Annotated in this window: 55 protein-coding genes and 4 pseudogenes (1 of these 59 cut by a window edge); 24 read left to right on the forward strand and 35 right to left on the reverse strand. The window is 69.3% G+C overall.

All coding sequences use genetic code 11. The features are described 5' to 3' along the window. Nucleotides 1–131 carry the end of an RHS repeat-associated core domain-containing protein gene (locus WMF34_RS37895; RefSeq protein WP_437990844.1) on the forward strand. 3958 nt of this gene lie to the left of the window's left edge, so 131 of the gene's 4089 nt are visible here — the last part of the coding sequence; the start codon falls outside the window, past its left edge; it ends in the stop codon at nucleotides 129–131. Nucleotides 132–553: 422 nt separating this feature from the next. Here WMF34_RS37895 and WMF34_RS37900 read toward each other — a convergent pair whose 3' ends face one another. The 6 genes from WMF34_RS37900 to WMF34_RS37925 all read right to left on the reverse strand — a co-directional run bounded on the left by WMF34_RS37900 (nucleotide 554) and on the right by WMF34_RS37925 (nucleotide 7509). Then, the gene (locus tag WMF34_RS37900) at nucleotides 554–718 is read right to left on the reverse strand and encodes a hypothetical protein (protein ID WP_437990845.1); all 165 of its coding nucleotides are present in this window, start codon (nucleotides 716–718) and stop codon (nucleotides 554–556) included. Between the two features lie 867 nt (nucleotides 719–1585). Continuing rightward, nucleotides 1586–2836, reverse strand: coding sequence for a hypothetical protein (locus WMF34_RS37905; protein WP_437990846.1), 1251 nt, complete (start codon nucleotides 2834–2836; stop codon nucleotides 1586–1588). Beyond that, nucleotides 2829–3818, reverse strand: coding sequence for a DUF2169 family type VI secretion system accessory protein (locus WMF34_RS37910; protein WP_012240072.1), 990 nt, complete (start codon nucleotides 3816–3818; stop codon nucleotides 2829–2831). The genes WMF34_RS37905 and WMF34_RS37910 overlap by 8 nt, the downstream gene beginning before the upstream one ends. A gap of 82 nt (nucleotides 3819–3900) precedes the next feature. Beyond that, on the reverse strand, nucleotides 3901–5226 hold the full coding sequence (locus WMF34_RS37915) for a monooxygenase (RefSeq protein ID WP_437990847.1): 1326 nt from the start codon (nucleotides 5224–5226) through the stop codon (nucleotides 3901–3903). Nucleotides 5227–5243: 17 nt separating this feature from the next. Further along, nucleotides 5244–5948, reverse strand: a complete 705-nt coding sequence (locus WMF34_RS37920) for a potassium channel family protein (RefSeq protein ID WP_012240074.1) — start codon at nucleotides 5946–5948, stop codon at nucleotides 5244–5246. 1 nt (nucleotide 5949) lies between these two features. Then, nucleotides 5950–7509 (reverse strand): cation:proton antiporter, encoded by a 1560-nt coding sequence (locus tag WMF34_RS37925; protein ID WP_437990848.1) that lies wholly within the window; start codon nucleotides 7507–7509, stop codon nucleotides 5950–5952. Between the two features lie 989 nt (nucleotides 7510–8498). On the opposite strand from WMF34_RS37925, the gene WMF34_RS37930 reads away from it, so the two are divergent. Further along, nucleotides 8499–9938, forward strand: coding sequence for a PAS domain-containing protein (locus WMF34_RS37930; protein WP_437990849.1), 1440 nt, complete (start codon nucleotides 8499–8501; stop codon nucleotides 9936–9938). 92 nt (nucleotides 9939–10030) lie between these two features. Here the strand turns inward: WMF34_RS37930 and WMF34_RS37935 are convergent, their stop codons facing one another. After that, nucleotides 10031–12805, reverse strand: a complete 2775-nt coding sequence (locus WMF34_RS37935; RefSeq protein WP_437990850.1) for a hypothetical protein — start codon at nucleotides 12803–12805, stop codon at nucleotides 10031–10033. A 523-nt stretch (nucleotides 12806–13328) separates the two neighbouring features. Here WMF34_RS37935 and WMF34_RS37940 point away from each other — a divergent pair. After that, nucleotides 13329–13601 (forward strand): DUF2277 domain-containing protein, encoded by a 273-nt coding sequence (locus WMF34_RS37940; RefSeq protein ID WP_012240078.1) that lies wholly within the window; start codon nucleotides 13329–13331, stop codon nucleotides 13599–13601. A 39-nt stretch (nucleotides 13602–13640) separates the two neighbouring features. Here the strand turns inward: WMF34_RS37940 and WMF34_RS37945 are convergent, their stop codons facing one another. Then, the gene (locus tag WMF34_RS37945) at nucleotides 13641–14375 is read right to left on the reverse strand and encodes a TetR/AcrR family transcriptional regulator (protein WP_437990851.1); all 735 of its coding nucleotides are present in this window, start codon (nucleotides 14373–14375) and stop codon (nucleotides 13641–13643) included. Between the two features lie 80 nt (nucleotides 14376–14455). Here WMF34_RS37945 and WMF34_RS37950 point away from each other — a divergent pair, with 80 nt between their 5' ends. The 3 genes from WMF34_RS37950 (at nucleotide 14456) to WMF34_RS37960 (ending at nucleotide 18126) form a co-directional block, all read left to right on the forward strand. Continuing rightward, nucleotides 14456–15163 (forward strand): TVP38/TMEM64 family protein, encoded by a 708-nt coding sequence (locus WMF34_RS37950; RefSeq protein ID WP_437990852.1) that lies wholly within the window; start codon nucleotides 14456–14458, stop codon nucleotides 15161–15163. Nucleotides 15164–15485: 322 nt separating this feature from the next. Continuing rightward, nucleotides 15486–17039 carry an AAA family ATPase gene (locus tag WMF34_RS37955; protein ID WP_437990853.1) on the forward strand — a complete coding sequence of 518 codons (1554 nt, stop codon included), beginning with the start codon at nucleotides 15486–15488 and terminating at the stop codon, nucleotides 17037–17039. Nucleotides 17040–17232: 193 nt separating this feature from the next. Continuing rightward, a complete protein-coding gene (locus tag WMF34_RS37960) occupies nucleotides 17233–18126 on the forward strand; it encodes a class I SAM-dependent methyltransferase (protein ID WP_437990854.1) in 894 nt (297 codons plus the stop codon). An 18-nt stretch (nucleotides 18127–18144) separates the two neighbouring features. Here the strand turns inward: WMF34_RS37960 and WMF34_RS37965 are convergent, their stop codons facing one another. Beyond that, nucleotides 18145–19428: a hypothetical protein gene (locus tag WMF34_RS37965; protein WP_012240083.1), complete on the reverse strand. Its 1284-nt coding sequence runs from the start codon at nucleotides 19426–19428 to the stop codon at nucleotides 18145–18147. A 281-nt stretch (nucleotides 19429–19709) separates the two neighbouring features. Between WMF34_RS37965 and WMF34_RS37970 the strand changes: the two genes are divergently transcribed. The 4 genes from WMF34_RS37970 (at nucleotide 19710) to WMF34_RS37985 (ending at nucleotide 22126) form a co-directional block, all read left to right on the forward strand. Then, nucleotides 19710–19937: a hypothetical protein gene (locus WMF34_RS37970; RefSeq protein ID WP_012240084.1), complete on the forward strand. Its 228-nt coding sequence runs from the start codon at nucleotides 19710–19712 to the stop codon at nucleotides 19935–19937. Between the two features lie 179 nt (nucleotides 19938–20116). After that, on the forward strand, nucleotides 20117–20641 hold the full coding sequence (locus tag WMF34_RS37975; protein WP_012240085.1) for a hemerythrin domain-containing protein: 525 nt from the start codon (nucleotides 20117–20119) through the stop codon (nucleotides 20639–20641). 48 nt (nucleotides 20642–20689) lie between these two features. Further along, the gene (locus WMF34_RS37980; RefSeq protein ID WP_437990855.1) at nucleotides 20690–21157 is read left to right on the forward strand and encodes a hypothetical protein; all 468 of its coding nucleotides are present in this window, start codon (nucleotides 20690–20692) and stop codon (nucleotides 21155–21157) included. Between the two features lie 75 nt (nucleotides 21158–21232). Further along, nucleotides 21233–22126, forward strand: a complete 894-nt coding sequence (locus WMF34_RS37985; protein WP_437990856.1) for a CAP domain-containing protein — start codon at nucleotides 21233–21235, stop codon at nucleotides 22124–22126. A gap of 25 nt (nucleotides 22127–22151) precedes the next feature. Here WMF34_RS37985 and WMF34_RS37990 read toward each other — a convergent pair whose 3' ends face one another. The 4 genes from WMF34_RS37990 to WMF34_RS38005 all read right to left on the reverse strand — a co-directional run bounded on the left by WMF34_RS37990 (nucleotide 22152) and on the right by WMF34_RS38005 (nucleotide 26200). Beyond that, nucleotides 22152–22841 (reverse strand): tRNA-uridine aminocarboxypropyltransferase, encoded by a 690-nt coding sequence (locus WMF34_RS37990; RefSeq protein WP_437990857.1) that lies wholly within the window; start codon nucleotides 22839–22841, stop codon nucleotides 22152–22154. 177 nt (nucleotides 22842–23018) lie between these two features. Next, entirely contained in the window at nucleotides 23019–24203 is a 1185-nt protein-coding gene (locus WMF34_RS37995; protein ID WP_437990858.1) for an alpha/beta hydrolase family esterase, read from the reverse strand. After that, nucleotides 24193–25191: a hypothetical protein gene (locus tag WMF34_RS38000; RefSeq protein WP_437990859.1), complete on the reverse strand. Its 999-nt coding sequence runs from the start codon at nucleotides 25189–25191 to the stop codon at nucleotides 24193–24195. Before WMF34_RS38000 ends, WMF34_RS37995 begins: the two co-directional genes overlap by 11 nt. Before the next feature lie 334 nt (nucleotides 25192–25525). Beyond that, on the reverse strand, nucleotides 25526–26200 hold the full coding sequence (locus WMF34_RS38005) for an HAD hydrolase-like protein (protein WP_437990860.1): 675 nt from the start codon (nucleotides 26198–26200) through the stop codon (nucleotides 25526–25528). A 611-nt stretch (nucleotides 26201–26811) separates the two neighbouring features. On the opposite strand from WMF34_RS38005, the gene WMF34_RS38010 reads away from it, so the two are divergent. From WMF34_RS38010 to WMF34_RS38030, 5 genes are all read left to right on the forward strand, one after another. After that, nucleotides 26812–27438, forward strand: coding sequence for a hypothetical protein (locus WMF34_RS38010; RefSeq protein WP_437990861.1), 627 nt, complete (start codon nucleotides 26812–26814; stop codon nucleotides 27436–27438). A gap of 197 nt (nucleotides 27439–27635) precedes the next feature. Next, nucleotides 27636–28559 carry a formylglycine-generating enzyme family protein gene (locus WMF34_RS38015; RefSeq protein ID WP_049876496.1) on the forward strand — a complete coding sequence of 308 codons (924 nt, stop codon included), beginning with the start codon at nucleotides 27636–27638 and terminating at the stop codon, nucleotides 28557–28559. Between the two features lie 224 nt (nucleotides 28560–28783). Further along, a complete protein-coding gene (locus WMF34_RS38020; RefSeq protein WP_044969989.1) occupies nucleotides 28784–29164 on the forward strand; it encodes a BlaI/MecI/CopY family transcriptional regulator in 381 nt (126 codons plus the stop codon). A gap of 1 nt (nucleotide 29165) precedes the next feature. Further along, nucleotides 29166–31346 carry a penicillin-binding transpeptidase domain-containing protein gene (locus tag WMF34_RS38025; RefSeq protein ID WP_437990862.1) on the forward strand — a complete coding sequence of 727 codons (2181 nt, stop codon included), beginning with the start codon at nucleotides 29166–29168 and terminating at the stop codon, nucleotides 31344–31346. Between the two features lie 167 nt (nucleotides 31347–31513). Further along, nucleotides 31514–31648, forward strand: coding sequence for a hypothetical protein (locus WMF34_RS38030; protein ID WP_437990863.1), 135 nt, complete (start codon nucleotides 31514–31516; stop codon nucleotides 31646–31648). Between the two features lie 8 nt (nucleotides 31649–31656). Here the strand turns inward: WMF34_RS38030 and WMF34_RS38035 are convergent, their stop codons facing one another. From WMF34_RS38035 to WMF34_RS38050, 4 genes are all read right to left on the reverse strand, one after another. Beyond that, nucleotides 31657–32529, reverse strand: coding sequence for a class I SAM-dependent methyltransferase (locus tag WMF34_RS38035; RefSeq protein WP_437990864.1), 873 nt, complete (start codon nucleotides 32527–32529; stop codon nucleotides 31657–31659). Between the two features lie 575 nt (nucleotides 32530–33104). Further along, on the reverse strand, nucleotides 33105–34082 hold the full coding sequence (locus WMF34_RS38040; protein WP_437990865.1) for an endo alpha-1,4 polygalactosaminidase: 978 nt from the start codon (nucleotides 34080–34082) through the stop codon (nucleotides 33105–33107). Beyond that, nucleotides 34079–34717 (reverse strand): glutathione S-transferase family protein, encoded by a 639-nt coding sequence (locus tag WMF34_RS38045; RefSeq protein ID WP_012240098.1) that lies wholly within the window; start codon nucleotides 34715–34717, stop codon nucleotides 34079–34081. Before WMF34_RS38045 ends, WMF34_RS38040 begins: the two co-directional genes overlap by 4 nt. A 97-nt stretch (nucleotides 34718–34814) precedes the next feature. Continuing rightward, the gene (locus WMF34_RS38050; protein ID WP_437990866.1) at nucleotides 34815–35306 is read right to left on the reverse strand and encodes a DoxX family protein; all 492 of its coding nucleotides are present in this window, start codon (nucleotides 35304–35306) and stop codon (nucleotides 34815–34817) included. A gap of 555 nt (nucleotides 35307–35861) precedes the next feature. Here WMF34_RS38050 and WMF34_RS38055 point away from each other — a divergent pair. After that, on the forward strand, nucleotides 35862–36839 hold the full coding sequence (locus WMF34_RS38055; RefSeq protein WP_437990867.1) for a nucleotidyltransferase domain-containing protein: 978 nt from the start codon (nucleotides 35862–35864) through the stop codon (nucleotides 36837–36839). A gap of 315 nt (nucleotides 36840–37154) precedes the next feature. After that, complete coding sequence (locus WMF34_RS38060; protein WP_012240101.1) at nucleotides 37155–37952, forward strand: alpha/beta fold hydrolase; 798 nt, start codon at nucleotides 37155–37157, stop codon at nucleotides 37950–37952. Between the two features lie 9 nt (nucleotides 37953–37961). On the opposite strand, the gene WMF34_RS38065 is transcribed toward WMF34_RS38060, so the two are convergent. From WMF34_RS38065 to WMF34_RS38085, 5 genes and pseudogenes are all read right to left on the reverse strand, one after another. Further along, entirely contained in the window at nucleotides 37962–39185 is a 1224-nt protein-coding gene (locus WMF34_RS38065; protein ID WP_012240102.1) for an MFS transporter, read from the reverse strand. 231 nt (nucleotides 39186–39416) lie between these two features. Next, nucleotides 39417–39590, reverse strand: a pseudogene (locus tag WMF34_RS38070) (tyrosine-type recombinase/integrase); the annotation flags it as partial. 55 nt (nucleotides 39591–39645) lie between these two features. Continuing rightward, nucleotides 39646–39828 carry a hypothetical protein gene (locus tag WMF34_RS38075; RefSeq protein ID WP_044966793.1) on the reverse strand — a complete coding sequence of 61 codons (183 nt, stop codon included), beginning with the start codon at nucleotides 39826–39828 and terminating at the stop codon, nucleotides 39646–39648. Nucleotides 39829–40154: 326 nt separating this feature from the next. Continuing rightward, entirely contained in the window at nucleotides 40155–40478 is a 324-nt protein-coding gene (locus WMF34_RS38080; RefSeq protein ID WP_012240103.1) for an RNA recognition motif domain-containing protein, read from the reverse strand. A gap of 1081 nt (nucleotides 40479–41559) precedes the next feature. After that, nucleotides 41560–41955 (reverse strand): winged helix-turn-helix transcriptional regulator, encoded by a 396-nt coding sequence (locus WMF34_RS38085; protein WP_012240105.1) that lies wholly within the window; start codon nucleotides 41953–41955, stop codon nucleotides 41560–41562. 188 nt (nucleotides 41956–42143) lie between these two features. Here WMF34_RS38085 and WMF34_RS38090 point away from each other — a divergent pair, with 188 nt between their 5' ends. Beyond that, nucleotides 42144–42947: an SDR family oxidoreductase gene (locus WMF34_RS38090; protein WP_437990868.1), complete on the forward strand. Its 804-nt coding sequence runs from the start codon at nucleotides 42144–42146 to the stop codon at nucleotides 42945–42947. Between the two features lie 480 nt (nucleotides 42948–43427). Here the strand turns inward: WMF34_RS38090 and WMF34_RS38095 are convergent, their stop codons facing one another. Then, the gene (locus tag WMF34_RS38095; RefSeq protein WP_437990869.1) at nucleotides 43428–43652 is read right to left on the reverse strand and encodes a hypothetical protein; all 225 of its coding nucleotides are present in this window, start codon (nucleotides 43650–43652) and stop codon (nucleotides 43428–43430) included. A 257-nt stretch (nucleotides 43653–43909) separates the two neighbouring features. Here WMF34_RS38095 and WMF34_RS38100 point away from each other — a divergent pair, with 257 nt between their 5' ends. Then, nucleotides 43910–44164 carry a hypothetical protein gene (locus WMF34_RS38100; protein ID WP_437990870.1) on the forward strand — a complete coding sequence of 85 codons (255 nt, stop codon included), beginning with the start codon at nucleotides 43910–43912 and terminating at the stop codon, nucleotides 44162–44164. 101 nt (nucleotides 44165–44265) lie between these two features. Continuing rightward, nucleotides 44266–44616 carry a type II toxin-antitoxin system VapC family toxin gene (locus WMF34_RS38105; RefSeq protein WP_437990871.1) on the forward strand — a complete coding sequence of 117 codons (351 nt, stop codon included), beginning with the start codon at nucleotides 44266–44268 and terminating at the stop codon, nucleotides 44614–44616. A gap of 286 nt (nucleotides 44617–44902) precedes the next feature. On the opposite strand, the pseudogene WMF34_RS38110 reads toward WMF34_RS38105, so the two are convergent. From WMF34_RS38110 to WMF34_RS38130, 5 genes and pseudogenes are all read right to left on the reverse strand, one after another. Next, a pseudogene (locus WMF34_RS38110) lies at nucleotides 44903–45151 on the reverse strand (JAB domain-containing protein); the annotation flags it as partial. Beyond that, the gene (locus WMF34_RS38115; RefSeq protein WP_437994691.1) at nucleotides 45048–45416 is read right to left on the reverse strand and encodes a type II toxin-antitoxin system RelE/ParE family toxin; all 369 of its coding nucleotides are present in this window, start codon (nucleotides 45414–45416) and stop codon (nucleotides 45048–45050) included. The gene WMF34_RS38115 and the pseudogene WMF34_RS38110, both read right to left, overlap by 104 nt. Before the next feature lie 37 nt (nucleotides 45417–45453). Further along, a complete protein-coding gene (locus tag WMF34_RS38120; RefSeq protein ID WP_437990872.1) occupies nucleotides 45454–45678 on the reverse strand; it encodes an addiction module protein in 225 nt (74 codons plus the stop codon). A 281-nt stretch (nucleotides 45679–45959) separates the two neighbouring features. Continuing rightward, a pseudogene (locus tag WMF34_RS38125) lies at nucleotides 45960–46091 on the reverse strand (JAB domain-containing protein); the annotation flags it as partial. 232 nt (nucleotides 46092–46323) lie between these two features. Beyond that, nucleotides 46324–46542 (reverse strand): tyrosine-type recombinase/integrase, encoded by a 219-nt coding sequence (locus WMF34_RS38130; RefSeq protein ID WP_437994692.1) that lies wholly within the window; start codon nucleotides 46540–46542, stop codon nucleotides 46324–46326. A 330-nt stretch (nucleotides 46543–46872) separates the two neighbouring features. On the opposite strand from WMF34_RS38130, the gene WMF34_RS38135 reads away from it, so the two are divergent. Continuing rightward, nucleotides 46873–47238 (forward strand): HNH endonuclease, encoded by a 366-nt coding sequence (locus tag WMF34_RS38135; protein WP_437994693.1) that lies wholly within the window; start codon nucleotides 46873–46875, stop codon nucleotides 47236–47238. Here WMF34_RS38135 and WMF34_RS38140 read toward each other — a convergent pair. The 6 genes and pseudogenes from WMF34_RS38140 to WMF34_RS38165 form a co-directional block, all read right to left on the reverse strand. Next, a pseudogene (locus WMF34_RS38140) lies at nucleotides 47211–47351 on the reverse strand (HNH endonuclease); the annotation flags it as partial. The gene WMF34_RS38135 and the pseudogene WMF34_RS38140 sit on opposite strands and share 28 nt — an antisense overlap. Before the next feature lie 34 nt (nucleotides 47352–47385). Then, nucleotides 47386–47790 carry a hypothetical protein gene (locus WMF34_RS38145; protein WP_437990873.1) on the reverse strand — a complete coding sequence of 135 codons (405 nt, stop codon included), beginning with the start codon at nucleotides 47788–47790 and terminating at the stop codon, nucleotides 47386–47388. A 377-nt stretch (nucleotides 47791–48167) separates the two neighbouring features. Beyond that, nucleotides 48168–48419: a UPF0175 family protein gene (locus WMF34_RS38150; RefSeq protein ID WP_129572626.1), complete on the reverse strand. Its 252-nt coding sequence runs from the start codon at nucleotides 48417–48419 to the stop codon at nucleotides 48168–48170. A gap of 78 nt (nucleotides 48420–48497) precedes the next feature. Continuing rightward, a complete protein-coding gene (locus WMF34_RS38155; protein ID WP_437990874.1) occupies nucleotides 48498–48689 on the reverse strand; it encodes a hypothetical protein in 192 nt (63 codons plus the stop codon). A 325-nt stretch (nucleotides 48690–49014) separates the two neighbouring features. Beyond that, nucleotides 49015–49641: a JAB domain-containing protein gene (locus WMF34_RS38160; protein WP_437994694.1), complete on the reverse strand. Its 627-nt coding sequence runs from the start codon at nucleotides 49639–49641 to the stop codon at nucleotides 49015–49017. 5 nt (nucleotides 49642–49646) lie between these two features. Next, a complete protein-coding gene (locus WMF34_RS38165) occupies nucleotides 49647–50159 on the reverse strand; it encodes an RNA polymerase sigma factor (RefSeq protein WP_437990875.1) in 513 nt (170 codons plus the stop codon). 213 nt (nucleotides 50160–50372) lie between these two features. Here WMF34_RS38165 and WMF34_RS38170 point away from each other — a divergent pair, with 213 nt between their 5' ends. Further along, nucleotides 50373–50750, forward strand: coding sequence for a helix-turn-helix domain-containing protein (locus tag WMF34_RS38170; protein WP_437990876.1), 378 nt, complete (start codon nucleotides 50373–50375; stop codon nucleotides 50748–50750). 342 nt (nucleotides 50751–51092) lie between these two features. On the opposite strand, the gene WMF34_RS38175 is transcribed toward WMF34_RS38170, so the two are convergent. Next, the gene (locus WMF34_RS38175) at nucleotides 51093–51335 is read right to left on the reverse strand and encodes a hypothetical protein (protein ID WP_437990877.1); all 243 of its coding nucleotides are present in this window, start codon (nucleotides 51333–51335) and stop codon (nucleotides 51093–51095) included. 412 nt (nucleotides 51336–51747) lie between these two features. Between WMF34_RS38175 and WMF34_RS38180 the strand changes: the two genes are divergently transcribed. Then, on the forward strand, nucleotides 51748–53235 hold the full coding sequence (locus tag WMF34_RS38180) for a DUF2934 domain-containing protein (protein ID WP_437990878.1): 1488 nt from the start codon (nucleotides 51748–51750) through the stop codon (nucleotides 53233–53235). A 201-nt stretch (nucleotides 53236–53436) separates the two neighbouring features. Next, nucleotides 53437–54498, forward strand: coding sequence for a TIR domain-containing protein (locus tag WMF34_RS38185; RefSeq protein WP_437990879.1), 1062 nt, complete (start codon nucleotides 53437–53439; stop codon nucleotides 54496–54498). Nucleotides 54499–55577: the final 1079 nt, after the last annotated feature.

The following is a 55577-nucleotide window of genomic DNA, read 5'->3' on the forward strand; positions in this document are numbered from 1 at the left end:
GGAACTTTTGGCGCTCAGGCGTCCCCGCCGGCGAGGACCGAAATCGGTACCAGCCGCTGGGGAACACGCAGCCTCTGAACGTGTCCCCACCGAATCATGGGCTACCCGTCCGAGAGCCACCGTCGAGCTAAACCCGCGCTTGAACCAGAGCTGACATTCGAGCACGAATGACCTTCAGGCTTGCGCCAGGAGGCCCCCCCGCGCTCGGGCAACTGGCGACGCCCGTTCAACAGAGCCTGGCACTACTGCGGGAAGTCGGACGAGCGAGCGAACCGCCATGACGCGAACGGCGCCCCAAAACCAGGGAGATAGGAGGGAACAATGTCGAGACAGCACTTTCTCTCCCCTTGGTGGCCTTGGTAGCATGGCGGCTTATCTGCCGATCCAGGGCAGCTCTCTGCAGTAGTGCTAGAGCGACAAACGGGCTGAAACCCCGGGAAAGAGCAGGAATTTGAACCACCAAGCGCGCCAAGGACGCCAAGATTGTGTTTTATTCTGCGCGTCCTTGGCGCCTTGGCGGTTCGTTTCTCGCTCGATCAACGTGATCGGCTTCCTAGATGCGCGCATGATAGAGGATCGCGTCGTGCATACCGGAGGTGCTGAACTCGAGAGCGAGCCACAGCTCACCCCCCTCGCCGCTCTTGAAGTCATACATGGAGGGAAAGCACCTGTTCGCATAGAAGAAGACGGGCATGGGCTCCCAGACCTCTTGTCGCACAAGCCGATACATGGAGAACAAGGACGAGCAGTCCAATGAAATGATGACAAAATCGCCAGAAGGCGTGCTCATCAATCTAGTCCACGTAGGATGGGTTGGCAGAGGGGGCAGTGGGTGCCATACCCCCTGGTCGCGATAGGCGCAAAACGGCTCCCCGGATTTCATTCTGCCATAGACAACCAACTCGCAGGGTGAATGACCAAACTCCAGCGAGACCCATGTCTCGTCCATATCGGGCGGCAACACGACCCTCTCCGGCTTGCACTCTCCGCGCGGGAACATCCACCACCCAGGCGCAAAATGGGGAGACCGCTGGATCTCGAGGAGAACGTCGCCGGCCTTCGTTACCCGACACCGGGATACGCTCAAGAAGTCCGGGACGAGGCCTTCGGCGAGCACTGGAGGGATGGGTCGGTCCGAACCATCCACCCATCTGAGCTCGCCGTCGACGCTCCCGGCGAGCACCCCATCCGCCCAACCACGGGCCCACGCGATGTCCGGCTGCTCGACCCATTGGCCACGCTCCTCGTTCCAGCGGACCATCCCTTCCCTCGGATAGGGCGTCTTGTGCGATAATGCCCATCCCACCTGAGTCGAGGTCCACGCGGAGTCAGGCCACCGGCCATCGATGGAGCGAATGTACTCTGTAGCGAACGGCGGCGAGTACTCCCCCTTGGCGTTCGGCGGCCCGACGACCTCCGTCTTCCGCAAGTCAAGCAGCTGCCCGCCTTGGGCCCGCGCGATGTAGGGCCCGGTAGACGCGACAATCGTTCCCTGGAGCTGGTGCAAGCGGATGGGCTGCGGCGATGATGCGATGGCCCTGAACATACCGTGCTCGACCCCTTCTCCATTCGATCGCGCTCTCCCTCACCGCTTCGCGCGAACCCGCTCTCCCGCCTCGACCAGCGCCCGCATCCACTTCATCCGCAGCCCGGGCTCCGTCGCGAACCTCGCCTGCCACGCCGCGTCCTCGGCGCCCTTCGCCTCGCGAGTGAGCCCGTAGCGAGCGATCGTCGCCGTCGCCGTCGCCGGGCTCGCCGCGATCTCGGCGAGCATCGCAGCGTAATCCTCCAGCGAGAGCCGGGGCCCTTGGGCAGCAGGCGGGGGCGCGCCGCCGCCCGACGATGGAGCGTCCGGTGGCCCGGCGAACGGAAGCGCCGGCTTCGCGGCCTCGAACATCACTGGCGCCGTCCCGACGCCGGGCGTCCCGGCAATCGACTCCTCCAACGCCCCTTCACGCAACGGCGGCAGCCCCGCAGCCGGCAGCCCGGAGCGCGGCGTGTCCCGCTCCCCCACGCGCGACCCAAACGGCAGCGCCGGCCGGCTCGGCGCCGGGAACACCGGCGCCGTCTCGGCGATCTCCTTCTGCGCGAGCACCGGCTTCGGGAGCTCCGGCGCGGCCAGCGACGGCGGAAGCACGGGCCCCGATCTCGCCGCCGGCGCAGGCGGCTCCGCCCTCTCCGCGCCCCCCGGCTGCTTCACGAACGGCAAGATCAGCTTCGATAAATCCCGCGGCAAATCCGCCGTCTCGCCCCGCACCGCCACCACCGCCCGCCCCTTCTTCACGGCCGCCGCCGCGCCGCCACGCAGCCTCCGCATCGACGCCCTCAGCACGGGCGCCTCCGGCCGCACCTCCGGCACCGGCCCGGGCGCGGCGGCGAGGATCGCCGTCGCCTCGGCGCGCACGCCCCCCTCCGCCACGATCCGCTCCTGCCAGGCGCGCAGCAGCCGGAACACGTCGCCCTCCCCGAGCCCGCGCGCCTCGAGGAACCCGAGCGGATCCTCCGACGCCGTGAACGCGCGGAAGAAATCGAGCCAGGCGCGCAGGTCCGTGTCGAGCGGAGGCACCTTGCGCTCCACGTGCGCCTGCGCCGCAAGGCGGTGCTCGTCGCACGCCGCGAGCAGCGCCCCGTCCCCCATCGCGCTCTCGGCGAGGCGCGCGGACCAGGCCTCCTCCGCCGGCGGCCAGGCTCCGAGGGCGATCGCGACGTGCTCCAGGCTCGCCTCGAGCGAGACGCCCTCCGCCGTGTACGCCAGCACCGCCGCATAGGCCGAGAGCGGCACACCCGCGATCTCGGGATCCACGGGCTCCCCAGCGCCGCCCGCCGCGTCACCCATCGCCGCGCACCACGACCTCGCGCAGCACCCGCCGGCCCCTGCCTATCGGGAAGACGGCGCGCGCCACGAGCTCCACCCGCCGCGCCTCGGGCTGGATCAGCACCGTGTCGATCGGCGGCCGCACGACCACGCGCTCCCCCGTGTCGTAACGCGCGCTCGCCACCACCGGAAACCCCGGTAGCGCGAAGACGACCGGCTCGAGCGACATGCCGACGATGCCCACCGGATCCCCGGGCGCGAGGTGCTCCTCGAACTGGAGCGAAGGGTGGGCGACGTTGCCAAAGCGGATGTCCTGATCCTCCGGCGGGAGCGGCATCCGCGTCGCCTTCCACCGCTCGTCGAACGTGCCAGCGTGCTCGAGGCGCGGCGACCAGTGCATCATGATCGCGCCGAAGCCCACCGGCGCATGGCGATCCGACGCAGAGGCGTGGGGCCGCTCCGGGTGCTCGATCTGCGGAGCTTGCGTGTCCACGAGGTCCGCCGCGCTCCTCGCCGCGCCGACGCCGGACGGGTTCCGGAGATCGACCACCGAGAGATCCTCCGACATGCCGCCATACGCCCGCTCGTAGACGATCGGCACCCGCTCGAACGGCGCAGCAGGCCCGATCCCGACGCCGAGGACGCCCTTGAAGAAGAAGCGCTGCCCGTGGACGCGCAGGGGCGTCAGCCGCTGCCTGACCCGCACCGCGACGTCGAGCACCCTCACCTTCTCGGGGGCGATCGCGTCGCCGGTCACCACCACGTCCGTGCCCAGCTTGGCGACGCCGAGATCCGACGGGAAACGGAGGCTGCTCCGCGGACTCTCGGGCTCCCAGGGCTCGTCGGCGACACGGACCGGCGCGGGGTCATCGGCGAGCCGCGCGCCCCCGCTCCTATCGACGACGAACGTGGCCTTGACGATGGCGACCAGGACATCGTTGCCCTCGCGATCGAGGAGCGGCACCGGCTGGACGGCGAAGGGGGTCTGGTTCGCGATGCTCACGGACGAGGATCCAACGGGTGGTCTTGCATCCTATACGCAGGCACGCCGCGATCCCCGAAGATCGCTTCAGGCAAGCCCGCGCTCAGCGCCCGGTCATGTAGAACGTGCCGAGGCACATCTCGTCGGTCGTGCCCTCTCCCCAGACGACATCCCCGGGGACCCGCGGCTGTCCGTCGATGATCGGCTGCTTCTCGGGCGTGTTGTCCCAGTGGCACTCGATCGACAGCTTGTCGCCCGGCTCGAGCACCTTGGGCTCGGCGAGCTTGTAGTTTCCCTGCCAGTGGAAGTCCCAGCGCGGGATATCGAGCACACACTCCGAGCCGCCGCCCGCGCGCTCGATCTCGAGGCGCGCGCGCGTGCCGAGCGTGTGCATGTGGAGGCCCACCCAGTGGATCTCGATCGGCTCGCTGCCCGCGAGCGCCCGCGAGGGATCGGCCCCCCAGCGGTGGACGACGTCGCTCTCCAGGGCAGGGATCAGCATGGAGTCGCCGGTGAGCCAGGCCGGGTTCGCCCACGGCTGCATCGTGCCCTCCCGCTCGACCGAGCTCTCCAGCGTCACGTCGATCGCGGTGCGATCCGGCAGCTTGCCCGCCGCCAGCGTGTTGTAGTGGACCTGCATGATCAGCCTGGAGCCAGGCTCGATCCGGGTGCCCGCGCCCTGCGGGAAGATCATGCTCCCGCCGCCGGGCACCCAGCCGCCGAGCCAGCGCGGCTTGAGCCCAGGGCCGCCGTAGCAGGGATAACCCGGGCCCGGGTCGGCCGCGTCGAGGGCGTCGAGCTCGGCGAGCTGGTCCGGCGCCGCGATGAAGGCGATCACGTGGTGGACGACGCGCTGCTCGCCGGGCCTGATCCCGAAGCCGGTGACGTACCGCACGGCATCCTCCGGCCAGTCGATCACGAAGCAGCGGTACTCGTCGGGCCCCGTCTGCGGGGTGTACTCGACCGGCATCTCGAGCGTCCGGTCCACACGAGCGAGCGCGGCGCTCGCCGGCGGGTCGATCGGCGGGCCCTCGTCCGCCGGATCGCCCACGGCCGCGCCGCCGTCGACCCACGCGGCGATGGTCTGGATCTGCTGCTCGGACAGGGAACGGTCGCCCACGTACTCGGCGCAGCGGTTGTCGGCCGGCCAGGGGGGCATCGTGCGCTCGACGACGGCCCGCTTGATGGGCGCGGCCCAGGACGCCGCGGTCTCGTGGCCCTCGAGCGAGAACGGCGCGACGCCGCCGTCGCTGTGGCACCCCGCGCACCGCGCGTCGAAGATGGGTTTGACGTCCCGGTAGTACGAGACGGCGGCCTGGACGCCGCCGCCCGCCGCGGCCCCGGCGTCATCGCCGCCGCAGGCAGAGAGGACGGCCAGCGCCGCCGCAAGCCATGCCCATGAGCCCGTGGTCCCCGCGCACCTCGTCATAAAACACCTGCCTCGTGTCAGCGGCGCTCGTTGCCCCCGCCGCTCGCGGGCTCGCGCCGGAGGAAGAACGCGATGACCTCGGTGAGCTCATCACGCGCGGCCACGAGGAGCACCGTGGCGCCCCCCGCGACGACGGACGAGCCGCGCGGCGCCTCGACGCGGCCATCCGGGCGGTAGACGCCGGCGAAGACGCACGACGAAGGGAAGCTGGCGCTGCCCGCGATGGTGCTCACCGTGCGGCCCGCGATCACCGAGTCGACCGGGACGTCGAGCTCGAACGCGACCGACTCGCCGGCGCCGAGCACCATGGCGTGGCGGACGCCCGGGTGCTCGATGGCGGTGGCCATCGCGCCGATGAAGACGTCGATCTCGGAGAGGATCTGGTCCACGCCCGCGCGGACGTACACGCTCCGGTAGGCGGGGTCCCGCATGCGCACCATGACGCGCTTGGCCCCCCCGGCCTGCGCGAGGAGCGCCACCGCGAGGTTGTCGGCGTCGCGGCGGAGCATCGCCACCACCACGTCGGCGCGCGCCACCTCGGCCTCCTGGAGGAGCCCGGCGTCGGTCGCGTCGCCCACGAGCGAGACGAGGCCGTGCCGCTCGAACGCGCTGTTGGCGATCGACTCGTCGCGATCGACGGTCGTCACGTCGTGGCCCATCTTCGCGAGGTGGACCGCGACGCTGAGCCCCGCGCGCCCGGCGCCCGCGATGAGAACGCGCATGTCAGCTCTCTCCTTCGTGCTCGTGAGGGTTCGCGCCGGGCGCCGCATGTCCGCCGGGGAGCTCGACCATGGCCCTGTCGATCCGGTTCACGTGGGCGTGCGCGGTGTCGGCGGCGATGAGGCCGCGCCTCGCCGCGTCGAGCACCGCCGCCTTCTGCGCCGAGAGGAGGGCGAGATCGGTGAGGTGGTCGCGGACCACCTCGCCCTGCGGCGTCTGGAGCGCCACCTCCGCGTGGATGACCTGCCGCTGGAACGCGGCGCGGCGCTCGGCGTGCTCCTTGCGGGACACGAGGCCCGCCGCGAGCAGATCGTCGAGCTCGGACTGGCCGCGCCGCGCCGCGATGAGCGTGGCCTTCGCGGCGTCGAGCGCGCTGTCCGCCGTCGGGATCGCGACCCGCAGGAACTTGAGCAGCCGAGCGAACGGCAGCGCCTGCGCGACCAGCGTGACGAAGGTCACGCCGAAGACGATCGTGATCAGGCGGTCGCGGTACGGCAGGCCGCTCGGGAGGCTGAGGACCGCCGCCATCGACAGCGCGCCCTTGATGTTGCCGACCAGCATCACGTGCTGCCAGCGGAAGGGCACGAGCTCGCCCGTGAGCGCCCGGAGCACGCCGAAGCAGCCGTAGACGGCCACCGCCCTGCCCCCGTGCAGGGCGATCAGCGCGAGGCCGATGGACGCCGCCTCGCGCACGAGCATGTCCGCCTGGATCTGCATGCCGACGAGCTCGAAGAGCACCACGTTGAGGCAGAAGCCGCTCGTCTCCCAGAAGCCCTGGAGCGCGAGCACGCGCGAGGGCTCGAGGATGCGGCGCGCGGCCTTGCCGACGATCACCCCGAGGACCACGACGGCGATGACCGGCGAGGCGTGGAGCCGCTCGGCGAGCAGGGCCGTGGCGAAGACGAGCACGATGGAGGCGAGGATCGCGGTCAGGTGATCCGGCGTGCGGCGGAGGAGGGACGCGCCGACGGCGCCGAACGCGCCCCCGACGGCCGCGCCGCCGACCATGGCCAGGGCGAGCGCGCGGAAGGTCTCGGCGCCGTCGAAGGTGCCGCTCGCGAGGACCTGCGACGCGAGCACCACGAGCACGAGCGCCGTGCCGTCGTTGAAGAGGCTCTCGCCTTCCATGATGGCCGCGAGCCGGTGCGGCACGCGGACGCTGCGGAAGGCGAGCAGCACGCTCACGGTGTCGGTGATCGAGAGCAGCGCGCCGAGGAGGAGCGCCGCCGCGAACGGGAGCGCGAGCAGCTGCGTCGCCACCGCGGCGGTGCCGAGCAGCGAGATGAGCACGCCCGGCACGGCGAGCGCGAGGATCGGCCGGCTCGCGCTCCTCAGGCTGTCCGCGTCGGCGAACAGGGCGCCCTCGAACACGAGCACCGGGAGGAACGCGATGAGGATGACCTCCGGGTCCATCGGCGCCTTCGGGAGCACGTCGACGACGACGAGCAGCAGCCCCACGAGCACGAGCGCGACGTTGTAGGGAATCGCGATGCGCTTCGCCCCAATCGCGACCGCCGAGCCGACGGCCAGGACGAGGAGCAAGCTCTCGAGCCGCTCCCTCATGAGGCACCTCGCGGCCGCGGCACGAGCCCGAGGGGGGGCGCCCGCGGCGGGCGCGTCGCGATGTGCACGGGGTCTGCGAGAGAGCTCACCGTGGATCCTGCGCTACATGATCGCCTCCGGAATCGCAAGACGCGAGAGGCATCGCCGGGCGGCCGAGCGAGAGGCGCGCGGCCTCGCGTGCGCGCGCCTGCGCGCCTCTCGCTCGGCCGCCAGGGAAGAGGTGCGATATCGATAGATCACATCACACGACATCGACGACGGCACCACTTCCTCGTCGTGGAGCAATCCCCGCATCTTGCTCACCTTTCTTGGCGGGAATTTTGAGCAGGGAGACGGGGAGATCGGTTGGATTCTCCTCCCCGCCTCCCGGTGAATTCGTGAGGTCGCGGGCGGCCCGATCGACAATCCGCATGATCGCCCGGAGGTCGCGGGCCAGCGAGAGGCCCTGCACGACGCTGATGAGGCGCTCGCAAGGATGGAGTCGTCGGAAACTCGGGTCCGAGTCAGCGAGTCACTCGTGGCCTTCGGGTTCCATTCGGCAGGTCTCTAGCAACGCGCGCTGGCGCGCACGACAAGGCGAGCGCGACGCGTTAAACGACCTCCGCCAGCGCACGTCACCGCCAGTGTCCGCGCGTCCGCCTCGCGCTCGGCGGCCATGCAGCGGCGGCCGCTCTCCCTCTCCACGCGGCGAGCTCCAGGCCGACCTCTCGGCGGATGTACGTGCGCCCCCCGAGCGCCGCGCCGGGCCTCGATCCGCCGCGGCGCGTCTAGCGATGAGGCTGGCGTCTCGGCGCCCTCAAATGATATCACCACGTTACGGTTCGCCATGGTGCCAGGCTCGATGACCCCAGCGCCGAGAATCCGAGCAGCATCCCACCTCTTCACACCCGGTGTCGTGACGGCGCCCACAGCGCGTTTGTTCACCCACCGTGAGAAGCCTGGGGCTGGCGCGCCGAGGGTCGTCGCTTCTGGCCTCCTGCAAGGATTCAATGGACGACAGGCTCGCTTCGCTCTCGTGTAAGACACTGCTCGACGGCACACCCACACCGCTGGCGTTGCTCTCCAGCGCGGGGGAGGTGGTGGCGTGCAACGCGGCCTGGGAGCGCTGCGTTGGCCCGTCCGGGCGGCTCCTCGAGCGCGTTCACGAGGACGATCGGGGCGAGCTGTCAGCCCGGATCACCGGCGTGCTCGCCGCCGCGGGCAGCGCCTCCGCCGCGGCGCGCGTCGTGGGCGCCCGCGGGGAGAGCGTCCCGCTGCACTGGACGCTGTGGCGAGCCGACGACACGGCGCTCTGGGCCGCCGTGAAGCCCGATCGCCGGGAGTGGGAGGACCAGGCGCGCATCCTCGTCGACGTGTTCCAGACGATGGATGCGATCGTCTGGTGGTGCGATCGGGCAGGCACGCTCCGTGTCTCCGACGGCAACGGGCTCGAGAGCATGGGGCTCAAGCGACATCAGCTCGTCGGAATGAACATGTTCGATCTCTACGGCGCGGACGCGGAGATCATGGGCCTGTGCAAGCGCGTCCTCGAGGGGGAGCCGGTCCGCACGGACACCGTGGCCGGGGGCGTGCACTGGATCGTGCACTACGCGCCCCGCCGGGACGATGACGGCGAGATCGTGGGCGTCCAGACGTTCGGCATCAACCTGGCCGACGATGTCAGGCTCGCCGTCAAGGGAGAGCTGCTCCGCGCTTGCATCGACAGCATGCCCATCGCCATCCTGGCGTTCGACAGGGCCGGCCTCTGCGTGATCGCGCAGGGCGGGGCGCTCGCGCAGATCGGTTGTACGGAGCGAGGCGAGCTGGGCAAGCACATGCGCGAGCTGTGCGGCGACACCGAGGACGTGCGCGCGGCCTTCGAGCACGCCCTCTCCGGGGAGATCGCGCAGGTCGAGCAGGTCCGGCGAGACAGGATCTGGCGGACGAGGTTCGTTCCGCAGAAGGACGTCCTCGGGGAGACGACCGGCGTCGGCGCCATCTGCGAGGACATCACGCAGCAGCTCCGCGTCGAGCAGCAGCTGCGGGAGCAGCTGCGGCTCACGCAGGATCAGCAGGAGTCGATCGCGCGGCTGTCGAGCCCCATCATCGAGGTCTGGCAGGACGTGCTCATCGTCCCCTTGATCGGCTCGGTCGACGCGGATCGCGCGGCGATGGTGATGGAGTCGCTGCTCGCGAGCGTGGTGGAGAAGCAATCCGCCTTCGCCATCCTCGACCTCACCGGGCTCGACTCGGTCGACACGACGACGGCGCAGCACCTCATCAAGATCATCAATGGATTGACGCTGCTCGGCTGCAAGGGCGTGGTCACCGGCATTCGCCCGCCGGTCGCGCAGACGATGGTCGGCCTCGGCTTCGATCTCTCGCAGGTCAAGACGCTGCGCAGCCTGAAGGAAGCGCTGCGCTGGTGCATGGGCGCGCGTCGCCGCTGAGGCGAGGCGCCGCGCCGTGTGGAGCGCGGCTGGGGCGCCGCGCCGGCCGCGCCGCGTGGAGCGCGGCGCGGCGCTGGCTCGAGTCAGCTGACTCAGTGGCTCGTCGGATCCGCGGGATCCGTGCCCGCGTCGCACTCATCGCCGTCGAGGAACCCGTCGCCGTCGCGGTCGATGCCGATGCGCGTGCCCGAGCCCGGCGGCACGCAGGTGTACGTCACCGGGTGCCCGGTGAGCGCGGCGAGCGAGCGCAGGACGAGATCGCTCAAGGGCGGGGCCGCGGCCCGCGCCGTGGTGAACTGGCCACCTCCGATATAGAGGAGGCCGGTCTCCTCGAGGAGGAACGGGAGCTTCGCCACGAGGTCGCACTCCCCTACCTCGGCGCGCTGGCGGAGCAGGTCGATGCGCGGCCAGGCCGCCGTGGCGTTGTGCGAGCCGAGCGTGACCTGCTGCCCGACGATGGGGGCGAGGTTCGTGTCGAACGCGAGCATGTACTCCACGGCCTGCTCGCGGAGGAGCTCGCCGGGCGCGCCGGGCGGGAAGCCGTTCGGCGAGAACTCGCTCTGCTCGAACCCGATCGCCTGGTGGAAGCGGAAGAGCGTGTCCATCACGCCGTCGTGCATGAACCCGAAGCCGCGAATCTGGTCGCCCTTGAAGTCGTTGTCTCCCAGGTGGAAGAGGCTCGGGACAGGGGCCATGCCGAACATGCCGACCTTCTGGTACATGTTGCGCAGGTGGGGGATCTTGAAGCTCTGGCCGTTCTCCTGGCCGATGCTCGCGCCGTCCGTCCCGAAGAAGCCAGGGAATTCGCTGCTACCGGCGTTCCCATCCGGGTCCAGGGTATGGCAGGAATTGCACGAGAAGGTCCCGGCGCCGCCTTCGCGGAAGAAGTGATCGCGCCCGGCCTGTTGATCGGTGTTCAGCGAGTTGTCCAGGTTCCGGATCGGGTTCGGCGGATACGAGAGCTGGAGGATGAAGTCCGTGAACGCCTCCATGTCCTCGTCGGGGATGGGCGCGTGCCGGCCGAGCAGGTTGGTGAAGCCGCCCTGGAATTTCTCGAATGCCGCGCGCTCGTCGAAGGCCCCGCTGTCCGGCTGCGCGGTGGACGCGTCGTTGCCGCCCGTGCGGTCGCCGCGCCAGTGCATCGGGCCGTGGTTGGCCATGCCGCGCAGGCTCTGGGTCGTCATCGGCCCTTTCATGGGCTTCAGCGAGGTGTCGGCGGGGAACGGCGGGTTGATGTTCGTGAACGGCCCAGGGTTCGTCACGGTGTCCCCGTCGGGGTTGCCGAGGTCCCATGCCAGGCTATCGACGTCGCCGAAGACGTGGCAGCTCGCGCACGACGAGTCGCCGTGAGCCGACGAGAAGCTCGCGTCATGGAGGAACCGCCGCCCGCGGACCACGCTCTCCGGCTCGGGGTTGTGGAGGGGGATGTGCGCCGTCTCGGCGTTCGTGGACGTGTTGACGATCGAGATGGAGTTGTCGAAGCGCGTGAGCACGTACAGGCGGCCGCGCGGCTGATCGAGCGCTAGCCCGCTCGGCCCGCCGCCGGTGACCTGGATCTGGCTCGCGAGGCTCGGCGTGAAGGTGTCATTCTCGATCTGGGCCGTCTGGAAGACCCCGACCTTGCTCGACCCGAACGCCGCGACGTAGAGCTTCGATCCGTCGCTCGTCACCGCCATGTCGACCGGCGTGGCCAGGCTCTTCGCGTTCTCGGCGTTGGGCACCGGAGCGCAGCACGTCGAGTAATCGATGTGTTTGTTCAGGTGCCGCGGCAGGACCGAGCCGCCGCTGCCGAGCACGGAGATCCGGCTCTCGTGCAGGTGTCCCCGGACGCTCGTGCCGGCGAAGGTGCCCGGGCCCTCGAAGCGATCGAGGTTGAACGCCTCGGTGTTGGAGACGTAGACCTTCCCGTTCGCCGGGTTGACGACCATGTTGTAGAGGACGGTCCCGACGCCGGTGAAGTAGCCGGCGCTGCCGGGCCGCTGGACAGGGGGATTGGCCGTGGCGTCGATGACGAAGACGTCCTTGTCGGGCAGCGAGAACATGACCGAGTCGTCCCAGGGGTTGCCCCCGGCGTCGACCCAGTGGGTCCCGTCGTGCTGGACGATGAGCGACGTCGTCAGCTGCGGCTCCCCGAGGTAATTCGTGAACGGCGGCAGCATCCCACCTTCGTCCTCCACGATCGCGCGGTGCACGGCGGTCGTGCGGTTGCCGGTGTGGAAGCCGGCGGCGTACACCGAGGTCCCGTCCGGGCTGACCGCGAGCGCCCTCGGCGTGTCGGTGAAGAAGGAGAGGATCGTGAGGGGCGTGCCTCCGAGCGATGACTGGGTCGCGACGGCGCTCGCGTTGAACACCCACACGTCGGCGCGGCCGACCCCGGGCGTCGTCAGCTGCGGATCGAACGGCGCGTTCTGGCCGCGGTGGGCGGCGGTGATGAACGCGCGCGACCGCCCGGGACCGCCGAAGACGATGTCCCGCGGCTCGTCCCCGACGAGGAGCGTGCGCACGACCCGCGGCCGCAAGGGAAACGAGACGTCGACGACGCTGACGCTATCGGAGAGGTGATTGACGACCCACACCTCGCCGTCGTTCCGCGCGGCGACAGCGACGGGCTCCAGGCCGACGGTCACGGATGAAATGTGTGTCAGACCACCCGACGAGACGTAGAATATCTCCAGACGATTGTCGGGTGTATTGGCCGCGAAGAGCAGGTTTCGGCTTGGTGACAGCGCGAGCGGTCGGACCTGACCGCTCTCGAAGAGGGTGTACGACGGAGCCGCCTCCGCGCTTGCTCCGACAGCGAGGCAAACGAGCGTGGCGGCGGTGGAGAGCAGGCGATTCTGGGAGCGCAGTGCACGATGTGGGCGCATACCGACCTCCTTGCCAGGGGGCTTTGGCAAAAGGACTCCTCAGTGTAGAAGTGCACGGTTATCCTTGAGGAATCAAGAACTTCCTGATGCCGCTGGTGTGCTCCCTGTTGGGCAGCCAACAAGGGTGATGTCGTGATGCGGCCGTGTCGCTTTTGTCGAGTGTCTCGCCGCGTATCTCGCCGCGATCTCGCCGCGTGTCTCGTCGTGTGTCTCGCCGCGTGTATGCGCGAACTGCCTACACGGTGGCCGCGTCAACGACTGTGGTGTGCGCCAGCGGAGGCGCTGGCGCGCCGCGAGAGCAGCTCGCCGCCAGGGCCGATAGAGACCCATAGGAGAAGGAGAGCGGCGCCGCGCACGCCGCGCGCGTGGCGTGGAGGACGTCTCGCGTGGATCGAAGGGCCGTTGGATTCTTGTTGCTGGCAGGCGTCCCCGTGCTCATCGCCGCCGCGCGGAGCGCCTGGACCGCCGGCGCGGCTCGAGACTAGGATCGTCCCCCGTACACATCGAGCCTCGGGAGATCGCCATGTGCCGGAACATCAGGACGCTGTTCAACTTCGAGCCGCCGGCGACGGAGGAGGAGATCCGGGCGGCGTCGCTGCAGTTCGTGCGGAAGCTGAGCGGCTTCAACCGGCCGTCGCAGGCCAACGAAGCGGCGTTCGCGCAGGCCGTGGAGGACGTCGCGGCCGCGGCGCGCGTGCTGATGGCGTCGCTGTCCACGACCGCCGCGCCGCGGGACCGCGAGATCGAGGCGACCAAGGCGCGCGAGCGCTCGCGGCTGCGCTTCAGCCGCGGCTGAGGCGCGGGGCCGCCGCGCCGAGCTCGGCTGACCCTCCGGCTATCGCGCCGTGCCGCGCGCCTTGCGCGCCGCGCTGCCGCGGCCCTTGCCCTCGCGGCGAGGGCCCGGCGCGGACGGCTCTCCTTGCCGTGATGGCGCCGCCTGCGGTGATTGCCCCGCCCTCGCCTCCCGGGCGCGCCGCTCCGGCAAGCACACAACGCGCGCGGCGATGGCCATGCCCTCGAGGAAGGCCTCGCGCGTCGCGGCGCCGTGCTTCAGGCCGCGCGCCGAGGAAACCAGGGTGTCCGCGAGCTGGCGCCCGGTGACCCCCGCGGGCTCGTAGGCGGCCGCGAGCCCGGAGGCGCGCAAGGCCTCGGCCACGGCCTCGACGAACCGCCCCTCGTGCTCGGCGACGAGGGGGCCGACGAGCTCGCTCGCGGCGGTCGAGAGATCCGCCGCGTCGGCCCCGAGCGCGCCGACGAACCGGCCGACCCACGCGTCGAACGCGGCCACGAGCCGCTCCTCCAGGGGGCGCTCCGCGTCGGCGAGCGCGGCCGCGGCCGCGGCGAGCGCGGTGTCGAAGAAGTGCTCCACGGACGCGCGGAAGAGCTCTTCCTTCGTGGCGAAGTGGAGGTAGAGGCCCTGCCGCGAGACGCCCGCCGCGCGCGCGACCTCGTCCATCGACGTCTTCCGGAAGCCGAAGCGCAGGAACACCGTGAACGCCGCGTCCATCAGCTTGCGGCGGCGCAGATCCTCGGCGGGTCTGTCGGTGGAGCTCGGGCCGCCCTCGTTCACGATGGTCAATATTGACAATAGTAGACCAAATTGTCAACAGGAGCCTTGACGGTGCGCAGGTGGGCTGTCAGGTACGTCGGGTGCGCCAGCCCGCCTCCCCGGCCGATCCCGCGCGCTCTCCCTCCCGCGCCCGCCGGGGGGTGAAGATCGGCGTGGTCGCCGCGGCCGCCGTGCTCCTCGTCGTCGCGCAGCGCATGGGGCTGTTCGAGATCTTCGGCGAGCCGGCGCGCATCAAGCAGGCGCTCCTCTCGCTCGGGCCGTGGGGGTATGTCGCGTTCGTCCTGGCGTACGCCGCGCTCCAGCCGTTCGGCGTGCCGGGCACGGTGTTCATCCTGGCGGCGCCGCTCATCTGGCCCTGGCCGGTGGCGTTCGCGCTCTCGATGGCGGGCACCATGGCGGCGAGCGTCGTGGGCTTCTCGTTCGCGCGCTTCGTCGCCCGCGACTGGGTCGCAGCGCGTGTGCCGGCGCGCTTTCGCGCCTACGATGAGGCCCTGAAGCGGCGGGCGTTCCTGACGGTGTTCGTGCTCCGCCTTGTCCTCTGGATGCCGCCCATGCTCCACGTCTTCTTCGGCGTCTCCGGGGTGCGCTTCTGGACGCATTTCTGGGGCTCGCTGGCCGGGTACGCCCTGCCGCTCCTGGCGACTGCCTATTTCGGCCAACGGGTCTTCGACGCCCTGCGCGACGCACCCCCGTCGGCGTGGGCCGGAATGGGCGCCGCCGCGGTGGCCGTCATGGTCCTTTCATGGCTGGCCAGGCGCTGCTCCAGGCGCGGCGTCGTCCCCTCCTGACACTCTTGGCATCACGAGAGGCCCTGTCTCCCGCGAAATTGCGTCGCGAGCGGGTCGAGCAGCGCAACCGCGAGAAGGGCGAGACGTTTTCCATGGTGGTTCCACCGGACATGTTCGAGCTGGCGAGCGACATGTGGGAGCCGCCCGAGGAGCCCGAGCGCAGCGGGCGCGACATGCGGTTCATCGACACCACGGGCGGCTGATCCGAGCACGGGAGTCCCGACCGCCACGGACGGCGCGAGCGAGGGCGGCCGCTCGACCGGAGGCGAGCCAGCCTCGCGGCCCGACCGCTGGGCCGCCCCTCGCGTGGTAGCTTTCGCCCGTGAAGCTCTCGTTCAACATCGCTGGCCCCTGCATCCCCGGCGAGCACTACATGCTGCCGCCCGAGCGCCGGCTCGGGCCGGTGCTCGATGCGATCGAGGAACGCAGGTACTTCACGCTCCACGCCGGCCGCCAGACGGGCAAGACCACCAGCGCCCGCTGGCTCGCCGAGCACCTGAACCACAAGGGCGACCTCGGCGCCGTCTGGGTCGACGTCCAGATCGCCCGCGAAGAGCCCGATCCGGCGAAGGCCTTCGAGGCCGTCCTCTACGCGCTCGACACCGCGGTCGACCGCGACCTGCCCGACCTCGGCCGCCCCGCGGACGACGTCCGCCGCGTCGATCCGGCGAGCACCTTCGTCCTGCGCTACCTGCGCGATCTCGCGGCGCGCAGCGACAGGCCGCTGGTCGTGCTCTTCGACGAGGCGGATGGGCTCGTGGGGGCGGCGATGGTCTCGTTCCTGACCCAGCTCCGGCAGGGCTACCTCGACCGGAGCCGGATCCCGTTCCCCTCCAGCGTGGCCCTCATCGGCCAGCGCCAGGTGCGCGACTACGCGCTCGCCCTGGAGGAGCGGCGCGCGGTCGCGTGGCTGGGCACGACGTCGCCGTTCAACATCACCGCCGAGGCGACGACGCTCGGCCCCTTCACCGAGGCCGAGGTCGCCGAGCTGCTCGCGCAGCACACCGCCGCGACCGGACAGCGCTTCGAGCCCGAGGCGGTGCGGCGGATCTGGGAGCTGGGACAGGGCCACCCATGGCTGACCAGCGCGATGGCCGACCAGATCGTCCGCCGCGACGTGGAGGACCGCGCCGTCCCGATCACGACAGCCCACGTCGAGGCGGCCAAGGAGACGCTCATCCTGGAGCGCCGCTCGCACATCGACTCGCTCATCGCCCGGCTGCGCGAGCCCCGGGTGCGGCGCGTGCTCGATCCCATGCTGGCCGGCACGCAAACGGACAGCGATGTGCTCGATGACGATTTCTCCTACGTCCTCGGCCTGGGCCTGATCCGCTTCCACGGCGGGCGCTTCGAGATCGCGAATCCGATCTATCGCGAGGTCGTCCCTCGGGCGCTCACGTTCATTCGCCAGGCGCAGATCCCGGCCGAGCCCGCCGCTTACGTCAACCCGGACGGCTCGCTCGACATGGGCAAGCTCTTCACCGACTGGCAAGCGTTCTGGCGCAAGGACGGCCACCTCGCCGCCGAGGGGTTCGGCTACCGCGAGGCCGGGCCGCACCTGATGCTGATGGCCTTCTTGCAGCGGGTCGTGAACGGCGGTGGACGGGTGGAGCGCGAGTACGGGCTCGGGCGCGGCGCGCTCGACCTGATGATCTGCTGGCGCGAGGAGCGCCACGCCATCGAGGTGAAGGTCCGCCGCGACACCGAGACCGAGGCCGAGGCGCTCGATCAGGTGGCGCGGTACCTGGAGCACGCGGGGCTCGGCGAGGGGTGGCTCGTGATGTTCGACCTGCGCAAGGAGCGATCGTGGGCAGAGAAGCTGTTCGTGCGCGAGGTGGCGCACGGGGGAAAGACGGTCCGCCTCGTGGGGTGTTGAGGCCGCGCTGGGGCGATGACCACCGAGCCGCTCCGCCCCGTGTCCGGCCTGGACGGCGACGGCGCCGCTCGGAGCTGCCGGGTCGGGATCGATGAACCGGAATCGACGAAATTTCCTCGCGTCACCGCGCCGCGGGGCCGCGGCCCAGGGCCTCGCGCGTTGAAAGCCCGCCGCCGGAGGCTATGCACGAGGCATGCGTGAGCGTCGCCCCAGCCAGACGGCATTCATCGTCGCCCTCATCCGGGCGCTCGCGGACCAGGGCCTGACCGATGTCCCGGGCTTCGAGGATCCGGTCGTCCACCGGCTGCTGTCGCGCCGGTGGAGCGCCGCGCTGGCGCTGTTCGCGCGCCGGCTCCGGCGCCTGGACCCCGCGAAGCGCGCGCGCGCCCTGGGCCGGCTCTCCGCGGTCCCGCTGCGCGTGATGGCCATCGACATCGAGCTCGAGCGCGCGGTGGCGCTCGGGTGCCGCCAGGTCGCGAGCCTGGGGGCGGGGCTCGACACGCGCGCTTTCCGGATGAAGGCGCTCTCGGCGACCCGGTTCTTCGAGATCGATCACCCGGCGACGCAGGCCTTCAAGCGGCGCAAGGCGGCGGGACTGCCGCCGCTCGTGGAGCAGCTGACCTACGTGCCCGTCAACTTCGAGCGCGACGCGCTCGCCGCGGGCCTCTCGGCCGCCGGCCATCGATCCGACGAGCCGACCGCGTGGGTCTGGGAGGGGGTGGTGATGTACCTGTCGGACGAGGCGCTGCGGTCCACGCTGCGGGCGCTCGCCGACGCCTCGGCGCCGGGCAGCGTCCTCCTCGTGTACTACATGGAACCCCCCGAATCGCGCCGGCCGCAGCGCATCCTCCGCCTGCTCACGTGGCTCTGGAGCGAGCCGCTCATCGGCCTGCGCCGGCGCGAGGTGATGCTCGCGGAGGTCGAGCGGGCCGGGTTCCGGGCGCTGCGCGACACGGGCCCAGCGGACTGGGCCCGGCAGTTCGGAGCCCCGTTCGCGCCGTCCAACCCGGCCACGAACACCCGGCTCCTCGTCGCCGAGCGGCCCGGCCCGGGCGCTGCCCCGCCGCCCGCGCGCCCGCCGGCCTGACCCGGCCGGCGCCGCGCCTCAGCTCCACGTCGCGGAGCGCCGCGGGTGGCGGGTCTCGATGGCCTCGGCGTGCCCCCGCAGCCCGCGCGCGGCCGGGAGGTTGCCGTGCTCCTCGAAGACGTCGGCAAGGGAGAGCCCGAGCACGACGATCTGCTGGGGCTTCTCCAGCGCGCCGACCATCGGGGCCACGGAGCCGAGCAGCTCGAAGGCCCGCCGCCACGCCGTCGCCGCGGCGTCCGGCATGTCGGCGTTGAGCGCCGCGTGGCCGGAGCAGCGGTGCATGTCCGCCGCGAACTCGTGGCTCCCGCGGCGGTTCGCGAGCTCTCCCGCGCGCGCGTACGCCTCCGACGCGTCTAGGAAGCGGCGCTGCTTGCTGTGCAGGCTGCCGAGCGAGGCGTAGGCCTCGGGGACGATCGCGAACAGGCCGCGCCGCTCCGCCTCCTTCAGCGCGGCGACGAACACCCGATGCCCCTCCTCGACCACGCCCGCCGCGATCAGCGAGCGCGCGCGCTGCATGGCGATGTGGACGGCCTCCTCGGCCAGCCCCCGGCTCGCCAGCATCTCCTCGGCTTGCTGCTGGAGCTGCGCGGCGTCGGCGTGCCGCCCCGCGTGAAAACACGTGTCCGCCTCGTGCAGGAGGCGCCGCGCGGGGAGGAGCTCCGGCGCGCGGAGGGGCGACTCGGCGGCGATGCGCAGCTCCAGATCGGCGGGGAGGCGCCGCCCGCGCGCCGAGAGATCGGTGATCACGCGCTCGAGATCGGCGATGGCCGCGCCGTCGGCCTCCGGCCACACGACGCGGGACGCGCCCTCGCCGAGGCGCGCGAGCAGATCGCCGACGCTCGAGTGGGCAGGATCGACGAGGACCCAGCGCACGAGCGCGAGGTCGGGGCAATGCGCGAGCCAGAAGAGGTCGCGGGCATAGGCGCGCGGGTCGTCGATGTGCTGCGGCGCCAGCACGACGACCGCGGTCCCGTCCGGGGCGCTGGCGGCGACGTGCGCCGCGAGGGCGCTGGCGAAGGCGTCGAGCGGCTCGCGCAGCGGGCCGTCCTCGGGCGTCGCGAGCGCCGCCGGGGCGCCGAGCTCGCGCGACAGCGAGCGCTCTCGGGCCGCCCAGCCGCGGCTGGGCCCGTAGACAGGATCGGCCAGGACCCAGACGGGACGGGGCGCCGGGCCTGCTTCACCGAGCGCCCGCAGCAGCGCCAGCGTGTGGCCGTGGACGTGTGCCGGCACGATCACGTGCAGCAGGCGGGCTCGCTCGCCCGTGAAGATGGCGCTGAGCGCGCTGGCGAAGTCGTGGGTCATGTCGCGGTTCCGGGCGGATTCTTGCTCCGATCGCCGCGGAGGCCAAGCGGAGGCGCCCGCGCTGCGGTGCGGGGCCTCCCCTGCCCCTGCGCCAAGAGCGCCCGCCTCCCGGATCCTGGGCGGGCGGCCATTGCGCGTCGCAGGACGCCACGGTCGAGGCGATGTGTCTCAGGGGCGCGATCCCCGGATCCGAGGGTGTGGTGACGAGGAGCACGCGCGGGCGCTCGGCGCGGTTTGGCCCAGGCATTGCTGACATGGTCGAGCGCGGAGGAGAGGATACCGTGAAAACAGGGATTCGATCGCTGCTCCTGGGCAGCATGGTCATCGGTTGCGTCGGTGTGATCGGTTGCGGAGGCAGCAAGCCTCAGCCGGAGGGACCTGCCGAGAAGGCGGGCGAGGCCGTGGACGACGCCGCGCGCGACGTCAAGGACGAGGCGAAGGACGCCGCGGAGTCGACGGGCGACGCGGCCGAGAAGGCGGGGGACAAGATCGAGGAGAAGACCGACTAGCGGCCCCGAGCGATCTCGGGCCGTTCGCGCAGCGAGGGGCGAGCCGGTGCGCTCGCCCCTCGCTGCGCCTCGTGAGCAAGGCTGGCCGGAGCGCCTCGCGCGCGAGATCGCCCCGGCCGGCGATGAACCCCGAACAACCCCGGCCGCGCCGAGGCGCGGCGCACCATGGAGGCAGGAAGATGAAAGCGACGTCATTGCTCGAGAAGCAGCATCGCAAGGTGGAGTCCCTCTTCAAGCAGCTCGAGAGCGGCAGATCGGATCCGGCGCCCGTGCTCGCCGAGCTCGCCAACGAGCTCGCCGCGCACATGGCGATCGAGCAGGAGACGTTCTATCCCGCGGTGCAGCAGATCAAGGAGGACGTGATCCTCGAGAGCTTCGAGGAGCACGCCATCGCCGAGCTCGCGCTGAAGCGGCTGCTCTCGACCTCCCCGGACGATCTCTCGTTCAAGGCGCGCGTGACGACGCTGAAGGAGCTCATCCAGCACCACGTCGAGGAGGAGGAGAAGGAGCTCTTCCCGGCGGTCGAGAAGGCCGTGGACGAGAAGCGCCTCAGCGAGCTCGGCAGGTCGATGAAGGCGGAGTTCGAGCAGCGGCTGGCCGAGGGCTACGAGACGCTCCTGCCGGCGGGCTACAAGAAGACGTCCGCGGACCAGGCGAGCCGCGCGATCCACGAGAGCCACGCGAACGGCGCGGCCCGGGCCTGACGAGGCCCGCTCGAGGAGAGAGGTCGCGCGGCGGTCCGGCGGTGAGACATGAAAGACGCGATCGGCTGGGTCAGCTCTGGCATCCTCGTGCTGACCATCGGCAATCAGGTCTACAAGCAATGGAGGAGCAAGACGAGCCAGGGCATCTCCAGGTGGCTCTTCATCGGCCAGCTGGCCGCGTCGATCGGGTTCGTCATCTACAGCTGGATGCTCGAGAGCTGGGTCTTCGTGGCGACGAACTCGCTCATGGTCGCGAACGCGCTCGCCGGCGCGACGATCGTCTATCTCCAGCGGAGGCGCCGCGCGCCTCGCTCGGCAGAAGATGAGGCCAGGGCCCGGCGAGCGTTCAAGTTTCCCCGGGCCGCCGGCCCGCGCGGGCGACATTTGAGAGCCGGTCGCGGTGCGCTGGCTGTCCTGTCTCGCACGAGTGGAATTCGAAGCAAACGAACACACATTCATGCGACACGCGCGCTTCTCTCCGCACAGACACGCGGGAAGCCCGCCAATCGAGCCTGAACCGATCAAGCATGCAAAAGTGAAGCAGGATCGGTCGATGTTGAGCATGCGTCGAATACCCCATAGACTCGACGGATGCTTAACCCTCGGACTCCTTCATGCGCCGTCGCGCTCGCCGCGACGTTCATCGGTGCTGTGCTGTCGGGCTGCGTCGGTGAGGTGGGCGACGGGTCGCTCGATGGCGAAGGCGGCGGGCCGTCGAGCGGCGCCGGCGCCGTGATCCACCCGGGAGACTCCGGCAGCGGACCGAGCACCAGCAGCGGCGGCTCGACCGCGGCGGGCACGGGCGGCTCGTCCGGCGCGGCGACCGGGGGCGCCGGCGGCTCGTCTGCCCAGGGAACCGGCGGCTCGGCCACGGCAGGCGCGGGCGGCTCGAGCGGCGAGGGCGCCGGCGGCGCCAGCAGCTCGGCCGCGCAGGGCACAGGCGGCGCTGGGGGCTCGGCCACGGCGGGCGCCGGCGGCTCGTCGGCCGAGGGCGCCGGCGGCTCCTCCGCGCAGGGCGGCGGGGGCTCGGCCACGGCCTCGACCACGGCCGGCACCGGAGGCTCGAGCGGCGAGGGCTCCGGGAGCGGCGCTGGGGGCTCGGGCGGCGCCACCGGCGCGGCGCAGCTGTGCGTCGATACGATCAACCAGCACCGCGCCACGCTCGGCTTGCCGCCCCTCGCGCGCTGGGTCGAGGCGGAGTCGTGCTCCGATGAAGAGGCCGAGTCCGACGGGAACACCGGCGAGTTTCACGGCGCGTTCGGCGCTTGCAAGGAGAACGCCCAGAACGAGTGCCCCGGGTGGGATGGCCCGCCGGAATCGATGATCGTCCCGTGTTTGCAGGTCATGTGGGACGAGGGGCCGGGCGAGGATTTCGAGAAGCACGGCCACTTCATCAACATGAGCAGCACCCGCTTCACGAAGGTGGCTTGCGGGTTCCACACCTTCCCGGACGGCAGCGTCTGGGCGGTGCAGAACTTCCGGTGACGGGCGCGGCGAGCGCTCGCGGGCTTCATCCGTCGGGCGCCGTGCCCCCGCGGGCACCGGCGGATTCATCTTCTCCCAGGACCGCCGCGCCCTCCTCGAGCTTGCCGGTGAGCCGCACGCGCGTCGCGCGGTGCACCCACACGTCGAACGCCTCCATCATGCGCCGCTCGATGGCCGCGCCCTCCAGCAGGCCGAGCGCGCGCGCGACGGCCTCCAGCGTCGACAGGGCGCCCTCGTGCGGCGCGCGGCGCAAGCCATAGCGGCTCGGCGCGCCCTCGGGCAGCGTGACCGGCTCGGCGCCGCGCGCGTCGGCGTCCCGGTGGACCGCATGGCGCGCCTGGTTCCAGTTGCCGTCAGGAACGAGCAGCACCACCGGCTCGCCGCTCGCGTCGTCTGGCGTGAGGGCGCGCGCCTCGGGCGACGGGAAGAGCACGAGCCGGCGGCCCTCCGGCAGCGGCGGGCGCGGCCGCGGCGCGATCTCGCCGCGCACGCGCACCTCCGCGCCCTCGAGCAGGCGCGCGACGAGCCGGCCCGTGTTGGTGCTCCTCGTGCGCTCGATCCGGTGGGTGAGCAGCACGACGCGCGTGCGCACGGAGAGCCGGGGCAGCGCGCCGCAGAGGCACATCGCCTGCGGCAAGCCGCAGCCGCGGCAGCGCGGCGTCCCGCGCGCGCGGATGGGGGGCAGATCGGGCGGCTGGAGCGGGAGGAACGTCATCGCGTCCGGGCCGGGCGTTCTCCCACGCGCCGGCCGCCCCCGTCAAACGGCCCCGCCCCCGGACAGCGCCGAGGGTGATCGCGGGGCCCCGGCGTCGCGCCGCGCGACGATCCTCGGCCCCGGGCTGCGCGCCGTAGTACATAGCCACGTGCACATCCCTGGGTGGCCGCCTCCGTGTCAAGGAAGCGAATGCCGCTTCAGCGTGGCCCACCCGATCTCGGGGCTCCCCCAGGTCATGCCGCCGCCCTCCGCGGTGCACAGCGTCACCTCCGCGCCGCTTGCGCAGCTCGAGTACGTCGAGCAACCGTCGCTGTCCGCCGCGCTCGGTGATCCCGTGCACCGGTTCAGCTCGGCCCACCTCTCGAAGGTGCCGGCGGCTCCGAGGAAGGTGATGTTCGCGCCGTTCGGCGCCTGCTGAGGCCCGCCTTCGTAAGGCACCAGCAAGTCCGCGGTACCCCGGAACGAGATCTCGGTCACAGGCCGCGACGGCTGGCAGGGCTGCTCCGACTCCGCCAGAAGGTCGAACGCGCTGGGAGCGACCGCGGCAAAGACGTCCGCGGCGTTGCAGGCCAGGTGGTAGGCCATCCCGCCGCCGTTCGCGACGCCGACGGCATAGACCCGCTTGACATCGACGCACGCCTCCTTCTGGACCTCCTGGACCAGGGCGCGCGCGAACCCCACGTCGTCGACGTCGCGCGACGTCGTGCAACACGGACCGATGTTCCACGCGCCGTCGATGCCCTGCGGCCACGCGACGATGAACCCCTCGGCCTCGGCAAGCTCGCGGTACCCCGAGGCCTCGGCCTCCTCCGCCGGGGTCCCGCCCAGCGTATGGTAATCGAGCACCAGCGGCATGGGGCTCGCGCCCGTGTAGCTCGCGGGGAGGCGAACGACGTAGCTTCGGGTGGTGTCCCCGACCGTCACCGTGCGCTCGTTGTCGCCGGGCGAAAGCGTCGTCGCCGGGCACGCGGTCGCCGTCTCGCCCTCGCCGGGCGTCCGGCAGAAGCCGCCCTGACAGCGGAACGGCGCGCCGAGCGGCTCGCAGTCGGCGTCGCCGCTGCAGGAGATATCGCAGAACGCGGCGCTCTCGGCCGCGTCGCAGGCCGCCTCGGCAGGCCGCTCCGCCACGGCCACACACTCGGCGCCGAAGACGAGCGCCGTACACTCGCGGGCGACAGAGCAGGCGCGCGTGCAGACGCCGCAGATGCAGGCGAGGCCGTCCGCGCAGCTGGCATCACAGCTCCTGAGAAAGTTGGTCTCGCTCCCCGTTTGAGGCCCGATGTCCCTGCAGGCCGAGCCGAGGAGCGCGCCGCCCGTCACGCCCGCGATGAGGCACGCCGTCACGACCACCCTAGATCTCATCGCCGCCCCCGCTGTCCTGCTGGATGAAGCACTGTCCGATGTACAGAACGACCTGCGTGTACCTGTCCGGCCTCTCGTGCGCCGCGTTGAAGGCCTCGACCTGCTCGCGCAGCTCGACCAGCTGGGCACGCAGGCGCCCCAGCGTCTCGTACGCCCGCTGTTCGTGCGGATGGCCGGGCCACAGGTCGAGGGTATAGGTGCTCCCCCCGACGCGATCGCCGAGGCCGGGCGCGGAGCGATCCTCGCGCAGCCGGCACAGGATGGTCTTCACCATCGCCTGGAAGTGATCGAAGATCGCCGCCTCCCACCCCACGGGCGAGCCCAGCAGCACATAGAGGCTCCCGGCGCTGTACGTCGCCCCGGCGCCCTCCCCGCTCCGCTCGACACGCGCCGATTCCACGAGGCGCCCCAGGGCGGCGTCGAGCTCCGCGCGCTCGATGTGCGTCCGCTGAAGCAGCTCGTCGCGCGCGAGCGGGCCTTCCCGGTAGATGATCGCCCAGACGAGCTCGTCGACGCCTTCGCCGGAGCGGAGCGCGCGCAGCGCGCCCAGCTCGTCGTCGGACACCGCGCGATACACCACCTGAGCCCCCTGCCCCGCCTGGAAGATCAGGCGGCTCTCGCAGAGGTCGAAGAGCACCCCGCGGAGCAGGACGTCATCCTCGCCGGCGAACGCCCTCAAGATCTCGGCCCGCGGCGTGATCCCCCGGCGGCGGATGTGGTCCAGCACGGCCTCCCAGAGCGAACGGCCGCGCTCGACCGAGCTCTCCGTGATCCGCCGGACGCGGCGCTGATAGGTCCGGAGCCCCATGCCGAACATGTCGGCGCTCACCTTGCGGCTGACGCCTTGCCGCTCGAGCTCGGTGACCAGGTCCTGGAACACCTGGTCTGCGAGCTGGGCCAGGGGTGCGCGCCAGCCGCCCGAGGTCGCCAGCTGGGCGATGAGGACGGTGGTCTGACGAACGATGGCATGAATCAGCTCTACCGTCATAAATTGATACGTATCGACGAGAAGCCTCGTTGCGCGCCACAGAGTAACGCCACACAGACCGGCGGGGGGAGTGACAAACCCGACACCCCCCGGGCGTGGGGAGGGGCGACGAGCGGCAGCCCATGGGGGCCCGCAGGGGGCTGTGGTGTGACGGAAGCCGCTTTCCTACGTGGAGGATGGACCTGAGATAACGTTGCTTTCCATGTGAAGCGGATCACGAGAGGCACGATCTCTCGCAGACCGCCTCCTCGGCCCGCTCCGTCACACGCGGCTCGTCATGATGGCGCTGCCGCCGCTCGCAGTCCGCAACGGCCGGCGCTGCGGAGCCGCGGACTCATCGAGCCGCTCGGCCTCGAGTCTCCCTCAGCGCACGCACCGCCAGCACCAGCTCCTCCAGCGTGTCGACGATGCGGTCGGCGCCCGCAGTCTCCAGCTCCGCGCGCGACCCGTAGCCCCAGGTCACCCCGATCGCCACGAGGCCGTGCGCCTTGGCGCCGAGGACATCGTGTTCGCGGTCGCCGATCATGCACGCGTCGGCGGGGGTGAGCGACTCGCGCTCCAGGGCGTGCGCGATGAGCTCGGCCTTGGTCGAGCGCTCGCCCGACAGCTCGGCGCCGTAGACCCGGGGCACGTGCGAGCGAAGGCCGAAGTGGTCGATGATGCGCTCGGCATAGACGGCCGCCTTGCTGGTGACGAGGCAGAGGCCGTGGCCCGCCTGGCCGAGCTGCGCGAGCGCCTCTGGCACACCGGGATACACGCTGTTCTCGAACAGGCCGAGCGTGCCGAAGCGCTCGCGATAGACGCGCACGGCCTCCTCGATACGGACGTTGTCGCGCGTCGCCAGGATCTCGGCGAACGCCTCGCGCAGCGGCGGACCGATGAAGCGGCGCACCTCGGCGAGGCCGATCGAGCCGTGCCCGAGCACACGGGCCGCGTGCACGAAGCAGGCGGCGATGCCAGGGGCCGGATCCGTCAAGGTGCCGTCGAGATCGAGAAACAACGTGCGCATGGCGGCGCACGTAGGGCACCGAAGGGGGCGGCGGCAAGGGTCGCGAACTGGCACAGACGCGAGGTCAGACCGAACGGAACTTTTCGGTGACGCTCCCCTCGGAGAGTGGGCATCGTGACGGCTCTCCAGGTCGACGAGCGGGGGATGACAGATCTGTCCAAGGGGGGCGACGGCGATCTCGCCGTCTATTCACGCGAGTCGCAGCGGCAATAGAACAAGGAGGGTCGGACGCGAGCCGAGGGTCTCCGCAGGTCCTGACCAGCGCCCCCTAACAGAAGGTGACGACGATGAACTATCCTGTTCTTTCCTCCCGATTGGTGGTCCGTTGCGCTCTTGGGATGGCCGTGCTCAGCCTCGGAGCTTGCGCTTCAGAAGTCGACCCGAACGAGGGTTCGGAGTCGGAGAGCGCAGCAACCGGAGGGACGACGGGCACCAGCGCTTCCACGACCGGAAGCTCGACGAGCGGGGGGACAGGCGCTGGAAGCTCCAGCTCTGCCGGAGCGACAATGGGGACGACCGGCGCGGGAGGAGCCCCGAGCGGCGCTACCAGCGGCGCTTCCGGCACCGGCGGGGGCGGCACCGGCGGCGCAGACCCGAGCGGACCAGCGTCGGTGAGCAGCACGAGCACGGGCGGCGACCCCGGAACGGGCGGCGGGGATGACGGCCTGCCTCCAACGGGCGACAACTCGGTTGCGTACACCGGCTGCTCGATGGCCAACAACATCGGCACTGGCTACAAGCGCGTCGGCGGCAAGGTCATGTGGAACGCGGACAACTATCAAACGGGCGCCATGGTGGTCCAGAACTGGACCAACCCGAACAGCTCTTCCTGGCAGCTCTTCGACCGGAAGATGGAGTCGATCGGGGGGAAAGATGTCGTCAAAGCCATCATGGTCCAGATCTGCATCCTGTCGCAGCGGGCGACCGACAAGGAGCTCCGTGACATGGTCAACGCGGCGCGCCAGCACGTCAACCCGGGCACGCATATCTACATCGTGGGCCAGCCGGTCTACAACGCTGGGCACGATTGCTTCATCGCGGGAGCGGGCGGCGCCGACTGGACGGACATGAAGGCGCAAGAGCTGGCCAAGGACTCGACCATCAACGAGAACATGAGCTACCTCGGGAAGTTCATCCTCAACAACGACGCCGGCGAGGTCAGCGACGGCTGCCACGCCAGCAGCCCGAAGGGCGAGAACGTGCTGGGAGAGCAGGCGAAGGCGTTCTTCGGGGGCTGATCGGAGCACAGGCCCAAGGAGACCGAGCTGCGATGTCGACGGGCGCGCGCCACGCGTGGTGGCGCGCGCTCCGGAGGAGAGCAGGATCTGACCATCGTGGGTGACCTATGATTTCGCTTGCCCCTCCTTGCCACACCGTTTGCATCGCATTCTTCGGGCTGCTGCTCTCGGCAGGTTGCACCTGCGGAAACGAGGAGATGATCGCAGCGGACGAGACGATCGCCGGGGATCGAAGCAGCGGCCACGCGGGCGCTTGGGCTGGAACGGCGCCAAGTTGCACCGGGCTGCCGGCGACCTGCGGGCCATCGGAGAACGAGGACTGCTGCGACAGCTTGCTGGTCTCCGGCGGAACCTTCGCTCGAAGCTACGACGGCGTGGACTATCTGGACCGGAGCTACACGGCGACGGTGAGCGACTTCTACCTCGACAAGTACGAGATCACCGTGGGCCGGTTCCGGGCGTTCGTCAACGCAGGCATGGGCACGCAGGCCAGCCCGCCTGGGGATGGCGCGGGCGCACATCCAAAGATCCCAGGCTCTGGCTGGAGCTCGGCGTGGAACACCAAGCTGCCGCCGAACACGGCTGCCCTGAAAGACGCCCTGAATTGCTTTGTGCACCAGAGCTGGACGGACACGGCGGGGAGCGACGAAAATAAGCCCATCAACTGCCTGGACTGGTACACGGCGTTCGCTTTCTGTGCGTGGGACAGGGGACGGCTGGCGACAGAGGCGGAGTGGAACTACGCGGCCTCCGGGGGCAGCGAGCACAGGTACTATCCGTGGTCGAAACCAGCGACCTCTACGGCAATCGATGACAGCTACGCGGCCTACTGCGGCGGCACCTGCAGCCTGCGGAACGTCGGCTCGACGTCGCCCAAAGGCGACGGGAAGTGGGGGCAGTCCGACCTGGGCGGGAACGCGTGGGAATGGACGCTGGACTGGGACCCGGTCCAGTACCCAATGCCATGCCATGACTGCGCCGCCGTGACAGCAGGCTCCTACCGGGCTTTCCGGAGCGGCAGCAACGACGACCTCGCCCCGACCCTTCGGTCAGCCACCCGCCACGTCTACTACCCCGAGCTCCGAAGCAACATCGGGTCGCGTTGCGCCAGAAACCCTTAGCCAGCCTGTCGGTCACCGGCCTGTTGCCGTTTCTCTCGAGCAGGATCTTCAGCTCGTAGGAGGTCGGAGCTCCGGCCGTGACGCCGCGCACCGCCGGGGCCGCCTGCGCTACGCGGGGTCGAGGCTGGGCCGGGCGGCTGGGCGCTCCGGGTCGCATCGCACGTGCTAAGAAATTAGCATGCGATGCTTGCTAAATTCTTAGCACCAGGCTACGGATGGACGTCATGCCGAAGCCGCCGCTCACGCGCCGAGAGCGCGAGATCATGGACATTTTGTACCGCCTGCGGCGCGCGACCGCGCACGAGGTGAAGGACAACCTCGAGGATCCGCCGAGCTACTCCGCGGTCCGCGCGCTGCTGCGCCTGCTGGAGGAGCGCGGGCACGTCAAGCACGTGGAGGAAGGGCAACGCTACGTCTACACGCCGGTCGCGGCCCCCAGCGAGGCTCGCAGGAGCGCGCTGGCGCAGGTCGTGCGGACGTTCTTTGGAGGCTCGGTCGAGCAAGCGGTCACCGCGCTGGTCGACACGTCGAAGTCCAAGCTATCGCGGGAAGAGCTGGATCGCATCGCCCAGGTGATCGAGCGCGCCAAGAAAGAAGGGGGTTGAGATGAGCCCGATCGAGATGAGCTTGCTACCGTTCCTCGTCGATGCCGCGCGGGGCGCCGTGCTCCTCGGGCTCGCCCTCGCGGTGATGCCGCTGCTCCGCCGCGCGCCGGCCTCCACGCGCCGGCTCGTGCTGGTGCTCGGGCTCGCGGCCGCGGCGCTGGTGCCGGTCGCCTCGCGGCTCGTTCCGGCGTGGCGCGTGCTGCCGGTCGCCGAGCTTGGCGCCGCGGACGCGGGTAGACCATTCGCCGAGCCCATCGGGGATGCCATTGCCCCGCCCTCCGTCGAGCCTGTTTCCCACGCCGTAATGCAGGCTCCGTCCGCGCCTGTCGCGCCGGCAAAGCAATCCTTTCCGTGGGGCCCGGTGCTCCTTGCCGTGTGGGCGCTCGGGGCATTTGCGGTGCTCGCTCGCCTCGCCCATGGCCTCGCCAAGGCGCATGGGATCGCCCGGCGCGCAACCCCGCTCTCGTTTCCCGCGATCACGGCGACCCTCGGCGAAGCGCGCATGAACGCCCGCGTGTGCGTCAGCTCCGAGATCGATGTGCCGGCGGTGACCGGGGTCTTTTCGGCGGTGGTGCTGGTGCCGCGGGGGGCGCTCGAGTGGAGCCAGGCGCGCTGGCGGGCCGTGCTGTTGCACGAGCTGGCGCACGTTCGGCAGCGCGATTGTCTTGCCCAGATCGTGGGGCAGCTCGCCTGTGCAATGCACTGGTTCAACCCGCTTGTGTGGCTCGCGGCGCGCAGGCTTCGCATGGAGCGCGAGCTGTCGGCGGACGAGCGGGTCCTGGCGAGCGGGGCGCGGCCGACCGAATATGCCGAGCACCTGCTGGCCATCGCGACGAGCGCCGCGCGGCTCCGTGAGGTGCCGGGCGGAGCGCTCGGGATGGCGGAGCCCTCGCAGCTCTTGGCGCGGGTCGAGGCCATCGTGCGACCGCGGGCGGGGTCTCTGCGCACGTCGGCCGCGCGGGGCGTTGCAATCACCGCGTCGGCCGCGGCGCTGCTCGGGGTGGTGGCGTGCGTCACCGCCGGCAAGGAAGGACCTGCCGCGGCTGTGGCGGCCAATCCGGCCAATCCGTCCGGGAAGTCGGGGCCGGTCGCTCCTGCACCAGCGGGCTCGTCCGTTCCGACCTCTACCTCCGCCGTTGCTGGCTCCACGCCGGCCTCTCTGGCCCACCTGACCGCGGAGGTCGCCTCTGTACTGGGCGCCCCGGCCGATCGCCTGGAGCTCACGATCGATCGCGACATCCAGGCGATCGTCGAGGAAGAGATGAAGCGGATGGCGGACGAATGGCGCCCTGTCGCCGCCACGGCGATCGTGCTCGATCCAAGGACCGGCGAGGTCCTGGCCATCCATGATCCGAGCACCGCCTCGGCGCCGCGCGTCAGCGGCTCGACCATCAAGTCGCTCACCATCGCGGCCGCGCTCGACGAGGGGGCCATCGCGGTGACCGACCGGTTCTTCTGCGACAAGGGCGCGCGGAGCTATGGCAAGGAAGTCCTCCGCGACGCGAGCCCGAACGAGTGGCTCGACGTGCCGCAGATCCTCGTGCGCTCGTCGAACATCGGGGCCTCGCGGATCTTCGACAAGCTGGGCGGCGCGGCGCTCGGGCGCTGGCTCCGGCGCTTTCATTTCGGCGAGGCGATGCGCATCCAGCTCCGCGGCGCGCCGGTCGGCGAGATCCCTCCGGTCATCGCGGACGGCTCGCTCCTCGGCGTGTTCCTGGCATCGGGCCATGGCGGCGCGATGGCCAGCCCGCTGCAGATGGCCGCCGCGTATGCCGCGATCGCCAATGATGGCGTCTTCAATGCGCCGACGCTCGCCCGGCGCGCCCGGGGCGCGGACGGCGGCGTCCGCTTCGAGCACCACCCGGAGAACGAGCGCCTGCTCCGCCCGGAGACGGCGCGGGCGGTGATGGGCATGCTGGAGCGCGCCGTGAGCGACGAGCAGGCGACGGGCAAAGCGGCGCGTGTGCAAGGCGTGCGGGTCGCCGGGAAGACCGGCACCACGGACGAGCGATCGGCGGCGGGCGAGCCGCGCAATTACGCGAGCTTCATCGGGGTCGCGCCGGCCGAGCAGCCGCGCTTCGTCATCCTCGTCGGCGCGGTGGTCGCCGCGGAGGACGCGACGGGCGGCAAGGTGGCGGGGCCGGTGTTCGCGCGCATCACCGCGCGGGCGCTCGGGCGCTGATTGGTGGTGCAAAGGTTCCGGGTGCGGCCGCTCTCCGGTTGCCGGTGCCAAGGTTCCGGGTGACGGATCCGAGGTGACCCGGAGCGAGCACGAGCTTGCCGGTCCCCTACATCCACCTCGCCCACATCGACCGGGATCTGCGCTGGGCCGTCCCGAACGATTTCGGCGTGATCTTGCAGAAGGACAGCATCGCCGATCCGGAGAATTCGGGGCTGGCTACCACCTCCAGGCGCGCTGCGCGTTGTCTGGCGGCTCGTCGTGTCGGCGGGCTCGACGAGGAGGAAGCGCCGAGATCAGCCTGATACGAGCCTCATTTGCGTCGCGCGGCGATCCCGATCGCCCAGGGCGCCCCCTGCTCTTCCCAGAGCGCCTCGCAGCGCTCGATCGCGAAGCCGGCCTCCGGGAGCAGTTGCTTGAGGTCGGCCATGGAGAAATAGACCCGCCGGGAGAGCCGCCTGAGCACGGGGATCCGCTGCCAGTCCGCGTAGAGCAGGACCGCGCCGCCCAGGCGCTCGCGCATCAGGTGAATGCGACGAATGGGATCGCCCAGCCTCCATTTGTAGCGCCAGAACCCCTCGCCTTCCACGCTGGCGATGAGCTGACCGCCGGGCTGGATGACGCGCGCGAGTTCCCGGAGCGACGCGCGCACCGGCAGGTGATTCAGGGTGGCGAAGGAGAGCCCGTGCGTGAACTCGCCATCGCCGAAGGGCAGGCGTACAGCGTTCGCGCACCACCACTCCGGCTCCCGCGCCGACAGCGGCCCGCTCTTGCTGAGCGCTGCGACGTGGAGCGCGAACAGATCATTGTCGACGCCGACCGCGCGGAGCGGCCGCCGCGCCGCGACGCTCCGCAGGATGTGCCCCATAGAGCAGCCCACGTCGAGCACGCGGCTGTTCGCGTCGATGGTGGCGTGCTGGTGGAGGAACCGCACCGTCTCGCTCGTCCTGTCCGCGCCGATCGTGCGGGACAGCACATCGAGCGCGTTGCTCCCATCCCAGGTCAGCCGCGGACGATCACTGGCCGTGATCCAGCCGTACGCGCGCAGATCGTCATGGAAGCAGATCTCCGCGCGCCGCTTCTGCCCGGGGTACTTCTTGAGCCAGCTGAGCGTGGCCTGGACCCCGACCGCGTCGCGCATGGCCCAGCCCGCGGCGGCGGCCACCGCGGCGTCATCGCCAGCCACGCCCCTCAGCTCGCGCGTGGTGTTCGGTTTGTGAACGTACCTGACGGCCTGGACATCCGCTTGCCCAACCCGTATCGCACAATTCTCATTGCTCATTGATGTACCCCCGGCACGCCTGTGCGGTCTGTATCGCACTGCGACGCGCCCCCCGCCAGACTGCCCCTCCCCCCGAGAAGCCCACATCCGACGTTCCGAGGAATAGCTGTCATACCCAACGGCATGACGCAAATCACCCTCGACAGGCTTGATATTGACGCCCGTGGCGGTCGAAAAATTGTTATGATTTGACCGTCGGTGACGCTCGGGAGCGCTCGGGAGCACGTCCATCACGCATCTCGCGCGTTTTGAGGAGCGTCCCGTTTTCGACGGCGACGGCCGATTGTTTGCGGGACGAAGGCGCGCCGCGCGGACGCCCTCGGCGTTCCGGGAGCTCGTCATCACCGCGCTCCGCGACGGCCCGCGCGCGCGGCGGCGCGGCGGAGGGCACCAGGAAGAAGCCCGGTGGACCTCGAGATTCCAGGCCTACGTCCAGCTCACCAGCAAGGCGATGATGCGGGTGCTCGGAAGGCCGCGGGTCACCGGCAGGGCCACCGGCCGCCGTCGAGGTCGAGCGGCATCTCCATGCTGTTGAAGCCCCAGGCGTTCGCCTGTTCGCAGAAGAGCGACCTGTCGGTCATGTGACCGGAGAACGGATCGTCGTACTCCACCTCGAACACGGCCTTGCCGTTCGCCAGGAAGGTATCGACGAGGATCTCGCACTCTTCATACTCGAAGCACTGCTCGTTCAGCGTCCAGTCGAAGTACGGCCACAGGTCCTCCGCCTGCTCGATGTCGCCCTTGAGCCCCACGGACATGCCCATCGAGTGGGCGAGATCCGCGATGAACACGTTGTAGGCGATCTGGTCTTCATAGCGGAGGGGGAACCCGGAGTCGTTGGCGTAACCGTCGACCTCGTCGGGCTCGATGGCGTCGAAGCCCTTGTCCTTGCAGACCTGGAACCGGGCCTGCATGATCGGCCCGAGGACATCGATCTGCCGGATGTCGAGCCAGAACGAGCCCTCCCAGTGGTAGTCCGGGTTGCCTTTGACCGACTCCGGGAAGTCGCCGGCGTCTGGCCGATAGTCCTCGAACGCGCCGACGTCGACGTAGCAGATGACCTTGGCGCCCTTCGCGTGCAGCGCGGCCACCGTCTCGGCCGGCGTGAACTCCCAGTCGAGGTCGTAGACCGTGGGAGGCGGCGACTCGATGGGCGCTCCCGTGGGATCGACCAGGCCCATGTCCCTGGGGTCGTCCAGGTCCAGGGGATGGTCGATCATCCAGTGCCACGACGTCTCGAGCGCCGGGATCCAGACGCCGGGGCCCCCGCCGGCGGACGTCGATGAGGCGGACGTCGATGAGGTGGACGTCGACGCCGGCGTGCCCGAGCTGCCGGGCGAGCCCGGGCGCGAGCCCCCTGCCCCGTCCGGATCCACGCCGGCGTCGCCGCACGCGACGTGCGCTGCCGCGAGGACGAAGATCAACGACTTGACCACGGCGGGCCACGATCGATTCATGATGGCGCTCCTCCGTCGCTCCGGAGCTCGCGGCACCTCGCGCGCGCGCGCTGGTACTCCGGCCGCGCGGCGATCCGCTCCTGGTAGGCGACGAGCTCGTCGGGCAGCGTCTTGCCGAGCGCGCCGCGATAGATTCCGATCGCGGTGCTCACGGAGATGTCGGCGAGCGTGAGGCCCTCGCCGGCGAGAAAAGGCATGTCGCCGAGCATGTCGGCCGTGAAGCGCAAGGCCTTCTCGACGCTCGCCTCGTGCGCGCGGACCGACCAGTTGCGCTTGTCCGCCTCCGGCGCGCCGAAATGTGCTGTCAGCAGCGCATTGACGGCTGCCCCGAGGGTCGCTTCGCCGAACACGGCCATTTGCAGCACGCGCGCGAGCGCCGGATCGCCCTTGCCGGGCAAGAGGGGCGTGGGCCCGTAGTGCTGCGCCACGTAGAGCATCATCGCGACAGACTCGTGGATCGCCACGCCGCCCTCATCCTCGAGGAACGGCACGGTGCCGAGCGGGTGCAGGGCGAGGTACGCTTCGCTCGGCGGAAACGAGACCATCTCGACCTGGTAGGGCACACCCATCTCCTCGCACTGCCACATCACGCGCAGGCCGCGGGCCCCGCGCGCGAAGTTGTAGACCTTGATCATCGATGGTCTCCTTGCTCGCGATCCATGGTTCGAGAGGCGGGCAGGCCGCGGCCCGATCTGACCATGAAGGCGGGGAGGCGGGAAGCCCATGTGAAGCTCATCGGCCGAGCGACGCCGGGCTCGCGAGCAGCGCGCGCGCGCGGCGGTCGCGCAGCCAGAGCCCCGCCCAGAGGAGCGCGGCGATGTAGATCGGAAAGAGCGTGTGGCTGAAGAGCGGGCTCCCGACCCGCACGTGGATCGCGATCGCGCCGCCCAGGTAACCGGTCCACAGAACCGCGCCGAGCACCGCGGTGCGCGGGATCAGGTACGTCACCAGACAAGCGATCTGAAGGTAGCCCAGGGTGGGGACGAGGCTGGCCGGGAATCCGAGCTGGGCCGTGGCTGCGTCCGCGGGGAACAGCTGCAGCACCTTCACCGCGGCATCGAACGTCAAGAACAGCACGCCCAGCCCGCTCAGGACGCGTCCCGCCCACAGCGCTCGCCTGGACGGCGCCGCGCCGGGGGCCGCGGCGCTGGTCGGCGCCTCGGCCCGGGGCCCGGTGGTGAGATCCTGGTCACGATGATGGATGCTGGTGGAGATCGCGGTCATGGGTGCCTCCGTGCTGGGATTCACCCCGTAGACCCCCGGCCCCGCCAGGAATCATCGGTCGCCTGAAAAAAAATCGCCGCGCCGCCCCTGACCGGGCGCCCGGCCCGGTGGCCGCCCTCCGGCGCGGGGCGACACCGCGCGAACGCGGGCGCGCCGCTCGCCGCCCTCGGCACGAGCCCCGCCTTCGCCCGGTGGAGCGCCCGCACGGTCCGGCGCTGGTCTCCTTGACAAGGTGGTGCAGCCGCCGGATACGCTAAATTTCCACGATGCGTGGGCGCAGCGATGAATACGGTGATCGGGCACCGCGGCAAGAACGCAAAGATATGCCGCGCAGCACGGCTGACTGCGCGGTGCGCAGGCTGCTGATGACCATTTTCGAGCCTCAGCTTCGTCGTACGGGTCGCCCTCCATGGATGCGCGGCGACTCGTTCACGGAGGGCTCCCAGGACCGCGAGGCAATCCATGAGCATGTATTATTCTCATCTGCTCGTCCCGCTCGATCCGAGTTTGGCCTTCAAGGCGGAGGCGATGTGAGCATCACCTTTGGCAACTATGTTGTTCCGCCTGCGCGGCTCTTCGAAGACCTGTTCTCGCGCGAGGGAGGTCTTCCCTTTGCCGTGCCCGACTTCACGGCGCTCGCCGAGCGATGCTTCGGCTGCGCTCTCCGCCAGACGTGCCATTTTTGCTGACGTGCCTCCCCGTGTCCAGAGATCCGGCTCCGCAGCCGAGCCGCAGGTCGTTGGGCGGGCAGATGAGACGACCTCGGAGAACAAAATGAGCCCCGACAAACTTGCCATGTGCAGCTGGCCCGACCTCCCGCCGAGGTATGCAACAGCGCTCCGCGCGGTCGTCGCGTTTGTATTCGAGACCTTCGAACCGCGGGCGATCGTCGCCGCGGGGTCGGTCGTCCGTGGCGCAGGGGATCGAAGCAGCGACCTCGACATCTTCGTCGTACAGGAGCGTCCGTACAAGCAGCGTCTACAGCGGTGGTTCGGCGACGTTCCGGTCGAGATCTTCGTCAACCCGGCACGCGCAATTCGAGCGTACTTCGCCAGCGAGCACGAGCTCGGTCGCCCCTCCGCGGCGCACATGATCGCCACCGGCTTCCCTGTGTTCGGCGGCCAAGCGATCGACGGCCTGCGGGAGGAGGCCGCCGAGTGGCTGAAGAAGCGCGCCGTGCTCACTCCGGATGAGGACGCGTTCGCTCGTTATTCCGCGGCGACACTCCTGGAAGACGGCGAGGACATCGTGGAGCGCGATCCCGACATGGCCAGCGCGTTGCTCGGTGAGGCGGTCATGGAGATGCTCCGGTACCACCTCCGCGCCGAGCGCGGGACGGTGCCGGGGAACAAGAACCTGCTGCTTGAGCTCGAGCGCAGCGACCGTGAAGTCGCCGAGGCGGCGCGTCGCTTCTTCGGGGTCTCCACGATCGAGGAGCGCCAGCTCGCAGCGCGAGCGCTGGCTGACCGCACCATCCGCGCACGGGGCTTCTTCGAGTGGGACTCCGAGAGGGTCCCCGTGCCGGACGACTGACACGGAGCTCCGCCCAACGAGGGCTTGCTGACCGACGCGCGGGTGCGCTGCGCACACCCACACGCGGCAGAAGCCGCGTCCGCCCTCCAAAGCGTCGCAGCGTCGATTTCCATGGTACTCTTTCCTATCCCCTGAGCGCAGCCTCCACCCTCCAGAGGAGCATCGCAATGTCGAAGGTCGTCGCAATCATGTCCATGTCGCTCGACGGTTACGTCGCCGACCTCAACGACGGCGTGGCCTCCTGCTGGCGAGGCCTGTCGAATGCGCGACGGGAGAGATCACACGTGCGAAGCTGCGGCAGGCAGGGACAGTTCCATGACGACCTGGATCAGCGTAGTCTGCGAAACGAACGGCATCACCATCCACTACCTTCGAACGGGAGGCGCCAAGGTTCCCGTCGTCCTGCTCCATGGATTGATGGGGAGCGGCGCCTGCTGGACTCCCCTGGCGCGGGCGCTCGAAGGGGAGTTCGACGTCGTCATGCCCGACGCCCGAGGGCACGGCGGATCGAGCGCGCCGCCCCACGGATACCGGTACGACGATCACGCGAGCGACGTCGTGGGCCTCATCCGCGGCCTTTCGCTCTCTCGTCCGGTCCTGCTCGGCCACTCGATGGGCGGCATGACCGCCGCGGTGGTGGCGAGCCGAGGGGCGGGGGTCCTCCGCGGCCTCATCCTTGTCGACCCGACGTTCTTGAGCCCCGAGCGCCAGCGCGAGGTGCACGCGAGCGACGTCGCCGAGCAACACCGCCAGGCCCTCGCCTTGCAGAAGTCGGACCTCGTTGCGAAGGCCCGAGCCCGAGACCCGCGTCGCTCGCTCGAGCTCATCGAGCTGCAAGCCGAGGCGAGGCTGAAGACCCGCATGGACGCGCTCGACGTTCTCACGCCGCCCAACCCCGCGTACCGCGACGTGGTGAGCGCGATTGACGTCCCGAGCCTGCTCGTCATCGGTGACGACAGCCCCGTCGTCACGCTCGAGATGGCAACGGAGCTGCGGGGTCTCAACCCACGCGTACGGATCGAACAGGTACACGACGCCGGCCACGGCCTTCCGTTTCAACGACCCGAGCGCCTGGGAGAGGTGGTCCTGTCGTTCTTGCGCGAGCTGGCGTAGCTGCTGCGGTCACTCCGGCTCGCCCTCGGCGAGCGCGACGGGCTGGGCGTTCTCGGTCAGGACGCCGCGCCCGTGCCACACCATCAGCACCGCATAGAGCGCCGCGAGCACGCGAAAGCCGCTGAACAGGCCGAAGCGCTGGCCGAGCGAGCCGCCCGCCACCGCGCCGATCAGGCCCCCGGCCGGTCCCGAGAGGGAGAACAGGCCGCCCACCCGGCCGCGGCCGAGCTCGGCGGTGAGCGCCGCGAAGCGATTGACGCTCGTGAGGTGCTGCACGCCCAGCCCGAGCCCGAGCAAGACCGCCCCGATCCACAGCGACGCGACGCCGAGGGGGAAAGCCAGCAGGAGCTCGGTCGCGAGCAGCAGCGAGAAGGCGATCGCGTAGCGGGCAGCGTCGCGCAGCGGCGCCAGGGCGCCCCCGGCGAGGAGCAAGGTCAGCACGAACACGGCGCCCTGGAGGGTCACGAGGGTCGCGGCCTGGGGCACCGAGAGGTGAAACTCGCGGATCCCGATCAACACGACGAACACGGCGAAGTAGGACATCGCCATCTGACCACACAGCTCGATGAGCATGCTCTGGCGCAGCTCGCGGCGAGACAGGATGATCCCGACCTGCCCGCGCAGGCGCTCGAGGAGCGGCGTGGCCGAGCGCCCGCGGCCGGGGGGAGCGCCGGAGAGCACGCGATCGCCGACGAAGACCGTCGCCAGCAGCCCGAGGCCGGTCACCACGAACACGCCGGTGTAGCCGAGCAGGCCGAGGAGCTGCGCGCCGAGCATCGGGCCTACGAAGAACATGCCGAGCGAGTGGGACGCGCGCTGCCAGCCTGCCTTGCGCGGGCCGAGGCGAGGAAGCAGGTGAAGAAACTCGGTCTGGGTCGCGACCATGCGAAACGGGTTGAGCAGCCCGAAGAGGACCACGCCCGCGATGAGCTGCCAGGGCCGATCCATGTGGGTGAAGCCGATCAGGTACAGCGCCGCGCCCGCGAGGCCGCCGAAGCGGAACAGCGGCCGGCTGCCGTGGCGGTCGATCAAGCCTCCGACAGGCATCGAGAGCAGCAGCATGCCGGTGAACTGCAGGCCGCCGACCAGGCCGATCTGCCAGGGGGAGGCGTGGAGCGAGGCGGCATACAGCGGCAGGACCACCTTGGCCACGCCGTTGCTCGAGCCCGCGAGCAGGCCGAGCACCATGAAGCCGAGGAGATAACGCTGGGGGAGAGGCGGCGAAGATGTCATCACGCGAACCGAGGCGAGCGACCGGTCGATCGGCGCGCTCGTCCGCTGAGCCGAACCGAGGGTTGCTGCCGCGCGGGCGCCTTGCAAGCCACGCTCCCGAGCCGGAGCAGGGCCATGGCGACCGCCTCGTCGCCGCGCCTCCCGCTGCCTGCTGCTCCAGCAGCACACGCGCAGCACACGCCCGCTGCTGGCGCAGCAAGGGCAGCATCCGTCATCAAGGACACGCGTATGTCAAAACGGACGTCGAGGGCGGGCTCGGCTGACGGGCATCGGCGAGGGCGGGCTGAGCACGCCGAGAGGGTCGCGGTCGACGATGTCGGTGTAGATCATCGTGGTCCGCACATCCTTGTGGCCGAGCAATGTCTGAATCGTCCGGATATCGGTGCCCGCCTCGTGCAGGTGGGTTGGACCGCCGAGGTGACGTCGCCCTCGGCCGGCAGGCTCCCCTCGGCCGCGGGCCTCAGTCGACTATCTGCGGCTGAGGCCCCGGGACGATGCCCGCGAGATCCGGATCTTCTCCCGGCGCCAGGGCGACGCTGGACGGCTTGTCATTGCGGCGCTCGAGGCGGCTCGCCGTCTTCTCGCGCTGCTTCTCGATACGAGCGCGCTCTTTCTGTCGCTTCAACGCGGTCTGTCGTTGCATGATGACTCCATCTCAGGACGCCCCTGGACGGGCGTGTTGGTTGACGCGAGCTCCGCGGTCGTCGGGAGCTCCACCTGGGCCGGTTCGGTGCACGAAGCGCATCCGCTCACGGTCCAGGGAGAGACTCGACAACAAGCGTGAACCCTCACCGGAAAAACCCATTGATTCCGGACGTGCGAGCACGCAAGGTCGCCCTCTGCAACGCGCTCGGCGATCTGCCTGAATCCGGCGACTGGCTCACCCGCGAGCTCTATCGATAAGCCCAAAAAAAAGCGGCGGACCTTCGGGGGTCCGCCGCCCTATGTCGATCGAACGAACGGAGCGATTCAGTAACGATCGCGGCCGCCGCCGCGCCCGCCGCCACCGCCGAAGCCGCGCCCGCCGCCGCCGCCGCCGCCGGCCGGGCGCTCCTGCGCCTCGTTCACCTTGAGCGAGCGCCCATCGAGCATCATGCCGTTGAGCTGCGAGATCGCGCTGTTCGCCTCCTGGGCCGAGCCCATCGTGACGAACGCGAACCCGCGCGGCTGGCCGGTCTCGCGGTCGGTCGGCATCGCGACCTCCCGGACCTCACCGCTGCCGGCGAACGCGGCCTCGAGGGACTCGCGCGAGGTGTTGTACGAAAGATTGCCGACGTAAAGACGATTACCCATGACACGTTGCTTTCACGGCTTCTAGACGCGCTCGCGAGCGCTCTTCCGCCTGCCATTCGATGAAGCCGCTACGGATCGAACGGTAAGGTGCCGCGCAGCGAAACCTGCGCAAGCACACGGTGCGTCGTCCAGTCATCCGCGCGAGCAATAGCCTCCCTCATGAAAGGGAGAGAGAAAGCATCGTGTCGAGAGCCAGTGACGTCGTGAGGAAACGGCACTCTACTCCGCTACAACGCGATATGCAAGCGGAACAGCATCTTTTTCGTTCCCCCCCCCCCGCAGCGGCTCGCGGCGAACCTGCGACCCTCAGCGCGGAGGGGCCGCGCAGCGCCGCGCCGGCTCATCAGCGATGAGCCGGCCGCTGTGCCCCAGCGCAACCCGCCGATGATCCCGCCGCGACGCGGCGGGCAGTGCGGCCGGAGACCGTGCGAGGCGGCTGTCCGCGAACAAGCTAGCGAGCTCTGCGCGCGATCTCGACGAGCCCATCCGTCTGTCGCAGCTCCCCTTCCCCGGCGCCCCGTCGCGCGTCGCGCGTCGCGCGCGTCGCCCAAGTCACATCTTGACCGGGTCGAGGGCTGCATTGTGCTGCTCGCCAGGCATCGCACTCAGTTCCACCCACCTGTTCACGACGCGTTGACGCTCGGAAATCCGCCACGATTCGCCGAGAGCCGAGCTGTGCCGCCCGGGTCAACGACGCGGCTCACGGGGGCGTTGCGGATCATCGGCGAGCAGCTCGTCACGGCGTGCGAGCTCTGCTTCGGGCTGGTTGGCTCTTCGCGAGTGCCAGAGCCGGGCAGGCCGAGCACCATCTCAGCACCATCTCGAGGAGGGCGGCTCCGGTCGCGGTCGGCAGCTCGGCCGCCGTCTCGGCGGGGCGCGGCTCATCGGGCTCATCGGGGCCACCTCCGAGAGCGGGTGAGGGCGCGGGCGAAGTGGAGTCTGCGAAACGAACGGCATCAGCCTCCACTACCTCCGAGCTGGAGGCGCCAAGGTTCCCCTCGTTCTGCTCCATGGATGGATGGGGAGGTCCGCGGACGCGGTCACTCCGACTCGCCCTCGGCGAGCGCCACCGGGGCAGCCATCACGGACGCGGATCGACGGGAGAGGACGCGCCGCGTTTGGCTGCCCATCGCAGCAGCGTGTCCAGCGCCGGGCAGAGCGATTGTCCCCACTCGGTGAGCCCGTACTCGACCCGGGGCGGCACCTCGGGGTGTGTGACGCGCCAGATCATCCCGTCGCGCTCCATCTGCCGGAGCTGCTGGATCAGCATCTTCTGCGAGATGCCAGGGATGGCGCGCTCGAGCTCCGAGAAGCGCTGCACCTTCCCTCCGAAGAGGCGGAAGAGGATCACCAGCTTCCAGCGCCCCTTGAGGAGCTCGAGGGCCTGCTCGACACGCTCGGCGGCGATCTCGGGAGTCGCCGGCTCGTCGTACTCACCTTCAGGTGCGTACCCCACCTTTTCGTGCGTTCTTGCCACCCGATGAGCCTAGCCCAACTTTGCGTGCGAGGGGGCCCGCGCGCCGGGCCGCGAGTCATCGTCCCTCAGGAGGAATCACCGCCCATGCAAGTACCTGAACCGCTCGCAGGGGACGTCGCCGCGCAGAACGCGCGGAGCGTCGATGCCATGCTCGATCGAGCTCGGATCGCCCGCCCGGAGATCGACGGATGAACACGCCCCGAAGATTCTCGATCGATCCCGAGGAGTTCGCCGGCAAGCGCGTGCTCGTCACAGGCGGCACCAAGGGGGCGGGCGAGGCCATCGTCCGCCGCCTCGGCGCGGCGGGCGCCGTGACGGCGACCACGGCGCGCTCCGCGCTCCCGGCAGGCCAGTCGCCGAACGTCTTCGTACAGGCCGACCTCACCACGGTGGCAGGGGTGGACGCCGTCGTCCGCGCGGTCCTGGGCGAGCTTGGCGGGATCGACATCCTGGTCCACACCGTCGGCGGCTCCTCTGCGCCGGGCGGCGGCTTCGCGTCGCTCACCGAGGACGTCTGGCACGACGAGCTGTCGCTCAACCTCATGGCCGCCGTGCGTCTCGATCGCGCGCTCCTCCCGCACATGATCGCGCGAGGCGCCGGGGTCGTCCTCCACGTTTCGTCCATCCAGCGCCGGCTCCCTCTCCACGACGCGACGATCGCGTACGCGTCGGCGAAAGCCGCGTTGTCCACGTACAGCAAGGCGCTCTCCAAGGAGCTGGGACCGAAGGGCATCCGCGTGAACTCGATCGCCCCGGGATGGATCCGCACGACGGCAGCCGACGCCCTGGTGAAGCGCCTTGCCGACCAGGCCGGTACGGATGAAGACACGGCCCGGCAGGGCATCATGAACGCGCTCGGTGGTATCCCCATCGGGCGTCCCGCATGGCCCGAAGAGGTCGCGGAGCTCGTCGCATTCCTCGCCTCCGACAGGGCGGCGTCCATCCATGGGAGCGAGTACCTGATCGACGGGGGCACTGTGCCCACCGTTTGACGGCAAACAGCGGATCCACTCGGCACGATGCCCGCCCGCCGAGCAGCCGCTGAGCCCGATCGGGCCTGGGTGCAGGCCGAGGGTCGCGCCCGCGAGCGGCGCGCGTGCGGGCTCAGGGAGCAGCCTCGAGCCGCTTTTCCGGAAGCATGCGCCGGAGCAGCTCGTGGTAGCGTGCGTCCGCTTGCGGCGAGGTGTCGACCATCGAACTGCACTATGCGTCTAGCAGAAACCGCTCGCACGGGAAGGGCTCGCCGCCGGTCCCCCGCGAGGCGGGGTGTCGTTCCGGCGGGGTGCCCTCTCTCGCCCGACGCTCGCTCCCGGCCGACATCCTAGCTCCTTGCCAGATCCAGCGGAGCCGACCTCCGATCCTCCTGCCGTGCCTCCTGCCGTGCAGGAGCGCACGCGTCGCTCGAAGTCCGCCTTGAATTACCCGCGAGCCCGTCGATGCTCACGAAATCGACATGCTCACCGATGAGCGCTTCAACGACGCGCCGAAAGTTGGTGACCATGGGCTGCCTTCGCCTCCTCGATGAACTCCAGTGCCTTGCGCATCCGCTCGACTCTCTCGGTGGGAGTCAAGCGCAGGTTCTCGGCGATGAGCGATGCATCAACGCCGGAGGGGACTCTTTCGAGAATCCGCTGATCCCAGCTCTTCTCGGCGTCGGAGGGTTCAGCCGCTGTTCGTTCGGCTTGGCGATCACGCATCGGCGTCGGGCTCCTGACCGACTGTACCACCGAGGTGATCCCCGAGGATAGCGAGCGAGCATGGCTCCCGAGGCCGGCCGGCTGTCGTCTCCCTGAGCGCGTACGCGAGTCACAGTCCTCCCGCCTTGGACGTCGCAGCGGTCGGGTGGCGCCCACCGCCCGAACTCGCGAGCGCCTTTCTCGCGTGCCATCACGTCGAGGTCGCACGTCGGGCGCGCGACTTCCTTCCTAGCTGCGGGGATGGCATCCTGCCGGGCATGACCGTCGAGCAGATCGTCGCCGCCATCCGCGCCCTCCCTGTCACCGATCGGCTTCGCGTGATCGAGCTGGTCGCGCACGAGGCCGCCAGCGACGTCCCTGATGCAGATCATCCAGCTCGACGTGAGGGCGTCACCTTGACCGAGCGGCACGGCCTGCTGCTCGTCGACGCTGACGCCACCATGCCGGCGGAAGTGTTCGACCATCGCCCCGATCGCGATGCACGAGCGAACCGGATCCAGGGAGACTCGTGAAGCTCGCCTTCGATACGAGCGTGCTGGTCGCCGGACTGCACCGGGCGCATCCGCTCCACGGTCACGCCGTCGTCTGAATCGACGCGGTGGCCGAGGGACGGGTGAGCGGCCTGGCCACCTGGCACGCCCTCGCGGAGCTCTGGTCCGTGCTCACCCGCCTGCCGAAGCCGGCGCGAGCGAGCCCGGAGCAGGCGTTGCAAGTCGTCCGTCGGGTCCGGAGTGTGTACGACGTCCGCCCTGTGGATCCGGCCGTGTACGACGAGGCGATGCAGCGGTGCACCGATCGCCTGCTCTCTTCCGGCGTCCTCTTCGATGCCCTGCACCTCGTGGCTGCCGAGCATGCCGGCGCGGATGCGCTCGTGACGTTCAACGGCTCGGACTTCCTCCGGCTTACCGCTCCGAGCTCGCCGCGCATCGTGATCCCTCCAGATCCACCCGAAGTCACTCTTTGACCCCTGACAGGGCTTCGTCCGGCGTGAGCTCTGTCCGCGCGACCACGCCTTTCTTGCCGGACGATCCGCTCGAAGCGCGCTTGGACGCGCCGCTCGTCGTGAGAGGCGACGGTCCCCGGCCACGAGGCGGAGTGACCCGACTGAGGTTGGGAGAACCAAGCCACGGCCTTTCGCTCCGCGTGCTCCAGCTTATTGTGCGGCTGCCGGAGGCTACGGAGATGCGGGCGGGGGTAGAGCGCTGGAGGTGGCGGGCTGGATGCGCAGGGGCGCAGCGCACCGCGAGGGTCTACTCGTGGACGGCGGCGTAGCGGCCGCTGGGGGTGACGATGACGTGGGCATTGAGCGGGACGTGCAGCTCCGCGGAGAGGTGGCGCAGCTCCAGGGTCATCGCTTCGTCCTCGCGGGTCGGCGTCGGGTCGCCGCTCGGGTGGTTATGGGCCAGGACGAAGCTGTGGGCGGCCATGTCCAGCGCCGTGCGCAGGACGGTCGAGCGGCCGACGTAGAGGGCGTCGTCGGAACCGCGGGCGAGCAGGCGCCGAGCCGGATTGCTGGCGCCCGCGCCAGGTGAAGGGCCGCCGCTTCTGATGTGCAATCGCGAGAATACGAATGTGATCGTCGCGTACCCGGTACAGCACGCTGTAGGGGAATCGCCGCACGAGCCACCAGCGAACATCGTTCTCCACAGCCCTCCCCGCGAGCGGTGACGCAGCCAGGGCATCGACTGCGCCTTGAACCTCGGTGACGAAGGTGTCACCAAGGCCAGGACGCGCCCGAGCGTCGTAGGCGGCGGCCTCGTTCAGCTCGACTCAGCCCAGTCGTGAAAGATGACCGGGAGCGTCACCGGAGCCGCGCGCAGGCGTCACGAAAGACGTCCTCGGCCGGTCGCCTCCGGGACGGATCTGCGTCGAGCTCTGCGTCCCGGCGCGTCGCTTCCTCGGTCCAGAGGCGCCTGTGCTCCTCCTCGGAGAGCTCATCCAGGCTTTCCAGAAGCGTCTCTGCGAGACGTGCGCGCTCCGCGACGGGCAGCTTCAGGGCTTCGGCTTCCAGCTCGGGAAGGTTCACGGGGGGATTGTACCGCGCGGCGCGGAGGCTGCCCAGGCGCGCTTCCCCATCGGCGAGGAGATGCCGCGACGACGGCGATGGCCGACGTTGACTGGCGTGGCGCAGGGCGCAGGCACGGAGCGGCCTGATCGAGCTCGGGCTAGCCAAGCCACGGTCGGTTGCTCCGCGTGCTCCAGCGCATCTGCCGCTGCCCGGGCTCGCGGAGCTCCCGGCCGGGGTGAGGCGTGGGAGGTGGCGCGCTGGATGCGCAGGGGCGGGGCGCAGCGCGCCGCGAGGACAACCTCGTGAAAGGCGGCGTAGCGGCCGCTGGGCGTGACGATGACGTGGGCCTTGAGCGGGACCTCCAGCTCCGAGCCGAGGTGGCGCAGCTCCAGGGTCATCGCTTCTTCCTCGCGGGTCGGCGTCGGGCGGCCATCAAGTGTCAGGTCGATGACTGACCGGGCCGTTGCGGGGCCACTTCCTCGGCTCGGAGGACAGGCTTCGAGGGCCTGTTCGCGCGGTCGTACGCGGTGGAGCCCGCGTGCGCCTGTGCTGGTCTCCTTGACAAGACGGGGTAGCCGTCGGATACGCTATCTTTTCACGATGCATGGTGGCGGCACGACATGGTGGGGGCGGAGGTCAGAGCGCTCCATGTGGAGGCGGTGGTCAGCGACCCTGAGGACTGATGACACCGCGAGGGCCGCGGTTAACGATGTAGGCACAGGCCGTCGTGAACCGCACATCCCTGTGGCCGAACACGATCTGAATCGTTCGGATATCGGTCCCCGTCTGGAGCAGCTGTGTCGCGAAGCTGTGGCGGAGCGTACGCGATGCCTCGCGTTTGGCGAGCCCCTCCGCGCGTCCGGCAGGAACTGGGGCGCACATCGTGAATAGTAGCACCCTGTAGTCCCGAGAAGGGTCATGGAAGAACGTACCAAGTCCCGAGGACGGAAGACGCGCGCCGCGGAGCGCTCACTGGACTCGAACTCCTCGGAAGGGGCTGCTCCTGCCCCGGCGAAAAAGCAAACGGGCCAGGTCGAGACCGTTGGCGAATTGCTCTATTGGTCGTACGCCTGTCTCGCGGCCGCGTGCGCCGCTGCGGAGGCTGGGCTCACGCGCTACGACACTCGCTGTTGGATGATCCGCGCAAAGCTGTTCAAGGGGCTTCGCGCGGGCACCATGAAAGTCGGTTCGCTCTTCGCCGATGTTCGCGACATGCCGAGTGATCGCTGCGTCTACTGCGGCGCCACGCCGCCGCCAAAGCTCCATGGCGACCATTTGATCCCTAGACATCGAGGCGGCCTCGAATCAGGCGACAATTTGGTCTGGGCGTGCCGCTCCTGCAACAGCAGCAAGAATGCAAGAGACCTGCTCGAGTGGTACGCGTCCAAGGAGAAGTTTCCTCCATTGCTCTTATTGCGCCGATACCTGAAGCTCGCGATGGCGGAGGCGGAGGCACGTCAAATCATGGGCGCAAAGCTCGTGGACAGGCCATTGGTGACATTCTCGATTGAGCGCGTCCCCGTAAAATATCCTCAGCCCAGCGAATTCGGTCCGCCCTTCGAGACCGGCGTGATGTGATCGTAGGTCAGGGGAATACCGCTATTGGCCTCGCTCGTCAGGCAGTACTGACATCGGCGCCGATCGGCCTCTTCGATTCGAGAACGGAGCAGCTCGGAGACGTAGGTTGACACCGCAGTCCGTCTTCTATCTCGTGGAGGGCGCGCGCTACGGAGAAGCGACCGCGTGCCCGCGCCATCGCAGGAGCGCTGCCGCGTGCGCCTTGCGGAGCATGAACAGCTCGCTCTCGTGGCGAAGACGCTCGAGCTCGATGCGCTCCCCTGGCGTGAGGGGTTCGTGGGCGTTCCGGTCGAGCAGCTCGTCGTGGCGCGCGAGCTCTGCCTCTGGCCTGTGGCTCTTTGCGATTTGCCAGAACGCGAGGTCGTCCATCTTGTCGAGGCAGGCGAGGTCGACCTGAAACTCCGGGGGCGCGTCGTCCCAGGCGGGTGGGCTGCCGAGACTCAGCGCCCGCAGCATCACGGCTTCGAGCGGCTGTCGGGTCGCGAGCGCAGTCCCCCTCAGCCGCTGGTAGAGCGCCTCGGGGAGAGCGAGGGTGACGGTGGCGGTCGACATCGCGCTGGGGTGGACGCGGGAGGCAAGCCCGCTTCGCCGTCGAGGCTAGCACGAGGAGAACCCCCGCTCCTCCCCTCCCCGGCCAACCGCCATGACGAGGACGAACGGAGAATCACACGCGACGGATTTTCCAGAGCCAGAGCCATCGCTGCAAGCTCTCCCGCTCCCAAGTCGAGCGCGAGCCATTCCGATGGCATGGATTGATCTTGACCCACCCATAAGTGCTCAGCGTGGGGACCTCATACCCCTTGCGTCGCCCCTCCCTCAACTCAAGATCCACAGCGCTGGGGACCCAGACGTCTTTGAACATCTCGGCGAGCCAGTCGATGGCGCCGATGCGGTGAAGGTACAGCAGGGGTGAGGTATTGCTGATGGCCTCAACCAACGGCGGCCTCCAGCGCGCGGAGCTCGGCGTCGAGAGGGAAAACCTTGTAGCGACCCAGACTCAGCAGAAATTCGACCCGCGCCATGCCGGCGAGCTCCGCAGCGCGGCCGGACGAGAGCCGCCCCAGCTCGTACAGCTTGACCGCAGCGAGGGTGCGGAGCTCTCGCGCGAACTCAGCTTCGTCCATCTTCTCCGCAAGGAGCACCTTCTCGGGCACATCCACCACAATCTGTCGAGTTGCCATGTTCCGTCCTTGGTTGCTCGGAGAGGCGGGCAAGTCTGTTTTTAGCACGAAAGGTGCCGGGCGAGCACACTGAGGCGCTCAACGATCTTCGTCGGCGCGGACATGCGGATCTCGCGCGCGCCTGCTCTCACGGGCGAGCGAGACCAAGTCGATGTGGGCCTGGAGGGTGGCGACCCGCTCCGCTGGCGTGAGGCTCAGCATCCACCGGATGAGCGTGAGGTCGACGCCGTCCTCATTGTAGACCGGAGATGTCGCTTCGGGATCGCCCATCGTGGGCGGAGCGTACCAGGCGCTGCTGCGATGGACGAGCCCCGCATCGCGGCGGGCTGTGCCGCATGCCATCCGGGCATGCCGGGCATGCGGCGCCAGGCGTCTCGCCGGCCGTCATTGCGCGAGCGTGCCCGGTGTTGTGACCAGAGACTTCCGCGATGGCCATCCCACCAGGCCGGACCAGATGGCGCGGGGGCGCCAGCCTGAGACGCCGCTGCCGGAGGCTTGCGAAGCTGCCGGCCGAGGCGTCCGCTGGAGGCTGGATGCGCAGGGGCGCCGCGCGCCGCCGCAGGGGGCATAGGGGGCGCAAGCGCCCCGCGAGGGCCTACTCGTGGACGGCGGCGTAGCGGCCGCTGGGCGTGACGATGACGTGGGCCGTGAGCGGGACGAGCAACTCCGCGGAGAGGTGGCGCAGCTCCAGGGTCATCGCTTCGTCCTCGCGGGTCGGCGTCGGGTCGCCGCTCGGGTGGTTATGGGCCAGGACGAAGCTGTGGGCGGCCATGTCCAGCGCCGTGCGCAGGACGGTAGAGCGGCCGACGTGGAGGGCGTCGTCGGAACCGCGGGCGAGCAGGCGCGTCTCGCGGACGCGGCCGTGGGTGTCGAGCGCTGCGATCCAGAGCTCCTCGTGGACCAGGGACGCCAGCCTCGGGCCGAAGTACCGCGCCACGCGGGCGGCGTCGGTGAGGAGCGCGCCCCGGCGCGCGCGGGCGGCGTGGTAACGGCGGCCGAGCTCGAAGGCGGCGGCGAGCCGGGTCGCGTCGAAGAGGGCGATCTGGGTGCGCTCGGCGAGGGCCGCGGGCGAGAGGCGACCGAGCGAGGGGAGAGCGGCCGTGCCGAGGATGCGCGGGCCGACGCCGGGCAGGCCGAGCACCATCTCGAGGAGGGCGGCCTCGGTCGCGGTCGGCAGCTCGGCCGCCGTCTCGGCGGGGGCGTCGATGGGGACGCGGCTCATCGGGCTCATCGAGGCCACCTCCGAGAGCGGGTGAGCGCGCGGGCGAAGAGGCGGCGCGCGAGGCGGAGGCGGGTGGCGACCGTGGGGCGCGGGAGCGAGAGGACGGCGGCGATCTCGAGCGAGGAAAGGCCGGTGGCGGCGAGCGACAGGATCTCGCGAAGCTCGGGGCGGAGGCGGTGGAAGGCGCGGAGGAGGCCGCGGGCGACGAGGCGGGCCTCGGGAGAGGGGGCGGCGAAGGCGGAGAGGCGGTCCGGGTCGACCGCGGGGAGCTCGTGGCGGCGGTGGGCCTTGTCGCGGTAGTGCGAGGCCTGCCGCGAGGCGATGCCGGCGAGCCAGCGGCGGAGGGCGTCGGCGGGAGGGAGAGCGGGGGACGGGCGGAAGCGGCCGGCGCGCAGGCTGCGCCAGGCGCCGAGGATGGTGTCCTGGGTGAGGTCGTCGAGATCGGCGGGGAGAACGCCGCGGGCGCGGAGGGCGCTGCGGATGAAGGGGGATTGATCGAGAATCGCGGTGACGTCCAAGTAGACGGCGGGATGCGCGGCGGGAGACCCGCGCCTGCCAGGCCATTGCCCGAGCGGACGTGGAGCGCCGGAGCGGACGCGGCGGCGAGAGGGCGGATCGATCTCTTGGCCCTGTTCAGGGCGTGAACGTACTGTTCCCATGTCGGACCTCGTGTCTGCGGGGTTCGGCCACGCCGCCCGGGGTGTTACCAGCACCCGCGGGCGGCACTATTCGTGGTCCTGCAACCCTACGGGTTGCCGGCAGGAAGCGTCAAGGAAAAGCACGGTCGGGCCGCGTTATTATGGGTCGGGCAAGGGTGTACGCACGACCTGGTGCGAACGCTCACCCTGGACACCGTTCTGGTCTACATCGCCGCGAATCTTCGGCGTCTACGCCAGAAGCGCGGCATGACCCAGGAGAGCCTCGCGGAGGCTGCCGAGCTCGATCTCCGAACGCTGCAGGACATCGAAGGCATGCGGCAGAGCGTGAGCCTGGGCGCGCTCGTTCGGCTCGCGAACGCGCTCGACGTTTCACCGGCGGCTCTCCTCCGGCCCGCGGAGATGCCGGAGATCAAGCGCGGCCGGCCGCGCAAGCGTCCCGCCGGCACCTGACAGCCGGGCCCCGGTGTCCGCACCTCGACAGCCGGCCGCCATTCGCGCGCTTCTCCACTTGGCTCATCGTCGGCGTGTGCGTTGCTGCGGCTTAGGACGCCGTCCAGCGTGCTGGAGAAGGCAAGCTGCGGCAACCTGAACAGCACCGCCGCTGACCGGCCCGGCCGTTGCAAGGGCACTCCCTCGCTTCGGAGGGGTAGGGCATCGAGGGCCCGCTCGCGCCTTCGTCCGGTGTATAGACCGCAGGGTCCTGCGCCGGCCTCCTTGACAAAGTGGGGCAGTCGTCGAGTACGCTATCTTTCCACGATGCGTGGCGGCAGCACGTGGGGGTGGGGCCGGAATTCAACGCGTTCCACGCGGAAGCGGCGGTCCTCGCAAGGCGTGGGGCAGGTCGACCTCGCCGCGGTTAGTCGCGAGTTCCTTCTCTTGCCGTCGCGCAACGGCGACGAGCTGGGCCTCCAGTTCGTCGCGCGCCCGAGCGGGGAGCAAGGCCGGCCGGTCGTGCTGTCCTTTTCCGCGGCGCACCATGATTGGCCGCCGATCGAGGTCGACGTCTTTGACGCGTACGGCCTCGATGAGGAGCATGGGGATAGTCCTGAGTGCATGGGCCGGTTCGCCGGACCCGCATTGCCCCTTATCGGCGTGAGGCGGCGCGAGTTGTGGTGGCCGGGGACATTCGGCCGCACTTTGCTCGCCCGAGGCACCAAGTTGCAGGCGCGCATCTTGCGTCGTGGCGACGTCGTCGCCGTCCGAAGCGCATCAACAGGGATACGTAGTTATGCAGCGGTGGCCTATCTGCAGAGATGCGCAGATGACCTGCGGAAGATCGCGACCTGTCCGCGAATGCTAAGACATGTCATGGGGCACCGCGACTCACCTACGAGAACACAGAAATAGTGCACCATTGTTCGCAGCCTACATGCGAAAACGCGAATACATGTCATACAGCACAGCCGACTACGGCGTTAGATATGTTTCAGATTGCAGGTGACACAGCATGAGTACCGACGAGCTTGAGCAACGAATCCGTATTCGCGCTTATTTCCACTGGCTCAACAATCGTGGACGCCCCGGGCACACACCTCTTGAGGACTGGCTCAAGGCAGAACGCGAGGAAGTGGAGTCTACAGCGCGGCTGCTCACAGCTTCCTCAGCGGCAGCTGGCGGAGCGCATTTTCACTTCCAAAAGCTTCTCATTAAACTCGACTGCTCATCATCGGACATCTTTGCAGAGGATGGCAGCATTATACATGGTTCTCCGCAATGGCCTGTTCTCGTCCATGAGGCGCTCCACTACGTCCAAGCGATCTCCACGGTCCTTGGACAGCGTGTACTGCTCAACTGGTTCGCTGTGATTGTCGAGACCGCGCGACACTTGTTGCACATCGACCCGCTACCTGTTCCCATGAACGAACTGCAGGCCCAGCGCGCCGCCCCGGGCATCATCCGCGCCGTCCGGACACTTGCCGACTACTTAGCGGAGAGCAATGCCCTTATTGGCACCGGTCACCCCCTTCGTCCTCAGGCCGAAGCAGCATCGCACCCGAATGGAACGTTCTACGACTACTCGTTTCCCCATCCACGTGATCAGACACCACTTACGTCTGTTGCCCTCTGCCTCACCTCATCCGATGGTCGCGCCTTCGGGGTGCCCATCCTCGGAGACGCGTTGACTGAGGGAATGGCCAAGTGCGCGCAATGGCTGGCTGAGCGACGTGTCTACGTGGACGACGATCTCGGCGACTGTTTGCCTCGTCCTAACATCTACTATTACGCCGTCTTGAGGTGCGTGCGGCAACGCCTCCCGACGTGGGATCCACTCCTTACCACGATACTCCTCTGTGATGCCTCCTTGTGCTCACGAGTGCCGGGTTCCACACTGTCATACCTCGTTGGACGCCTCGAGTCCGTACATGCCCCGCGCAGCTTGGCAGGCTACAAGGAGGTGCGCCGCGCGCTGGATCGCACGGTAGCCTTAAAAGAAGGCCGCGAGTTTATCCTAAATGAGATTGATCTCGCCGAGGCCGGACTCCCCTCTGGCGAAGGGTCGTTCTGGGCATTGTTCCGACGGCTACTAGATGTCTTTCGGCGCGCGTGGGAATTACGGGAGCACGACGGCGCCTGCACGATGGACTTCCACTATGGACCAGACTTCCTCACTGGCATCGTAGAGAAGATGGGCGCTCCCCCGATCTTCTTTTCAGATAGAACGCATTACATCGCTCTGACCTCGGACCTCGAACTCCAGAGGATATGTCACGCAATGAGCGCGTGCTTCGAGCTCCTTTTGGGGCTCTCCAACGATGGCCTCAAAGCCCCATGCTCTCTCTTGCATACGAAGCAATGCGCTTACAGAAAAACGTCCGCGTGCCGTGAAAACTTGCTTTTGATACCGATTGACCCTGTTTCTGGACAAGCGTGTTCGATTGCCTTTGCCGCCAAGGCGATGGAGTTGTACGGGCGCCGGCGACTGTTCGTGATATAACCGCTGGGGCACCAATGCCGCGAGCAAGGTCTAGCATCAAATTGGAGCTGGCGGGTGGGTTTCGCCGGCCCGTCAGCTCAATTTGGCGTTCGGCGGGCGGGCGTCGGTGGCAGGCGTGCAAAGCCCAAAGCGAGCAGCAGCTTCGCGCGAAGAGGACGCGCACAAGTGTATCGTTCGCTCTGACTCTGCAGGAATTTAGCTATGGAAAACGTGCCGATTTCCGTCTTCATCTGTCACGCCGACCAGGACGCGTCTCTGCTGCGCGAGTTGGAGCAACATCTGGCCCCACTTGATGGTTCCGTCGATATTTGGCACAGGGGACATGTCGCCCCAGGAGCGGAGTCGATGCGGGAGGCCTCCGTCCGTCTCGCGCGAGCCGCCCTAGTCTTGCATCTCATAAGCTCGGACTACCTTGCGAGTGATCTGTGCCGTGACGAGGCGGAGCAGGCCATCAGCCGCGAGAACCACGGAATTTCGAACGTCGCCATCATTGCGCGCGCTTGCCTGTGGAGGAGTGCGATGTGGGTCCCCGCCGTGGTACTGCCCTTTGGCGGGATGCCGGTAACTAGCTGGCCCAACCGTGACGAGGCATGGACGAAGGTTGTGGAAAGCGTTCAGGCTACGATTTCCATTATGAATGGGGCCGCGCAGCTTGTCGAAAGGCTTCGAACCAACATCGCGTCTCTGGGAGAGCCGAGCGCAGACGTGCAGGCGGCCCTCGATGCGCTTGGTTGCATCGTTCACGGCCCTGGGGCTCAAAACATCGCCGCAGGACCTCCTGCCAAGAGTCGCGAACTGGGTCGAGAGCTGAGCGCATCGGCGGCCAGTTCCCTGACTGAAGTTCCGGGGAGCGTCCACGAACTGCTTCATGTGCTGGAAGACAGAGCCGCGAGTATTAGAAGCGACCTGCACAAGCACTATAGTTACGTCGCCGTACAGGAGTACCTTGCAGAGTTTGAAACACTGCACACGGCGCATATGAACAGCCTTAGGGAGGGCATGCTCATGCGGGCGCATGAACTCGCACGGCGGATCCACAGGCTCTCCTGGAGGCTGGAGACCGATAACTATTGGCGTAAACACCAAATGGAAACGCCAAGTCTGAGATACCATCACACGGAGGATGCATTTACTCGTGGACCGATGGCACTTACCTACCTACCCGAGCTGAAGGTTCGCCAGTCCCCACATAGCTCCATAACACAACCCACGACGACCGAGGCCTACCTTGAGGCACTTCGCACACTGCAGACGTCCGAATAGCTCCTCACCCGAGCGGTGCCGCCGAAGAACCCGATGCAGCCGACCGTGCGGGCAGGCTCGCTTCGCTGGCCAGCCCACCCGGCGGCTGATAGGGAAGCCTTTCGGCGGGCGGAGTCTCGGCACGGTCCGTTCCTGCGAGGCTCTGTCGCCAGATAGCGGATGCGCCTGCTCCGTGTTCACACCCAGTACCTAGCCTTGCGAGGACTCTACCGATGGCCAACGTTTCGATCTCTGCGAATCTCACCGATCCGCAGTGTGTGCTCGTGGCGCAGTCGCTTCAGCAGTACTGGCAGGTCGCTTTGACCCAAATGGGTAGCGGCGGAGATTTCAGGATCGGCCATGGCAAGGATGGTAGGTGCACCCGCGTGCACTCCGCCCCGTGGAATGGAGGCCTCTGGATCTGGTCTGATCCACGGGGCTGTGAGGTTTTTCTGAGCCTGAAGGCGGGAAAACCTCGCGACTACGCTGGCGCAGGCAGGATTCCGGCGGGCACCTACCGTGGTTCGGGCCACTGCAGATGCGGGTGCGGGCACTGATGCCTCCAAGCGCAGTCGGCCCCGAATGCGCTGCGGTCGCGCGCCGCTGCCGCGGGCCGGGAGGCGCGGCGTGCCGTGGTCTTCCACGCGGACGAGCCCGCGCGTGGTGTTCTTTCTGCCGCAGCGAGACGGCGCTCATGCCTGTTAGCGCCCAGCCTCAATAAGGCTTCAGGCCGACATCTCGCTCAAGCTCCTTGATGGAGGAGGGTACGCATCCCCCGCACGAGGCATCGTCCACCGTGGGTGCAGGGGCGCCTCCTCGTGCCCGCCGGCTGCATTCCCGCGACCTATCTCAAATTCTCACGCCATCTGCTCCTCCCTGCGCTTTTTCTCAGATCATGGGGAACGCGGACGTTCGCGTCGCCGCCCGGGCTCGCCACGCCGAGATGCATTGCTTCGTCCCGACCGAAATTGTCATGCTCCTCAACACTTTTCCCGCCGCCCACGGGTGTAGGAGCGGCCGCGGAGTGGGAGCGGAGCATCGGCGCGGTGCCAGCCACAAAAGGCGACGAGGAGGCCCAGTCTTGGCGGACAACCTCCTCG

The sequence above is a fragment of the Sorangium sp. So ce145 genome (assembly GCF_051525985.1).
GTDB classification, from domain to species: domain Bacteria; phylum Myxococcota_A; class Polyangia; order Polyangiales; family Polyangiaceae; genus Sorangium; species Sorangium cellulosum_B.

Coding starts and splice junctions, on each gene's coding strand:
- WMF34_RS37905 (WP_437990846.1), bottom strand. CDS start 2,836: ATGGGTGACGCGGCGGGCGGCGCTGGGGAGCCCGTGGATCCCGAGATC.
- WMF34_RS37915 (WP_437990847.1), bottom strand. CDS start 5,226: ATGACGAGGTGCGCGGGGACCACGGGCTCATGGGCATGGCTTGCGGCG.
- WMF34_RS37920 (WP_012240074.1), bottom strand. CDS start 5,948: ATGCGCGTTCTCATCGCGGGCGCCGGGCGCGCGGGGCTCAGCGTCGCG.
- WMF34_RS37925 (WP_437990848.1), bottom strand. CDS start 7,509: ATGAGGGAGCGGCTCGAGAGCTTGCTCCTCGTCCTGGCCGTCGGCTCG.
- WMF34_RS37930 (WP_437990849.1), top strand. CDS start 8,499: ATGGACGACAGGCTCGCTTCGCTCTCGTGTAAGACACTGCTCGACGGC.
- WMF34_RS37935 (WP_437990850.1), bottom strand. CDS start 12,805: ATGCGCCCACATCGTGCACTGCGCTCCCAGAATCGCCTGCTCTCCACC.
- WMF34_RS37940 (WP_012240078.1), top strand. CDS start 13,329: ATGTGCCGGAACATCAGGACGCTGTTCAACTTCGAGCCGCCGGCGACG.
- WMF34_RS37960 (WP_437990854.1), top strand. CDS start 17,233: ATGCGTGAGCGTCGCCCCAGCCAGACGGCATTCATCGTCGCCCTCATC.
- WMF34_RS37965 (WP_012240083.1), bottom strand. CDS start 19,428: ATGACCCACGACTTCGCCAGCGCGCTCAGCGCCATCTTCACGGGCGAG.
- WMF34_RS37975 (WP_012240085.1), top strand. CDS start 20,117: ATGAAAGCGACGTCATTGCTCGAGAAGCAGCATCGCAAGGTGGAGTCC.
- WMF34_RS37980 (WP_437990855.1), top strand. CDS start 20,690: ATGAAAGACGCGATCGGCTGGGTCAGCTCTGGCATCCTCGTGCTGACC.
- WMF34_RS37985 (WP_437990856.1), top strand. CDS start 21,233: ATGCTTAACCCTCGGACTCCTTCATGCGCCGTCGCGCTCGCCGCGACG.
- WMF34_RS37990 (WP_437990857.1), bottom strand. CDS start 22,841: ATGACGTTCCTCCCGCTCCAGCCGCCCGATCTGCCCCCCATCCGCGCG.
- WMF34_RS37995 (WP_437990858.1), bottom strand. CDS start 24,203: ATGAGATCTAGGGTGGTCGTGACGGCGTGCCTCATCGCGGGCGTGACG.
- WMF34_RS38000 (WP_437990859.1), bottom strand. CDS start 25,191: ATGACGGTAGAGCTGATTCATGCCATCGTTCGTCAGACCACCGTCCTC.
- WMF34_RS38005 (WP_437990860.1), bottom strand. CDS start 26,200: ATGCGCACGTTGTTTCTCGATCTCGACGGCACCTTGACGGATCCGGCC.
- WMF34_RS38015 (WP_049876496.1), top strand. CDS start 27,636: ATGATCGCAGCGGACGAGACGATCGCCGGGGATCGAAGCAGCGGCCAC.
- WMF34_RS38020 (WP_044969989.1), top strand. CDS start 28,784: ATGCCGAAGCCGCCGCTCACGCGCCGAGAGCGCGAGATCATGGACATT.
- WMF34_RS38025 (WP_437990862.1), top strand. CDS start 29,166: ATGAGCCCGATCGAGATGAGCTTGCTACCGTTCCTCGTCGATGCCGCG.
- WMF34_RS38040 (WP_437990865.1), bottom strand. CDS start 34,082: ATGAATCGATCGTGGCCCGCCGTGGTCAAGTCGTTGATCTTCGTCCTC.
- WMF34_RS38045 (WP_012240098.1), bottom strand. CDS start 34,717: ATGATCAAGGTCTACAACTTCGCGCGCGGGGCCCGCGGCCTGCGCGTG.
- WMF34_RS38050 (WP_437990866.1), bottom strand. CDS start 35,306: ATGACCGCGATCTCCACCAGCATCCATCATCGTGACCAGGATCTCACC.
- WMF34_RS38060 (WP_012240101.1), top strand. CDS start 37,155: ATGACGACCTGGATCAGCGTAGTCTGCGAAACGAACGGCATCACCATC.
- WMF34_RS38065 (WP_012240102.1), bottom strand. CDS start 39,185: ATGACATCTTCGCCGCCTCTCCCCCAGCGTTATCTCCTCGGCTTCATG.
- WMF34_RS38075 (WP_044966793.1), bottom strand. CDS start 39,828: ATGCAACGACAGACCGCGTTGAAGCGACAGAAAGAGCGCGCTCGTATC.
- WMF34_RS38080 (WP_012240103.1), bottom strand. CDS start 40,478: ATGGGTAATCGTCTTTACGTCGGCAATCTTTCGTACAACACCTCGCGC.
- WMF34_RS38090 (WP_437990868.1), top strand. CDS start 42,144: ATGAACACGCCCCGAAGATTCTCGATCGATCCCGAGGAGTTCGCCGGC.
- WMF34_RS38095 (WP_437990869.1), bottom strand. CDS start 43,652: ATGCGTGATCGCCAAGCCGAACGAACAGCGGCTGAACCCTCCGACGCC.
- WMF34_RS38100 (WP_437990870.1), top strand. CDS start 43,910: ATGACCGTCGAGCAGATCGTCGCCGCCATCCGCGCCCTCCCTGTCACC.
- WMF34_RS38130 (WP_437994692.1), bottom strand. CDS start 46,542: ATGTGCGCCCCAGTTCCTGCCGGACGCGCGGAGGGGCTCGCCAAACGC.
- WMF34_RS38135 (WP_437994693.1), top strand. CDS start 46,873: ATGCCGAGTGATCGCTGCGTCTACTGCGGCGCCACGCCGCCGCCAAAG.
- WMF34_RS38145 (WP_437990873.1), bottom strand. CDS start 47,790: ATGTCGACCGCCACCGTCACCCTCGCTCTCCCCGAGGCGCTCTACCAG.
- WMF34_RS38150 (WP_129572626.1), bottom strand. CDS start 48,419: ATGGCAACTCGACAGATTGTGGTGGATGTGCCCGAGAAGGTGCTCCTT.
- WMF34_RS38155 (WP_437990874.1), bottom strand. CDS start 48,689: ATGGGCGATCCCGAAGCGACATCTCCGGTCTACAATGAGGACGGCGTC.
- WMF34_RS38160 (WP_437994694.1), bottom strand. CDS start 49,641: ATGAGCCGCGTCCCCATCGACGCCCCCGCCGAGACGGCGGCCGAGCTG.
- WMF34_RS38175 (WP_437990877.1), bottom strand. CDS start 51,335: ATGCTCCTCATCGAGGCCGTACGCGTCAAAGACGTCGACCTCGATCGG.
- WMF34_RS38180 (WP_437990878.1), top strand. CDS start 51,748: ATGAGTACCGACGAGCTTGAGCAACGAATCCGTATTCGCGCTTATTTC.
- WMF34_RS38185 (WP_437990879.1), top strand. CDS start 53,437: ATGGAAAACGTGCCGATTTCCGTCTTCATCTGTCACGCCGACCAGGAC.